At 45.6% G+C, this 42958-nt stretch carries 43 protein-coding genes and 2 pseudogenes; 35 read left to right on the top strand and 10 right to left on the bottom strand.

The annotated features are described in order from the left end of the window. From AC0TWI_RS09630 to AC0TWI_RS09595, 8 genes and pseudogenes are all read left to right on the top strand, one after another. Positions 1 to 104: pseudogene (locus AC0TWI_RS09630) on the top strand (ATP-binding protein); the annotation flags it as partial. An 83-nt stretch (positions 105 to 187) separates the two neighbouring features. Continuing rightward, a complete protein-coding gene (locus AC0TWI_RS09625; protein WP_488126132.1) occupies positions 188 to 499 on the top strand; it encodes a hypothetical protein in 312 nt (103 codons plus the stop codon). Between the two features lie 32 nt (positions 500 to 531). Then, positions 532 to 1299, top strand: a complete 768-nt coding sequence (locus tag AC0TWI_RS09620) for an ABC transporter ATP-binding protein (protein ID WP_488126131.1) — start codon at positions 532 to 534, stop codon at positions 1297 to 1299. Then, positions 1289 to 3298: an FtsX-like permease family protein gene (locus AC0TWI_RS09615; protein WP_488126130.1), complete on the top strand. Its 2010-nt coding sequence runs from the start codon at positions 1289 to 1291 to the stop codon at positions 3296 to 3298. Before AC0TWI_RS09620 ends, AC0TWI_RS09615 begins: the two co-directional genes overlap by 11 nt. Before the next feature lie 97 nt (positions 3299 to 3395). Then, entirely contained in the window at positions 3396 to 4016 is a 621-nt protein-coding gene (locus tag AC0TWI_RS09610; RefSeq protein ID WP_488126129.1) for an NUDIX hydrolase, read from the top strand. 465 nt (positions 4017 to 4481) lie between these two features. After that, a complete protein-coding gene (locus AC0TWI_RS09605; RefSeq protein WP_488126128.1) occupies positions 4482 to 4862 on the top strand; it encodes a MarR family winged helix-turn-helix transcriptional regulator in 381 nt (126 codons plus the stop codon). A gap of 2 nt (positions 4863 to 4864) precedes the next feature. Further along, positions 4865 to 5551, top strand: coding sequence for an SDR family NAD(P)-dependent oxidoreductase (locus AC0TWI_RS09600; RefSeq protein ID WP_488126127.1), 687 nt, complete (start codon positions 4865 to 4867; stop codon positions 5549 to 5551). A gap of 181 nt (positions 5552 to 5732) precedes the next feature. Further along, positions 5733 to 6491: an SDR family NAD(P)-dependent oxidoreductase gene (locus AC0TWI_RS09595; RefSeq protein WP_488126126.1), complete on the top strand. Its 759-nt coding sequence runs from the start codon at positions 5733 to 5735 to the stop codon at positions 6489 to 6491. A 144-nt stretch (positions 6492 to 6635) separates the two neighbouring features. On the opposite strand, the gene AC0TWI_RS09590 is transcribed toward AC0TWI_RS09595, so the two are convergent. Next, the gene (locus tag AC0TWI_RS09590) at positions 6636 to 7511 is read right to left on the bottom strand and encodes a LysR family transcriptional regulator (RefSeq protein WP_488126125.1); all 876 of its coding nucleotides are present in this window, start codon (positions 7509 to 7511) and stop codon (positions 6636 to 6638) included. Between the two features lie 228 nt (positions 7512 to 7739). On the opposite strand from AC0TWI_RS09590, the gene AC0TWI_RS09585 reads away from it, so the two are divergent. From AC0TWI_RS09585 to hemG, 11 genes and pseudogenes are all read left to right on the top strand, one after another. Beyond that, positions 7740 to 8327 carry an ankyrin repeat domain-containing protein gene (locus AC0TWI_RS09585; protein ID WP_488126135.1) on the top strand — a complete coding sequence of 196 codons (588 nt, stop codon included), beginning with the start codon at positions 7740 to 7742 and terminating at the stop codon, positions 8325 to 8327. A gap of 40 nt (positions 8328 to 8367) precedes the next feature. Next, complete coding sequence (locus AC0TWI_RS09580) at positions 8368 to 9591, top strand: amidohydrolase family protein (RefSeq protein ID WP_488126124.1); 1224 nt, start codon at positions 8368 to 8370, stop codon at positions 9589 to 9591. A 20-nt stretch (positions 9592 to 9611) separates the two neighbouring features. Continuing rightward, entirely contained in the window at positions 9612 to 10841 is a 1230-nt protein-coding gene (locus AC0TWI_RS09575) for an amidohydrolase (RefSeq protein ID WP_488126123.1), read from the top strand. Positions 10842 to 10982: 141 nt separating this feature from the next. Then, positions 10983 to 11222: a hypothetical protein gene (locus tag AC0TWI_RS09570; protein WP_488126122.1), complete on the top strand. Its 240-nt coding sequence runs from the start codon at positions 10983 to 10985 to the stop codon at positions 11220 to 11222. A gap of 156 nt (positions 11223 to 11378) precedes the next feature. Next, positions 11379 to 12620, top strand: a complete 1242-nt coding sequence (locus tag AC0TWI_RS09565) for a diguanylate cyclase domain-containing protein (protein WP_488126121.1) — start codon at positions 11379 to 11381, stop codon at positions 12618 to 12620. 200 nt (positions 12621 to 12820) lie between these two features. Beyond that, positions 12821 to 13465, top strand: coding sequence for a class I SAM-dependent methyltransferase (locus AC0TWI_RS09560; protein WP_488126120.1), 645 nt, complete (start codon positions 12821 to 12823; stop codon positions 13463 to 13465). A gap of 2 nt (positions 13466 to 13467) precedes the next feature. Beyond that, positions 13468 to 13938 carry an S-ribosylhomocysteine lyase gene (locus AC0TWI_RS09555; protein ID WP_488126119.1) on the top strand — a complete coding sequence of 157 codons (471 nt, stop codon included), beginning with the start codon at positions 13468 to 13470 and terminating at the stop codon, positions 13936 to 13938. A gap of 15 nt (positions 13939 to 13953) precedes the next feature. Beyond that, the gene (locus AC0TWI_RS09550) at positions 13954 to 14883 is read left to right on the top strand and encodes a PLP-dependent cysteine synthase family protein (RefSeq protein ID WP_488126118.1); all 930 of its coding nucleotides are present in this window, start codon (positions 13954 to 13956) and stop codon (positions 14881 to 14883) included. Further along, positions 14880 to 16013, top strand: coding sequence for a bifunctional cystathionine gamma-lyase/homocysteine desulfhydrase (locus AC0TWI_RS09545; protein WP_488126117.1), 1134 nt, complete (start codon positions 14880 to 14882; stop codon positions 16011 to 16013). Before AC0TWI_RS09550 ends, AC0TWI_RS09545 begins: the two co-directional genes overlap by 4 nt. Before the next feature lie 139 nt (positions 16014 to 16152). Continuing rightward, positions 16153 to 17042, top strand: a pseudogene (locus AC0TWI_RS09540) (DMT family transporter). Positions 17043 to 17181: 139 nt separating this feature from the next. Then, positions 17182 to 18567 (top strand): protoporphyrinogen oxidase, encoded by a 1386-nt coding sequence (hemG, locus tag AC0TWI_RS09535; protein ID WP_488126116.1) that lies wholly within the window; start codon positions 17182 to 17184, stop codon positions 18565 to 18567. A 207-nt stretch (positions 18568 to 18774) separates the two neighbouring features. Here hemG and guaC read toward each other — a convergent pair whose 3' ends face one another. Next, entirely contained in the window at positions 18775 to 19758 is a 984-nt protein-coding gene (guaC, locus tag AC0TWI_RS09530) for a GMP reductase (RefSeq protein ID WP_488126115.1), read from the bottom strand. Positions 19759 to 20008: 250 nt separating this feature from the next. Between guaC and AC0TWI_RS09525 the strand changes: the two genes are divergently transcribed. The 5 genes from AC0TWI_RS09525 (at position 20009) to AC0TWI_RS09505 (ending at position 25603) form a co-directional block, all read left to right on the top strand. Continuing rightward, positions 20009 to 20758 (top strand): DeoR/GlpR family DNA-binding transcription regulator, encoded by a 750-nt coding sequence (locus AC0TWI_RS09525; RefSeq protein WP_488126134.1) that lies wholly within the window; start codon positions 20009 to 20011, stop codon positions 20756 to 20758. Next, entirely contained in the window at positions 20758 to 21672 is a 915-nt protein-coding gene (gene pfkB, locus AC0TWI_RS09520; protein WP_488126114.1) for a 1-phosphofructokinase, read from the top strand. The genes AC0TWI_RS09525 and pfkB overlap by 1 nt, the downstream gene beginning before the upstream one ends. A gap of 11 nt (positions 21673 to 21683) precedes the next feature. Continuing rightward, positions 21684 to 23552 (top strand): PTS fructose transporter subunit IIABC, encoded by a 1869-nt coding sequence (locus tag AC0TWI_RS09515; RefSeq protein ID WP_488126113.1) that lies wholly within the window; start codon positions 21684 to 21686, stop codon positions 23550 to 23552. Positions 23553 to 23712: 160 nt separating this feature from the next. Beyond that, positions 23713 to 24426: a metallophosphoesterase family protein gene (locus AC0TWI_RS09510; protein ID WP_488126112.1), complete on the top strand. Its 714-nt coding sequence runs from the start codon at positions 23713 to 23715 to the stop codon at positions 24424 to 24426. A 115-nt stretch (positions 24427 to 24541) separates the two neighbouring features. Then, a complete protein-coding gene (locus tag AC0TWI_RS09505) occupies positions 24542 to 25603 on the top strand; it encodes a permease (RefSeq protein WP_488126111.1) in 1062 nt (353 codons plus the stop codon). Positions 25604 to 25651: 48 nt separating this feature from the next. On the opposite strand, the gene AC0TWI_RS09500 is transcribed toward AC0TWI_RS09505, so the two are convergent. Then, entirely contained in the window at positions 25652 to 26044 is a 393-nt protein-coding gene (locus AC0TWI_RS09500) for a hypothetical protein (RefSeq protein WP_488126110.1), read from the bottom strand. A gap of 227 nt (positions 26045 to 26271) precedes the next feature. Here AC0TWI_RS09500 and AC0TWI_RS09495 point away from each other — a divergent pair, with 227 nt between their 5' ends. The 6 genes from AC0TWI_RS09495 (at position 26272) to cydC (ending at position 34797) form a co-directional block, all read left to right on the top strand. Continuing rightward, positions 26272 to 27363: a GGDEF domain-containing protein gene (locus AC0TWI_RS09495; protein ID WP_488126109.1), complete on the top strand. Its 1092-nt coding sequence runs from the start codon at positions 26272 to 26274 to the stop codon at positions 27361 to 27363. 147 nt (positions 27364 to 27510) lie between these two features. Then, positions 27511 to 28665 (top strand): acyl-CoA dehydrogenase family protein, encoded by a 1155-nt coding sequence (locus tag AC0TWI_RS09490; RefSeq protein ID WP_488126108.1) that lies wholly within the window; start codon positions 27511 to 27513, stop codon positions 28663 to 28665. A 283-nt stretch (positions 28666 to 28948) separates the two neighbouring features. After that, complete coding sequence (locus AC0TWI_RS09485; protein ID WP_488126107.1) at positions 28949 to 30352, top strand: cytochrome ubiquinol oxidase subunit I; 1404 nt, start codon at positions 28949 to 28951, stop codon at positions 30350 to 30352. Then, on the top strand, positions 30339 to 31352 hold the full coding sequence (cydB, locus tag AC0TWI_RS09480) for a cytochrome d ubiquinol oxidase subunit II (RefSeq protein ID WP_488126106.1): 1014 nt from the start codon (positions 30339 to 30341) through the stop codon (positions 31350 to 31352). Before AC0TWI_RS09485 ends, cydB begins: the two co-directional genes overlap by 14 nt. Before the next feature lie 2 nt (positions 31353 to 31354). After that, on the top strand, positions 31355 to 33076 hold the full coding sequence (cydD, locus tag AC0TWI_RS09475) for a thiol reductant ABC exporter subunit CydD (protein WP_488126105.1): 1722 nt from the start codon (positions 31355 to 31357) through the stop codon (positions 33074 to 33076). Beyond that, positions 33073 to 34797, top strand: a complete 1725-nt coding sequence (gene cydC, locus AC0TWI_RS09470) for a thiol reductant ABC exporter subunit CydC (protein WP_488126104.1) — start codon at positions 33073 to 33075, stop codon at positions 34795 to 34797. Before cydD ends, cydC begins: the two co-directional genes overlap by 4 nt. A gap of 41 nt (positions 34798 to 34838) precedes the next feature. On the opposite strand, the gene AC0TWI_RS09465 is transcribed toward cydC, so the two are convergent. From AC0TWI_RS09465 to AC0TWI_RS09450, 4 genes are all read right to left on the bottom strand, one after another. Continuing rightward, positions 34839 to 36119, bottom strand: a complete 1281-nt coding sequence (locus tag AC0TWI_RS09465; RefSeq protein ID WP_488126103.1) for an Nramp family divalent metal transporter — start codon at positions 36117 to 36119, stop codon at positions 34839 to 34841. A gap of 111 nt (positions 36120 to 36230) precedes the next feature. After that, positions 36231 to 36575, bottom strand: coding sequence for a DoxX family protein (locus AC0TWI_RS09460; RefSeq protein ID WP_488126102.1), 345 nt, complete (start codon positions 36573 to 36575; stop codon positions 36231 to 36233). 577 nt (positions 36576 to 37152) lie between these two features. Further along, on the bottom strand, positions 37153 to 37314 hold the full coding sequence (locus tag AC0TWI_RS09455; RefSeq protein ID WP_488126101.1) for a YfhD family protein: 162 nt from the start codon (positions 37312 to 37314) through the stop codon (positions 37153 to 37155). A 22-nt stretch (positions 37315 to 37336) separates the two neighbouring features. Next, a complete protein-coding gene (locus AC0TWI_RS09450) occupies positions 37337 to 37465 on the bottom strand; it encodes a YfhE family protein (RefSeq protein WP_488126100.1) in 129 nt (42 codons plus the stop codon). 146 nt (positions 37466 to 37611) lie between these two features. On the opposite strand from AC0TWI_RS09450, the gene recX reads away from it, so the two are divergent. Next, positions 37612 to 38430 carry a recombination regulator RecX gene (recX, locus tag AC0TWI_RS09445; RefSeq protein ID WP_488126099.1) on the top strand — a complete coding sequence of 273 codons (819 nt, stop codon included), beginning with the start codon at positions 37612 to 37614 and terminating at the stop codon, positions 38428 to 38430. A gap of 45 nt (positions 38431 to 38475) precedes the next feature. Beyond that, the gene (locus AC0TWI_RS09440; RefSeq protein WP_488126133.1) at positions 38476 to 38787 is read left to right on the top strand and encodes a YfhH family protein; all 312 of its coding nucleotides are present in this window, start codon (positions 38476 to 38478) and stop codon (positions 38785 to 38787) included. A gap of 83 nt (positions 38788 to 38870) precedes the next feature. On the opposite strand, the gene AC0TWI_RS09435 is transcribed toward AC0TWI_RS09440, so the two are convergent. Both AC0TWI_RS09435 and AC0TWI_RS09430 read right to left on the bottom strand, forming a co-directional pair. Further along, positions 38871 to 39032: a small, acid-soluble spore protein K gene (locus tag AC0TWI_RS09435; protein ID WP_488126098.1), complete on the bottom strand. Its 162-nt coding sequence runs from the start codon at positions 39030 to 39032 to the stop codon at positions 38871 to 38873. Between the two features lie 52 nt (positions 39033 to 39084). After that, positions 39085 to 40065, bottom strand: a complete 981-nt coding sequence (locus AC0TWI_RS09430; RefSeq protein WP_488126097.1) for a metal-dependent hydrolase — start codon at positions 40063 to 40065, stop codon at positions 39085 to 39087. A gap of 150 nt (positions 40066 to 40215) precedes the next feature. Between AC0TWI_RS09430 and mutY the strand changes: the two genes are divergently transcribed. Beyond that, positions 40216 to 41319 carry an A/G-specific adenine glycosylase gene (gene mutY / locus AC0TWI_RS09425; protein ID WP_488126096.1) on the top strand — a complete coding sequence of 368 codons (1104 nt, stop codon included), beginning with the start codon at positions 40216 to 40218 and terminating at the stop codon, positions 41317 to 41319. A 15-nt stretch (positions 41320 to 41334) separates the two neighbouring features. Here mutY and AC0TWI_RS09420 read toward each other — a convergent pair whose 3' ends face one another. After that, positions 41335 to 41511 (bottom strand): hypothetical protein, encoded by a 177-nt coding sequence (locus AC0TWI_RS09420; protein WP_488126095.1) that lies wholly within the window; start codon positions 41509 to 41511, stop codon positions 41335 to 41337. Positions 41512 to 41611: 100 nt separating this feature from the next. On the opposite strand from AC0TWI_RS09420, the gene fabL reads away from it, so the two are divergent. After that, on the top strand, positions 41612 to 42361 hold the full coding sequence (gene fabL, locus AC0TWI_RS09415) for an enoyl-[acyl-carrier-protein] reductase FabL (RefSeq protein WP_488126094.1): 750 nt from the start codon (positions 41612 to 41614) through the stop codon (positions 42359 to 42361). Positions 42362 to 42445: 84 nt separating this feature from the next. Further along, complete coding sequence (locus AC0TWI_RS09410; RefSeq protein WP_488126093.1) at positions 42446 to 42724, top strand: gamma-type small acid-soluble spore protein; 279 nt, start codon at positions 42446 to 42448, stop codon at positions 42722 to 42724. Positions 42725 to 42958 lie beyond the last annotated feature (234 nt).

Below are 42958 nucleotides of genomic sequence, written 5' to 3'. Positions count from 1 at the left end.
TGGACAGACTCCTTCATCGGGTCGAAGTAATCCACCTGAATGAGGACAGTTATCGAATCAAACACAGAAGCACCATATTCAGAGAAGAACATGTTCAATCCTAGTTAGCAAAAAGTGTTCAAAACTACTTGACGGTAACAACTTTGGGTATGAATACGCTACGGAACCGAAAATTGTAGATGGTGTAATGTCAAAAAATATCGATGACAAGGGGAGACCTGTAGAGATAGCGACTACATTTGCGCCAGACGATACGGTTTACTTTTCTGCAAAGAGAAACCGATTCTGGGTTAATAAAGCGCAGATTGTATGGTATAAAGGCGAAATCGAAACAGAAAACAGATTTTTAGTTGAAGAAGTTAATGTCAACAAAGCAAAGTATTTTTCCGCCAAACTAACAGTCCCGGAAGGTCTGGAAGAAGGTCAATACGGAGTCACTATTTATGTAAAAGGTAAAGATATTATAGAAACAAAAGCAAAGTTCATTGTGCAAAAATAAGAGGGAAAAATACGAAACCTTGGAGGAACATAATGAGAAATATAGTTAGCGTTGAAAAGATTGATAAGTATTATGGCAATAAAGGCATTATTACAAAGGCTATTGACAATATAAGCTTTAATGTAAATGAGGGAGAGTTTTTAGGAATAATGGGTCCTTCAGGCAGCGGTAAGACGACTCTGCTAAATTGCATTTCAACGATTGATAATGTAACAACGGGCAGGATTATTATAAATAACAAAGATATTACGGTTCTGAAGGCAAAGGCAATGGAAGAGTTTAGACGGGATGAATTAGGTTTTATCTTCCAGGACTTTAATCTTCTTGACACACTGACTGCATACGAAAATATAGCTTTAGCCCTGACAATACAAAAGAGGGATATAACAGAAATAGATAAACTGATAAAAGATGTTGCAAACAAACTTGAGATTACCGGGATACTTAGCAAGTTTCCATATCAATTGTCAGGGGGGCAAAAGCAAAGAGTCGCATGTGCCAGGGCTATCGTTACTGAGCCCTCCATTATATTAGCCGACGAGCCTACTGGCGCTTTAGATTCAAAATCCGCAAGGCTACTTTTGGATTCATTTGAAAAGCTGAATAAGGAGTATCGTTCGACGATCCTGATGGTTACCCATGATTCCTTTACGGCAAGTTATGCCAATAGAATCCTTTTTATAAAAGATGGTCGAGTCTTTAATGAATTAATACGCGGAAATGATACGAGAAAAGAATTTTTCAATAAAATTATTGAAGTTGTTACTTTACTTGGAGGCGATGCCGGCCATGTTCTCTAAAATAGCAATCAACAATGTAAAACGAAGCTTTAGGGATTATTCAATTTACTTTCTTACATTGACCCTTGCAGTATGTATATTTTACAGTTTCAATTCGATTGAATCCCAAAATGCAATATTAGAATTAAATAAGAATAAGACGTTTATGTTAACGCTAAATAAACTGATAGCTGGAACATCGGTATTTGTATCTTTTGTACTCGGTGGGCTAATCATTTATGCAAATAACTTCTTAATAAAAAAGCGAAAAAAAGAATTAGGCATCTATATGACATTAGGAATGTCAAAAGGTGTAATCTCCAAAATCCTGATTTTTGAAACCCTGTTAATCGGCATACTGTCCTTAGTGGCAGGAATTGTATTCGGCATTATCTCATCACAAGGTCTATCGGTCCTTGTGGCCAATATTTTGTCTGTCGATTTGAATAAATATAAGTTTATCATTTCATTGAATGCAGTGATCAAATCGGTATTATACTTTGGAGTTATCTTTCTTCTGGTCATGCTCTTCAATCAGTTTACTATTTCGAAATACAAGTTAATTGACATGCTGAATGCAGCAAAGAAAAATGAAGAAATTAAGCTAAAGAATTCTTTCGTATCAGTACTTTTATTTATTGTTTCGATGGGATTACTCCTATCTGCCTATACTAGAATATTAAAAACAGGCTTAGATGCTGGAAATGCAGATTTGTTTCTCACTATTACGATGGGAGTTATCGGAACACTGTTGTTCTTTTTCAGTCTCTCCAGTTTCTTTATCCATGTGGTGCAAAAAATCAAACGGATTTATCTGAAGGATATCAATATATTTATATTGAGACAGATTAACAACAAGATCAATACGAATTTTCTATCCATGACTCTAATATGCCTGATGCTGTTTTTAACAATTACACTCTTGTTTGCTGCGTTTGATTTAAAGGGTACAATTGACAGGAATTCAGAGGGAAATAGATCGTTTGATGCTTCAGCGTTTCTCATTGTTAATAATGAAACCGAAGATCCAAAGGTGAATGATGTAGAGGAGTATTTAAAAGATATAGACTTCAATTTCGAAACGTATGAGAACCATTCCTTTTATAGTGAATACAAACTTAATCTTACGATAGAGGACTTGTTATCAAAGTATTTAAGCAATCAGGAGAAGATTGACTTAAAACAAAATTATTTGGATGGTGCTATATCCGCGGTTAAAATATCGGATTATAATTCAATCATCAAACTTGAGGGAGAAAAAGCTGTTGATTTAAAGGAGAATGAAGTCTTAGTTATATCTAACTACGAACGGGTGAATCATGCTCTGCCTGAATTTATGAAAAATGAAGATAGTATCAATATAGACGACAAAGCATATACCATCAAAAATACATCCCCTATAGAGGAGAATATAAAGAGCACAGGGGGAAACAAATTCTTTTATCTCATAATCCCTGATAACTTTGAGGGGGGACTGCAGTTAGAGTTCACAGGTTTTAATGTGATCTATAATGAAAGTAATGCTGATAAATCGGAGAAGAAATTTTCAACTCTGTTTACGAATCTTTCAGAAGACAAATATAGAAGCATTAACCCGGCATTAGTTATTGGGTATACGAAGGATCAACTTAAAGATAAAGAAAATGGTATGGCAGCAATGATCGTATTTCTTGGTCTGTTTTTAGGTCTCATATTTATAATAACCAGCGCTGCGGTTATGGCTTTGCAACAGTTATCTGATGCAAGTGACAGCTTGGAACGATATAAGTCTCTTAGGAAGATTGGTGTCTCTGAAAAATTAATAAACAAAGCAATATTGAGACAAAACTTACTATATTTTTTAGTTCCCTTAGGTCTGGCTATTATCCATTCAATAGTTGGAATAAGCGCAGAACGCGGAAACTTCTCATTTAATTACGAAAGTATCATCGTAAGTTCTTTACTCCTTGTTATAATATACGGTTCCTATTTTTATGCGACGTATTTTGGAGTTAAGAATATGGTTAAAAATAGCAAATAGCAAGCAGTGAGTTATAGATGTTGATTGGTGAGGAGGCATCACATACCGGTTCCTGCCTTGCGGTGGTTTGCTAATCAGATCTTTTAGGAGAATGTAAATGAAAGAAGAATATTTCAAGATATTTGATGAAGATCGAAATGAAATCGGAACTGCCTCCCGCAGCGATGTGCACCGGTTTGGGTATTGGCATGAGACGTTTCATTGCTGGTTTGTTGCAAAGCATGAGAATAAAGATTATATCTATTTGCAGCTCCGCAGTGATGCCAAGCAAGACTACCCGAACCTCCTGGACATTACGGTGGCTGGTCATTTGACGACTGAAGAAACGGTCGAAGATGGGGTTAGGGAGATAAAGGAAGAAGTAGGCCTGGATGTTCCTTTTCATGATTTGAAATCGTTAGGTGTACTGCAATATTGTGTAACGAAAGAAGGTTTCATAGACAAAGAATTGGCCCATGTCTTTCTATATAAAAGTGAGCATCTCCTGGATGACTTTGTCGTTCAAACGGAAGAGGTTTCGGGCATTTATTTAGCAAAGTTTAACGATTTTAGTGAGCTATGGTCAGGTGAGAGGGAAACGATTAACGTCAAGGGTTTTAAAATAGATGGAGACGGCAAGCGGAACGTGAGTGAAGAGACTGTCGGACAAGAACGTTTTGTTCCCCATCAAATCTCGTTTTATAAAGAAGTCATTAGAAAAATAAAAGCAAATCTTTAATAGTTATCTGGATATTTCCCATATATTATCCTCTAGACATATACTTGATTTTGGGGGCTAGGCCAAGTGACATTTTATTTGAAAAATTGATATCAAAGGCCGTTACACATTTGCCCCCATAAAACATTTAATAAATTCCCAATCGCCTTCATTTCCAACTCTCTTATTGTCTTCGTGTACTTTGAAAACGTTTTAAAAAATGTTGAGTATCAAAGACAAATTTATTTACATCGCCGAAATACAGGAATATAATTAATGCTGTACTATCATTTGTATGTACAAATGAAGTTGGATACAGCTATTCGACGATAGGAGGGATTTGCTCACAGAGAAATGTGCATAGTGATATTCGCTATTGAAGAATTCAAATTCAGACGGGAAGGTTGAGTTGTATTGGAGACTCCTAATTCCGATTACTTACTTAGTAACTGCCTTTACTTTACCACCGCGCGGTTCGCGAGACAGATGGAAAAGCTAGCTGGGGAAGTGTTTTCATCGATGGATATCCCACCTTCCTACGCTTATTTGATCATTACCATCCATGATTACCCAGGGATTACTCAAAAAGAACTGTGTAAAAAGCTTTCGATTGCGCCTTCAACAAGTACGAGGCTCATTGATAAACTCGTGAAAAAAGGATACGTCGAGCGAAAGCCTGATGGTAAACACATCTTAATATACTTAACAGAAGAAGGAACATCTTTGTGCAGCAAAATCTATGACAATTTAAATGAAATCTATTTAAGGCACTTAGAAATTTTAGAGGAAGATCATAGTCAACAGTTGATTAAATTGCTTCATAAAGCAAGTGAGAAAATGGAAAAAGATGAGAGTTCAGGAGGCTAATCATGGGATTGATGAAAAATCAGGTTGCACTAGTAACAGGTGCAGGAACTGGGTTGGGTCGGGCCACAGCTATTCGGTTGGCGGAAGAAGGGGCCAAGGTAATAGTAACGGGCAGGCGTATGGAAAAATTGCAAGAAGTAGCACAGATTATTGAACAGTCGGGCGGGCAATCTATTGTCTACCCAGTGAATCTAACTGATCCTGAAGAGATTAATAGCCTGCGTGAGCAATTGGTTGCAAAAGTGGGCCGGGTTGATGTGCTGATTAATAATGTCGGTGGAACTGGAGATTTCAGCACGGTACATGACATGACATCTTCAATATTTGACCATACCATTCGTCTCAACCTCTATAGCTCTTTCTTAGTGACGAATGCGATTCTCCCGATTATGAGAGATCAGCAATACGGTCGAATCGTGTCCATTACTTCAGCGATGGCTAACTTTGAATACGAAGGATTAGGAGCCTATTCGGCAGCTAAAGCAGGTTTGGAAGCATTAATGCGAACGGTTGCAATCGAAGAGAAAGAACATGGCATCCTTGTAAACATGTTCGATCCGGGGAATTTGAAAACGGAACAAAATCCTTATGGCGAAGGGGATCCGGTAACGGTTGTTGATGGCATCGTGAAGTTAGCAACTTTGCCGGCAGATGGATTTAGCGGACAAGTTACCCAAGCGAACCAATGAAGTTAGACAGCGAAATCGAATCCGCGTATTAAAAGCTTCCTCATGGGTAGCTTTGATGTCGTCCATTCGTTACTTTTGCCTCAGGCATTCATCCGATGGGCTAAACAGTGGAGGATGAATAATTTTTCACATATATACTTACATTACGATTATGAATGTTAACACTAGGGAGGAAATAGAAATGGAACTATCAAATAAAATTGCTGTGATTACCGGAGCAGGTAGTGGTATTGGACGAGCCAGCAGTATTAAATTGGCATCTCTCGGAGCAAAAGTGGTTTTGGTCGATTTTAATACAGCGACAGGGGAAGAATCATTAAAACTCGTTAAAGAAAATGGTGGAGAGGGGATCTTCGTGCAAGCAGATGTATCAAAGAGCGAAGATGTTCAAAACTATGTAAAGAAAGCCGTGGATACTTACGGACGTATCGATATATTTTTCAACAACGCAGGTATCATTCAAAAGTTTGCTCCTTTTACCTCCGTTGAAGAATCCGAATACGATCGTATTATGTCTGTAAATACGAAAGGGATTTTCCTTGGAATGAAGTATGTGTTGCAGGTGATGGATAAACAAGGATCCGGTTCTATTATCAATACGGCATCGACTGCGGGAATTCGCGCAGAACATAGTGTAGCGGTATACTCTGCAAGCAAACATGCGGTTGTAGGCTTAACAAAGGGAGCAGCTTTGGAATATGCAAAAAAAGGAATTCGTATCAATGCACTTTGCCCAGGAGGCGTGGAAACAGCCCTAACTGCTGGCGTTACGGAGCAATTTGAAAAAGGTAATTACGTTCCGGAAGAACTTCCTAATATGAGAATGGGCCGTTACGCATCTCCTGAAGAACTTGCAGAAATGGTTGCTTATTTAGCGTCTGAAAAAGCGAGTTATATGACTGGTTCAACAGTCGTTGTCGACGGGGGATTAACTTTATAAATACCTTGTTTAACCAATAGGGCCCTATTCAAAGATTTGATTATATCCAGATTAGCTCGTCCTTTTAACGGGAAAGGAAATATTCTTGGAAACCCAGCTGTTCTTCTCATGGAAGGATAGCTGGGTTTCTTAATGTACATACCTCTATCCCTTCTGCATCATCTCAACAAAATTTTGCGCAGCTTTGGACAAGGTACGGTCTTTGAGCCAGATTAATCCGACTGAGCCTGTCACCCCATCTTTGTTTGAGAGGCGATAAGCATGAATAGGGTAGCCCCGATATCGATGAAGCAAGGTTTCTGGAACGATGGCTGCGGCAAAGTCAGCTGCGACGAGGTCCATCAACAGGCTGATGTCGGAACACTCTCCCACAATCGTAGGGCGCAGTTTGGAACGGGAGAATGCCTCTAATATTAAGTAATGCACCCCTAATCCTTCAGTGCTCGGAAAAAGGAGTGGATACTGTTGGACGTCAGCAAGTGAGATGTCTCGATCAAAGAAAGGAAGCTCCTTTGTTGTAATGAAATAAAAGGGCTCATCGCATAGATGAAGGACGGAAAAATCGTCCAATTTGAGCGGCATGCGGATAATGGCTAATTCCACAACTCGTTCCCGAACTAATTGACAAAGGTGAGAGGATTCGTTTTGCTGAATCTTATACGTCATCTTGGGGAAATGTTTTTGGAATCGTTCAAGAATCTTTGGCAAGCCGTTCGCTGAAAATGTGTTTACCCCGAGAGTGAGTCTCCCATTTACTCCTTTGCCGACATCCATGACCTCTGTTTTTGTTTCCTCCATCAATTGAGTAATTTGCAAAGCGTTTTTATATAAGGTTTTTCCTGCCTCTGTCACGACTAAAAATTTTCCGCTTCTCTCGACTAATTTGGATCCGAGCTCCTCTTCCATTGATTTCAATTGTTGGCTTAATGGCGGCTGGGACATATGAAGCCTTTTAGCAGCAGCAGAGATTTTTCCTTCTTCTACAATTGCAATAAAATAGCGCAGTTGCCGTATATCCACCCTTATCATCCTTTCTTTCTATATGGAAAACATAAGTAGAATGAATGAAATTAATATTTTTCATATAACCCTTCTCATGATAGCCTATTTATATAGGAGGTGCACGGTATTCGAAATCTGAGAGGGATTTTAATCAGTTTGCTTGCAGTTGCACTTACTGCATGCACTACAGGTTCAGGCTCCAAGGAAGGTTCACCAATACAAGTGGAGAAAAAGGATGAAATGAATTTGGAACAACAGCTGATTTCTGCAGCAGCAGAAGGAAAAAATGAAACCGTTTTAGAGTTGTTGGAAGCTGGAGCACATATTGATGCGACAGATTCTCACGGAGATACAGCAGTAATGGCTGCAACGCAGAGAAATCATGCAGATACGGTAAAGATTCTGATTGAACATGGGGCTGACATCAATATCCGCAATCAAAGGCAGGATAATGTGCTTTTGTATGCTGGAGCTGAAGGGTTGCTTGAAATCGTCCGGCTGGCTGTTGAAGCTGGGGCTGATCCTGCTTTAACAAATCGGTATGGCGGAACTGCGCTCATTCCCGCTTCCGAACGGGGACATGTGGAGGTTGTGGAAGAGATTTTAACCAACTCTGATATCGATGTAAACCATATAAACAATCTGCATTGGACTGCTTTATTGGAAGCCATCATCCTTGGCAATGGAGGCAAAGACCATCAGAGAATCGTGCAATTGCTGGTGGATCATGGAGCTGATGTTAACATTGGTGACCGGGATGGGATTACGCCTTTACAACATGCTCAACAACTAGGATATCAAGAGATTGTGGATATACTAATAGAAGAGAATTGATAGAATTATATCTGAAAATCATCAAGAGGAGGCGATAGACATGGTAGATAAACACTATTGGCTAACAAATGTGACATTGGAAACGGGATACGAATATGAAGAAGCTTCTGTAATTGGAACGACAACAGAGGAATTTCATCTGCGCATCGAAGAGGGTACAATCAAAGAAATCGTCTCCGCGGATCAACCGCTGCAAACGGATTTGCCTAAGCAAGATGCAAACAACTACTTAATGCTCCCCTCATTCAGGGACATGCATATCCATCTCGACAAAACATACTACAGCGGCCCTTGGAAAGCGCCAACGATTCCAACGAAGGGGATTATCACTCGGTTGGAAGAAGAAGAGATCATACTGCCGGACCAGCTGCCTGTTGCTGAAGAAAGGGCGAAAAATTTATTGGAATTGCTGCTTAGTTCCGGTTCCACCTACATTCGGTCACATTGTAATGTAGACCCTGTTATCGGGCTGAAAAACCTAGAAGCTACGATGCGGGCAGCCGAAGCATATAAGGGAAAGGCCGCTGTTGAAATTGTCGCTTTTCCTCAGCATGGCTTATTGCGAAGCCAGTCTGTTTCACTCGTCAGGGAGGCACTTCGTAATGGAGCCACTTTCGTCGGGGGTGTTGATCCAGCAACAATAGACGGAAATATTGAAAAATCATTGCAAACGGTGATGGAATTAGCTGTAGAAGCCGATGCGAATATCGATCTTCATATCCATGATCCCGGGCATCTTGGCATATTCACATTTAAACGATTGGCTGCCTTAACCGAGGAAGCGGGATGGCAAGGAAGAGTAACGATAAGCCATGCACTGGCACTTGCCGATGTCTCACTAGAAGAAGCTGGTGAGGTCGCAGAGCTGCTTGCCCACCACGGCATTTCCATTGCCTCATCGGTACCGATTGGAAAAACGATCCCTATTCCCCTTTTACATAAAAAAGGAGTAGACGTCTCACTTGGCGATGACAGTATCACCGATCATTGGTCTCCATTTGGAAAAGGGAACAGTTTGGAGAAAGCAGGTACGTTGGCGGAGCGTTTCAGGCTAAGTGATGAATTTTCGCTTGGACAAAGCTTGCGATATATTACCGGTGGAATCACAACCTTAGCTGAAGATGGGCAAAAGAATTGGCCTAAAGCGGGAGATAAAGCGGATTTTGTTCTTGTCGATGCCAGCTGTTCAGCAGAAGCCGTTGCACGGCGGGCGAACAGAAAAGCGGTTTTCTTTGAAGGAAATCTTGTTTCCGGCAAAATATAAATATAGAAGGGACCGATCTTATGAGTACTGCCTTTTGGCTGACAAATACAACATTAGAAACAGGCTACCAAAAACAAAATGGTGTCGTAACAGGTACGAATACGGCAAGTTTTCATCTGCTGATTGATGGCGGCAAAATTTCAAAAGTCATACATGCCGCTGAAACAATCGCGGATGATTTGCCGCAAAAAGATGCGAATGGCTTGCTGTTGCTTCCATCTTTCGTCGAAAAACATTGTCATTTGGATAAGACGCTGCTTGGTGACCGGTGGCGTTCAGTTACACCGGTAAAAAGTATATTTGAGCGCCTTGAAATCGAGAAGACAGTTTTGCCTTCTTTGGAAACGACAACACAGGCACGTGCGGAAAAGTTGCTTGCTCGTTATTTGGCAGCTGGTGTAACACATATACGGACGCATGTGGACATTTATCCGGAGGTTGGGCTGAACAATCTGGAAGAGGTTAAAAAAGCATTGCAGACATTTGAAGGGAAATTATCTTATGAAATCGTGGCATTCCCTCAACATGGACTATTGCGCTCGAATGCTAAAAACCTCGTTCGTGAAGCCCTTCAGCAAGGGGCTACTTATGTCGGCGGTGTAGATCCGGCTACGGTGGATGGCGACATCGAGGCTTCCCTGCAAGCGATGGTCGAACTGGCTGCCGAAACAAATGCAGGAATCGACTTGCATTTGCATGATGCAGATCATCTCGGTATCTTCACGATGAAAAGGTTGGCCGAGTTGACGAAAGAAGCCGGACTTCAAGGCAAGGTTGCCATTAGTCATGCATTTGGGCTCGGGGATATCCCTTCCGCTCAGGCAGAAAGCATGGCGGAGATCCTTGCTGATGCCGGCATTACGATCATTACGAGTGTGCCGATCAACCGAAAATTCCCGCCTGTTGGATTGCTCCACGACAAAGGGGTATCCGTTGCAGTTGGCTGTGACAATATATTTGATGTTTGGTCACCCTTCGGAAATGGGGACATTTTAGAACGGGCTGGCTGCTTAGCCCAAATTTCAGGATGGGTGGACGAACAATCCTTAGCCCAAACACTATCATTTATTACGGATGGCAAGACACCTCTTAATTATCAAGGAGAACAAGTGTGGCCCAATGCAGGGGATGAAGCCAGTATCGTGCTGGTTGATGCCTCATGCTCAGCAGAAGCAATTGCCAGAAGGTCGAAACGAGTGCTTACGATGTACAAAGGTGAGGTTACTTCAGGTTCGCTTGAGGATTTTTAAGAAAAAAATCTCCACCTTTATAGCTAAGGAAACAGCATGCATCCCGCCTGCATAGTGATCCGGATTTTACGTTTTCTTATGATACCGTGAAACCTGTCCGGATAGTTGTACGTAGTAACGGATAGGGGAGGAGGGGATCTCTTGAGAAAGTATGCATTGTTTCTGGTCATTTTTATCTTTGCATTTATCGGATTGCAAATTTTGTCAGGCATGCTGCTGACAATGTTCTACACACCCGACTCTCCGTGGGAAGCCGCGGCTGCTTTAGCTTCCGAAGTCGAGTTTGGCACTGTGAGCTTTGTTCCGCCGCTTGCAATCGCTTTGGCAGCATTGGGTTCAGCTTTCGGCATCACCAAGCTTATTGGCAAAAAGGCTGTGTAAACAAGAGGAAGGAAGGGAGGGGTTCCCTTCCTTTTTTTATTGTAAATAAGTTGAAAGTCCGCCTATTTTCCTAGTGTTTTGCTATAATATAACAGGAATTTCAAATTTCTAGTGTGCGAGTTGACCTGGAAAAGCACAGAGAGGCGGGGGACAGATTTGCAGACAGATGAACAAAGATACCGCATGCTCGTAGAGCAGGTAAGTGACTGGATATGGGAAGTCGATGAGAATGGGGTCTATACGTATGCCAGCCCGCGCATATATGACATATTAGGGTACTTGCCGTCTGAGGTAGTGGGGAAGACACCTTTTGACTTGATGGAGCCCGCAGAAGCAAAAAAGATCGCTGCCGTCTTCGCCTATCATGTGTCCAATAAACTGCCGTTCAACAGTCTGGAAAATATCAACTTGCACCGCGATGGACATGAAGTTATTTTAGAAACGAGCGGTTCTCCCATTATCGATGAAAACAGGAAATGTGTCGGCTATCGAGGGATAGACAGGGATATTACCGAAAGGAAAATGATTGAAAGAAAACAACGTCAGTTGCTTGAAATCATTGATGCATGCCCTGATTTTATTGCCACTTTCGATCTGGCTAACAATGGCACATATTATAACCCGGCTGCACGTAAAATGCTCGGAATTCAGGAACCTGATGCTGCCAGTGAAGAAGTGAAGGATAGATGGTTAACCACAAAGATCAAGGAAGAAGGAATTCCTTTTGCGATAAAGAATGGCCATTGGAAAGGAGAAACCTTTATTGTAAAAGAGGATGGGACAAACATCCCTGTGTCCCAAATCATCGTCTCGCATCAATCAGAAAATGGTGAGGTTGAATTTCTCTCCACTATCGCTCACGATATAACCGAACAAAAAGAGCTTGAGAAATTAATTTACGACCAGGCGCATTTTGATTCGCTGACGAACCTGCCGAACCGGAGACTGTTGCAGAAACGATGGGAACGGCTATCCGTGAGAGGAAAAGAATCAAGGAAAGCGGCTGTATTTTTCATGGATTTGGATAACTTTAAATCAATCAATGATACGCTCGGTCATGAGGTCGGCGATCAGTTGCTGAGAATGGTTGCTTCGCGTCTGCAGGCAGCTATAGAGGGAAACGATTTTGTCTGCCGCTATGGCGGCGACGAATTCATCATGATTTTTGAAGACATTCAGGAAGCAGCGATGGAAGCAAAAGCCGAAATGATGATTGCGTCTTTGCAAAATCCCTTTGAAATCGAACAGCATTCTCTCCATGTGACGGGAAGCTTGGGAATCAGCCTCTTCCCAGACGATGGCAGAGATTTGGAGACAATCGTCCAAAAGGCGGACAATGCGATGTACGAGATTAAGCGGAATGGAAAAAACAATTATCAAAGAGTTAAAAAGCAGTAACTTCCTAACTTCAAAACTGATTCCGCTGAGGATTCAGTTTTTTTGTGTGTTGCTGCCTTTGTAAATGGTTCTTCTTCATTTGTATTGTCGCGAATGTATTGTCGCGAAAAAATGGGCGTTAGCTATTCTTGATTTTTCTAAAAACATCTGGTAGTCTAAAGTTAATTCCGAGTAAAGTAATGCGAAAAGAGGGAATGACTTTGGGGAGAGAATTCAACGACCTGTTTGACCAGTGGGCCAACACGTATGATGGAACGATTTCGGGCCATGATTTTGAATATATGGATGTATTTGCACGGTATGAAGACATTTTGGCAGAGGTGGCAGACCGAGCATCCGGTTTTGTCATTGAATTTGGCGTCGGAACCGGCAATCTGACGAGCAAGCTTGTCAGCAAAGGAAGAGACGTCTATGCTGTAGAACCATCTAAAGGGATGAGGGAAAAGGCAAAGGAAAAGCTCCCTGATCTTAACCTGATTGACGGAGATTTTCTTCAGTTTCCCGATCCTCCGGCAAAGGCGGATGCAATCGTCAGCACGTATGCCTTTCATCATTTGACAGATGAAGAGAAAGATAGGGCGATTGGCCGTTTTCATGAAGTACTTAAGGAGAACGGGAGAGTGGTTTTTGCTGATACCGTGTTCTGGGATCGGGATGCCTATGAAGCAAAAATCAAAGAGTCCGAGGAAAAGGGATTCTTCCGGCTTGCTGAAGATTTAAAGAGTGAGTACTACACGACCATTCCGGTTCTGATCGAATTATTCGAGAAGAACGGTTTCCTAGTAAAATTTGAACAACAAAATGAGTTTGTCTGGCTAGTAGACGCAGTAAAAAAGGAGAGATAATCATGGCAGCAGAACAAAAAATGAATGTAGAAAGCTTTAATCTCGACCATACAAAAGTAGCAGCACCGTATGTCCGGCTTGCAGGTGTGAAAGAAGGGATCAACGGCGATGTTATCCGCAAATATGATATTCGTTTTTGCCAGCCAAACAAAGAGCATTTAGAAATGCCTGCTTTACACTCGCTTGAGCATATGATGGCAGAGTTCAGCCGCAATTACTCAGATAAAATTGTTGACATTGGGCCAATGGGCTGCCAAACGGGCTATTACATGGCGCTGATCAACCACGATGATTATAAAGAAGTACTCGATATTTTGGAAAAAACGCTGAATGACGTTCTGGAAGCGACTGAAGTGCCAGCCTGCAACGAAGTGCAATGCGGCTGGGCAGCAAGTCACAGCCTGGAAGGCGCAAAAGAAGCAGCAAGAAAAATGCTGGCAAAAAAAGATGAATGGACCCAAGTATTTGCCTGAAAAAGAGGGAGCAGCATGAAGTTCGCAAAAAACATTCAACAATTGATCGGTCATACTCCGTTGCTAGAATTGACCGCCTTTCCTCTGCCGGAAGGAGTCAGGCTGTTTGCTAAATTGGAATTTTTTAATCCCGGCGGCAGTGTAAAAGACAGACTCGGCCAATATTTGCTTGAACAGGCTTTTCGTTCAAGAAAATTGCAGAGGGGCGGCACGGTGATTGAGCCGACTGCCGGAAATACAGGCATCGGTTTGGCGCTTGCGGCGATTCACTACGGAGTGAAGGCTGTATTCGTCACACCGGAGAAATTCAGCAGGGAAAAGCAAATCTTGATGAAGGCACTCGGAGCAGAGGTGGTTAATACGCCGACAGAACTTGGGATGGAAGGCGCGATCAAAAAAGCTGAAGAACTGCTTCAAACAATTCCAGGTTCCTATTCTCCGGGGCAATTTCAAAATGAATGGAACCCTGCCACTTACTATGAAACGCTCGGTCCCGAACTTGAAGAGGCCATGGACGGACAGATTGATATATTTGTAGCGGGAGCGGGATCCGGAGGGACGTTTACCGGAACTGCCCGCTATTTAAAGGATCAAATCCCAGGCGTCCGCTGTGTCGTCGTTGAGCCTGAAGGCTCCATATTGAACGGCGGGGAGCCGGGAAGCCATCTGACAGAAGGAATCGGCATGGAATTCCTTCCGCCATTTATCGACACGGCATTGTTCGATGGAATTTATACGATATCCGATCGGGACGCATTCCATCATCTAAAGGAAGCGGCAAGGCTCGAAGGCCTATTGGTCGGGAGCTCTTCCGGAGCTGCGCTGGCTGCCGCGTTGAAGGAAGCGGAACAGGCACAGCCCGGAAGCAATATTGTCACCATTTTTCCTGATAGCAGCGAACGATATATAAGCAGCGGAATATATGACGAGGTGAAGCAAGGATGAAAAAGAAAACCCAATTGATACACGGCGGAATCAGCAGGGATCCATATACTGGTGCAGTATCAATGCCGATCTACCAGTCGAGCACATTTAAGCAGGACGGCGTCGGCAATTTCAAATATGAATATGCAAGAACAGGCAATCCGACGAGGGAAGCGCTGGAAAAGCTGATTGCGGATATCGAAGGCGGCGCCCGCGGGTTTGCGTTCGGATCCGGTATGGCTGCCATCACGGCGGTTGTCCAGCTTTTCTCATCTGGCGATCATCTGATTCTGACTGATGATGTATACGGCGGTACTTTCCGTGTTATGACGAAGGTTTTCAACCGTTTTGGCATAGATGTTTCCTTTATTGATACAACGGATCTGGAAGCGATCAAGGCGGAGATTCAACCTGAGACAAAGGCAATCTATGTTGAGACGCCGACGAATCCGCTTTTGAAAGTGACGGATATCAGGGCGGCCAGTGAGATTGCCAAAGAGAACGATTTGCTCTTCATCGTTGACAACACATTCAGCACGCCTTACTGGCAGAACCCGATTGCACTCGGTGCGGATATTGTCCTTCACAGTGCGACGAAGTATCTTGGCGGGCACAGTGATGTAGTGGCTGGTCTCGTTGTTACGGCAACAGAAGAACTCGGAGAGGACCTTCATTTTATCCAAAACTCCACCGGGGGGATATTGGGACCGCAGGACAGCTGGATTTTGATGAGGGGCATCAAAACGCTCGGTATCCGCATGGAGGAAATTGAGTCGAATACAAAAGCAATTGTAAAGATGCTCCAAGAAGAGGAAGCAGTCGGCAAGATTTTCTATCCGGGTCTCGCGAATCATCCCGGACATGAAATCCACCAATCCCAAGCTGGCGGATTTGGAGGCATGGTCTCCTTCACGGTAGAAAGTGAGGAAAAAGCGCGGGAAGTTGTGAAAAACGTCCGCTATTTCACATTGGCAGAAAGCCTCGGCGCTGTCGAAAGCCTAATCTCTATTCCTGCTCTAATGACCCATGCTTCGATTCCTCGGGAACGGAGACTGGAACTGGGCATTGAGGATGGACTTGTACGGATTTCAGTAGGGCTCGAAGATGCCGAAGACCTGGTCGATGATTTACGCTCAGCGTTGCATCAATAAGAAGACTCAAGAAGCTGCGGAAACGGAATTCCGCAGCTTCTTTGCGTCTCTCATGTATGGAGACAGCGAAAAGGTATACGGAAAATCCCCATCAGTATAGAATAGAACAGTTAGCATTTGATATGGAAAGGTGATAGGGATGTTAAGAGCATATACTTGGCTGATATTTTGTGTACTGGTGTGGGGAAGCAACTTTGTCTTTGGAAAGCTGCTAGTTCGGGATTTCTCCCCAGCGCTGTTAACATCACTTAGACTTCTGTTTATTGTTCTATTTTTGATTGGATTATCCGCTTGCAAAAAACAATTTAGGCGTGTGAACAAAACGGATTTGCTCGCACTGGTCTTCCTTGGGATCGTAGGGGTGTTTATCAACCAGTGGTCTTTCTTTGAAGGCCTCGAAACCGCTGATCCAACAACATCGGCATTGATATTGGCGACTACCCCGATCTTAACAGGTGTGTTGGCTGCGATTTTTTTGAAAGAAAAATTTACGATCCGTATGCTTTTGGGCTCTCTCGTCGAATCATCGGGATTTATTTTGTCGTAACAAAAGGGAATACCTCTTCTTTGCAGATTGATAAAGGCCTCCTGTGGATTGTTGTCACAATGGTGACGTTTGCGATCATGATTATCATGACGAGGCTGCTTGCCAGCCGGATTGACCCCCATACGATTACGCTCTACTCAAATGTAGTCGGCTTGATCGTGTCACTTCCTTTCGTCTTGTTACTGGACAACCCTCTAAAAGTGAGCTCCAAACTGCCGGATTGGTTATTTTTGATTGGAACTGCAATCGTTGTACATGGCATCGCCACGTTGATTTGGAATAAGAACATTGGACATGTTGACGCATCAAAAGCTTCCATTTTATCGAATCTGGAACCTTTTGTCGCCATGGTCATGGGACTCCTTTTGTTGTCCAAACCGATAACTGGCGCTGAGATTTTTGGATCGCTGTTCATCGTAGGAGGAGTTTTGTTGTCTACTTATCAGAGACGAAAATTGAGAAGCCGGTCGGATGGGGCATAGGAGAATCCTTTTTAGGAAATAAGAACAATTGGTGAAGCTGCAGCGGAAATTCCGTTGCAGCTTCTTTCTCTATAGAAGCTGTCTGCGTCCTCATGTGGTACACTTTGGTTGAGAAAACCAATTACAGAGGTGTCATACAATGAAAACGGTATTGGTCGTTGGCGGAGGGATCACAGGTTTGTCCGCCGCTTATGAATTGGATAAATGGAAAAAGGAAACAAATGCGGATATCCGGTTAGTTTTGGCTGAGGCCGGGCAAGAACTTGGAGGAAAAATTTCAACTGCAGCGGATGAAGAATTCATTATGGAAACTGGCGCCGATTCAATCGTTACCAGGAAAATCGATCAGGGGCTGATCGATGAACTCGGCATCGGCGAGGAAGTGGTGTATAACGCAACGGGCCAATCCTTCATCTATGTTGACGGTGAACTGAAATCCATCCCGGCTGACTCCGTGTTCGGCATTCCGGCGGGCGTGAAGTCGCTTGCGGAAAGCACATTGGTGTCCGCAGAGGGAAAGGTAGCGGCACTTAAAGACCTATATACAGAGAATGACCGGTTTACGGAAAAAGATTCAATCGGATCTTTCCTTGAATATTTTCTCGGTAAAGAACTGGTGGAAAAACAAATCTCCCCTGTTCTGTCTGGTGTTTATTCGGGAAAGCTCAGCGACTTGACGATCGCTTCTACTCTGCCGGCCGTTCTGCAGTATAAGGAGAAATACGGAAGCATCATGAAAGGGTTCGAGGAGAATCTGTCATCTTACCAAAATGCGGCCGGGAAGAAATTCCTCTCTTTTGAGAAGGGTCTGCAAACCCTGATCCATGCTTACGAAAATAAGCTGAATGACACAGAGGTATTGAAGGATCACCGAGTAGAGAAGATTGAGAAAACCAGCAGCTCCTACAATGTCACGTTCCAGAATGGGGAAAGGCTCGAAGCAGACGCCATCATTTTGAGCGTGCCCCATACTGCAGTAATCGGCTTGCTCGGAGACGAGGAAGTTGACCGTGTGCTGTCCCAGCTCAGAACGAGCTCGCTGATCAGTGCCTATGTTGGCTTCTCAGTGCCTGATAACATATTGCCGGCGGACGGCACAGGTTTCATTGCGGCGAATCAGCATGAACTCTCCTGCAATGCGTGCACATGGACAAGCCGTAAGTGGGAGCATACATCAAAGAACAACCAGCTGCTCGTCAGGCTTTTTTACAAAAGTGCCCATCCGAAATTCCCTGAACTGCGGGAAATGAAGGAAGAGGAATTATTAGAGGTCGCTTTGGAGGATATCCGGAAAGCGCTCGGGATCACGGCGGAACCCGAGTCTCACGTGATCACCAAATGGACTGACAATATGCCGAACTACCAAATCACACATCCGCAAACTGTTGCTGATTTGGAAGCCATCCTGGACCGGGATTACCCTGGCATTCTTCTCGCCGGCTGTTCTTACTATGGGGTCGGCATTCCGGATTGTATGGAAAACGGAAAGAAACAGGCAGAGCGCATCATTCAAGAACTTTCCTGAGTAGGTTGTGTTATCGTGCCCGTATCTAGAAAGCGGTTTAACTACCATTCAACAAAAAAAGGATGCGAACTCATAATTGAGCTTGCATCCTTTTTTGCAAAGCAAATGTAAGTGAGGAATGATGAATCCTAAACCATAATATAAAAAAAGCCTGAATCCACGATTGCTTGGCCATCGTAAATTCAGGCTTTATCTTTCAGCTGCTAATCAATACACCCGGTCGCCGTTAAAGATGGAATTCTTAACGACCACATAATCAACTGTCCGGATCGCATCCAATTTATCGCCGCCTGCATATGAAATGGAAGACTGCAGGTCTTGTTCCATTTCAGTAAGCGTGTCTTGGAGTGCGCCTTTATGCTCGACATACATTTTCTTGCCCTCAACGTTCCGCTTTTCCCCTTTTTGGAACTCAGAAGCAGAACCGAAGTATTCTTTAAAGATTTTGCCATCCTTAACGACTGTTTCGCCAGGAGACTCGTCATGGCCGGCAAACAAAGAGCCGATCATGACCATTGATGCGCCGAAACGGACAGATTTAGCGATATCGCCGTGGGTACGGATTCCTCCGTCAGCGATGATCGGTTTAGTGGCTGCTTTTGCGCACCAGCGAAGTGCCGCCAATTGCCAGCCGCCTGTTCCAAAACCGGTCTTGATTTTCGTTATGCACACCTTACCTGGCCCGATTCCAACCTTTGTCGCATCGGCTCCGGCATGCTCCAGCTCACGTACGGCTTCAGGAGTCCCGACATTGCCGGCAATAACAAAGCTTTCCGGCAGCCATTTTTTCACATGCTGGATCATTGCGATCACTGAATTGGAGTGACCGTGGGCGACATCAATCGTAATATATTCTGGAACGAGCTTTGCCTCGGCCAGTTCTTCAATGAAAGTATATTCCTCGGTCTTCGTTCCTACACTGATGGACGCGAATAGCCCACGTGCTTGCATATCTTTAACAAAGTCCACGCGCAGCTCTGGTTGGAAACGGTGCATGATGTAGAAATACCCGTTTTCAGCGAGATAAATGGCCATCTTTTCATCAATAATCGTCTGCATATTTGCAGGAACTACAGGAAGCTTGAATGTACGTCCGCCGAACTTGACAGTCGTATCACATTCGGAACGGCTATCAACGACACATTTTGCAGGAATCAATTGAATATCTTCATAATCAAATACATTTTCCATGATGAACACCTCTAAATACGAATATTATTATTTAATCTTAATTTTATTGTTCGCTTTACGTTTATTAATGTACTAGATTCAAAGTGAAATGTCAAAATTTTTTTATGAAATTTATATTTAGCCAATTGGTTGACGAAATGATGAATGTTATTGAGTGGATATGAGTGTTTATGGATGTTTTTGATTGAAAGTTACTGTTTTTCGGCGTAAAATGAGTAAAAGAAAAGAAGAAGTGAATGAGGTGGGACGATTGCTCACAGAAGAAAGACATCAAATCATCTTGCAGCTGCTCCAAGAGAAACAAGTATGCAAACTGCAGGATTTTATCGATGCGACAGGGTCTTCGGAATCTACAGTCCGGAGAGATCTTAGCCAGTTGGAGGAAGAAAAAAAATTAGTCCGAGTTCATGGCGGCGCCTCTCTATTAAAGCAAAAACGCGCGGAAGCAAGCATGGTGGAAAAGTCTGTGAAACATAGAGAAGAAAAGAAGCGGATTGCATCCTTTGCAGCAAGTCTCGTTCAAAAAGGGGATTGTATCTATCTTGATGCCGGCACGACCACTCTTGCAATGGTTCCATTTCTGCGAGGGAAGGAAATCACCGTGGTAACAAATGCTGTCAATCATTCGCTTGCCTTAATGGAGGCAGGGATTCCGACATTTTTATCTGGCGGGTACCTGAAAGCGAATACAGGTGCGTTGATCGGACAGGGAGCACTTCAGGGCATCAGCCGGTACAACTTTGATAAATGTTTCATTGGGTCAAACGGCATCCATCCATCTGCCGGTTTTACTACTCCCGATCCGGAAGAGGCGCTGATCAAACGGACAGCAATGGATCGGTCTCTGGAATGCTATGTAATGGCGGATGCTTCGAAGTTTATGGAAGTCACTTTTACCCAAATCGCGGAAGCGGATAAAGGGATTGTTCTTACAAATAGGATCGAAGATGAGTTGCGCAGCATGTTCGATGGAAAAACAACAATCAAGGAAGTGGAATGATGATTTATACAGTGACATTTAATCCGGCAATCGATTATATCGTCCATCTGGACCATTTGCAGCCAGGCGGCTTGAATCGCTCAAATGCGACCGCAACGTTTGCTGGCGGAAAGGGAATTAACGTATCGAGAGTGCTGAACAGGCTGGGTGCTGAAACAACAGCTTTAGGCTTTTTAGGCGGCTTCACCGGAGAATTTATCAAAAAAGAGCTGGATAGGGATGGGATTGCCCATCATTTCATCCAAGTTGCCGAGGATACAAGAATCAATGTAAAAATCAAGGCAGAAGAAGAAACCGAAATTAATGGGCAAGGTCCGGTCATCAACAGGGAAGCGAGGGAAGAATTCGCAAGATGCATAGAGAGACTCCTGCCGGGGGATATTTTGCTTCTGGCTGGAAGCGCCCTTTCCTCGTTGCCGCTTGAGTTTTACCAAACCATCCTTACCATGGCTTCTGATCGAGGTGCGAAGACGGTAGTGGATACGAGCGGCCCTTTGCTCGGTTTGCTGGCAGGGCAAAAGCCGTTTTTGATGAAGCCAAATCATCATGAGCTCGGGGAATTGTTCGGGGAGAAGGTCAAATCAATCGATCAAGCGGCAGAAATGGCGAAACGGCTGACCGGGCTAGGGGTTAAAAATGTGATTGTTTCGATGGCCGCGGAGGGAGCTCTATTCGTAAATGCGGATGTTGTGCTTTTTGCTGCCCCTCCAAAAGGACAGGTCGTCAATTCTGTTGGAGCGGGAGATTCGATGGTAGCCGGTTTCCTCGCCGGATACTCAGCGGGAGAGTCGAGAGAAGCAGCTTTCCGCTATAGCGTCGCTGCAGGCAGTGCGACTGCATTTTCTGAGGATTTATGCACAAGGGATGCGGTGGAGAAGCTTCTTCCTGATGTCAAAGTGGAACGGATCGTATAGGAGGAGAATTCATGAAAATAACAGATTTGCTGACAAAAGAGACAATGATTCTTAAGTTGCACTCCGATTCAAAAGCGGCTGTGATTGACGAGCTTTCCGGCCAATTGGACAAAGCAGGCAAGTTGAATGATGTGGCGTTATATAGAGAGGCAATTTTAGCAAGGGAGAAACAGAGCACGACAGGTATCGGCGAAGGGATCGCCATTCCCCATGCAAAGACAGCGGCGGTAAAAACACCGGCGATTGCTTTTGGGCGCTCAAAGACAGGGATTGATTACGAGGCATTGGATAGACAGCCAAGCCATTTGTTTTTCATGATTGCTGCGCCTGAAGGAGCGAATGATACTCATCTGGAGACCTTGGCAAAACTGTCCTCCCTGCTAATGGATCCGTCCTTCCGCGGGAAATTGGAAGAAGCAGAAACAGAAGATGAAGTGATTGCCGCAATAAATGAAGCGGAGCAGCAAGGGGATGAGGAAGTAGAAGCAAATAAACCGATCGGAAATGCGAAGGTATTGGCAGTGACTGCCTGTCCAACGGGGATTGCCCATACGTATATGGCCGCCGATGCCCTGAAAACGAAAGCGAAAGAAATGGGTGTCGACATAAAGGTTGAAACGAATGGATCAGGCGGAGTCAAAAATGGCCTGACAGCTCAGGAAATCGAGGAAGCGAGCGCCATTATCGTGGCAGCGGACAAGCAGGTGGAAATGAACCGGTTTGCCGGAAAACATGTAATCCAAGTGCCGGTCGCCCAAGGCATCCGCAACCCTGAGCAATTGATCAATCGGGCGCTCCGGCAAGATGCTCCGATTTTTAAGGGGAATGGCCAAAGTGAAGGTTCAAAAGAAGAGAAAAGCGGAGGGGTTGTCGGCGGATTTTATAAGCATTTGATGAATGGCGTGTCCAATATGCTTCCGTTTGTCGTCGGAGGCGGTATTTTAATCGCCATTTCATTCTTTTTCGGCATCCACGCCTCAGATCCGGCAGACCCAAGTTACAATCCAATTGCAAAGGCGCTGAATGATATTGGCGGCGGGAATGCTTTTACGCTGATGATTCCGGTTCTCGCCGGATTTATCGCCATGAGTATCGCAGACCGCCCGGGATTTGCCCCTGGTATGGTCGGCGGGTTGATTGCGTTCAACGGTGAAGCCGGATTCCTCGGCGGCTTGATTGCGGGATTTCTCGCCGGCTATGCCGTACTAGGCATCAAGCGGGCATTCCGATCTTTGCCAGCCTCGTTAGAAGGGCTGAAGCCAGTGCTGATCTACCCTCTGCTTGGCATCCTGATTACAGGTTTGATCATGATGTTCGGCGTAATAGGACCAGTCAAAGCATTGAATGAAGCTATCGTCCATTTTCTATCCGATCTTGGCACCGGGAATCTCGTCTTGTTCGGTCTTTTGCTTGGCGGCATGATGGCAATCGACATGGGAGGGCCAATCAATAAGGCGGCTTTCACGTTCGGTATTGCCATGATCGAAGCCGGCAATTTCGCACCGCATGCAGCGATCATGGCCGGAGGTATGGTTCCTCCGCTCGGCCTTGCGCTCGCGACGACACTCTTTAAGAAGAAGTTTACGAAGCAGGAGCGGGATGCAGGAAAAACATGCTATGTGATGGGTCTTTCCTTCATTACTGAAGGCGCCATCCCCTTTGCAGCGGCAGACCCTGGCCGGGTCATCCCTGCTGCGGTGGCAGGTTCTGCGGTTGCCGGTGCATTATCGATGGCATTCGGCATCGGCTTGCCGGCGCCGCACGGCGGTATCTTCGTATTCCCGGTAGTCCAAGGCAGCCCATTCCTTTACTTGCTTGCTGTTGTGATCGGTGCCATCGTCACCGCTCTCATTGCCGGCCTTTTGAAAAAGGAAGTTTGATATCTCGAAAAGAAGCGAAAGGAATTTCGCTTCTTTTTTTATTAATTTCTTGAAATGGTATACTTGGGGAAAACGTTCCAGCATCAGATTTTCAGAAGGAGATTCGGGGTATGGAGAAACAAGGGAACAATACATAGAGTGAAGGAGAGTGCTGTCTTTTATGAAACTAGCATTTATTTCAGACATTCACGGGAATGCTGTTGCACTTGAGGCCGTGCTGGATGATATCCAAAAGAAGAACATCAACTCGGTATATGTTCTTGGCGACATCGCATTCAGAGGTCCGGAGCCGAAAAAATGCATTCAGCTTGTCCAATCACTGAACACTGGCGTGATCAAGGGGAATGCTGACGAATGGGTTGTACGCGGAATTCATCGAGGGGAAGTGCCTGATGGGGCACTGGAAATCATGAATCAGGAGAGGGATTGGATTGCGTCAAAGCTGGACGAAGAGGATACAGGCTATTTGGAAGGGTTGCCGAAAGAAATGAAACTTGAGCTTGACGGACTATCCATTCATGCTTTCCATGCAACACCTGATAGTTTGTTTGAGGTTGTTCCTCCGAGTGCGGAGGATACCGTCCTGGAAACGAAGCTGATGAAAACGCCGGCCGACTTGTATATTTACGCTCATATTCACAAACCATATATCAAATTCCTGAATGGGAAAGTCGTTATGAATATTGGTAGTGTAGGCCTGCCGTTTGACGGGCTGAGGAAAGCATCCTACGGGATCGTCGAGTGCCATGAAGGAAGATTGAGAACCTCGATTGAGCGGGTTCCATACGATTATGAGGAAGTGATCGGGCAATATAAGGATCTGCAATATCCGAATGAAAAGATGGCTGACGTGATCCGTGATGCAAAAATATGATCCGGAATCTTTCTTGGGAAAGGACAAACATGGTATAATTGTTCAGTTGTCTTATTTTTGCTTTCAGAGAGCAAAATAGGCCAGACGACAATTTATTATTGGAGGTATTGCCGTAATGGCACAAACTCATAATCCGGCGCAACAATCGCACCAAAAAAAGATTCTTGTGCCGGTTATTATATTTGCGATCGTGGCAATTGCCGGACTTGCGTATGTGAAGTGGATCCCTTACTACGGAAAGTCGATGCTTGCCGCAAATACTCATTCGATTGGCGACTCGATTTTGGGGGATCCGGCAAATCAGGCAGCTTCATGGGCGGGTGCGTGGAGCTATGCCGTCACCTATTTCCAATCTGTCTGGAAAGCGGCGGTCCTGGGCATTATCCTTGGCTCGCTCATTCAAGTTCTTTTGCCTGCCAATTGGTTAATGAAAGTTCTCGGGAAGACGAATTTCGGAAGCACGGCAGTCGCAGGCCTCGCCTCTCTTCCAGGCATGATGTGCACTTGCTGTGCAGCTCCGGTAGCAGCCGGTCTCAGGAAGAAACAAGCATCTGTCGGGGCAAGCCTGGCGTTTTGGCTCGGCAACCCGACGCTGAATCCGGCAGCTCTTATCTTCATGACGTTTGTACTGTCTTGGAAATTTACGCTGCTCCGGCTTGTGTTTGGTATTGCCCTGACATTTGGGGTCAGCTATTTGGCCAACCGGCTTGTCCCGGCAACGGAGAAGGTGGATATGGACCAAGTGCTGAAAGACGCAGAGGAGGAAGAAAAAGGGCCGCTCTTCACCCGCTGGTTGAAAAGCCTTGGAAGCATGACGCTCTATATTGTACCTGCCTATTTCCTTTCGGTGCTCTTGATGGGCGCGGTCCGTGTCTGGCTGTTCCCGCATGTCAGTGAGGCGGCATCCAATTCATTGCTGACAATCATTCTTTTCTCGCTTGCCGGCATGCTGTTCGTTATTCCAACAGCTGCAGAAATACCGATCATCCAGACCTTTATGTCCTTCGGGCTTGGAGGCGGTCCTGCCGCAGCGCTGCTGATTACCCTTCCTGCCATCAGCCTGCCGTCGTTGTTGCTTGTCGCCCGTTCTTTCCCGCGGAAAGTTCTCTGGTTTACAGCCGCTTCGGTTGTGGTGCTTGGCATCGTCAGCGGCATGATAGGAAAGTTTCTTTTATAATGAAGAAAAGCTGTCCGTTTGCGGGCAGCTTTTTGTCTATAAAGTCTATCAGTGTTCTCTTACAGTAATGGCTGGGGAGAAGGAGACAGTCCTGCAGTCCTCAATGTCTTCGTTCTTCAATAAGCCGAGTTCTATGGCAGAGGCAATCTTAATAGGATTCGGCTTTTTCACCGTCTCGATCAGTTCTTCAAGCTGCAGTTTTTCCAGACGGTGAACGGCCTCCTCTGTAAAACCTTCTGACCTTCGGATTTGCCGCTGCACGCTCCAGCCTGCAATTTTCAGCTCGCCTTTTTGCTGCATGCCGAATGTCTCATCAAAAAAATCGTGAAATTGAAGCTTCAACTCATTTAATTTCCTGTCAATCTCCTTTTTCTGTTTTGTCAGCTGATGGTAAGTTTCAAGCATCTCACCTGTAATCTGTATAGCTTGTCTTTTGGCCATGCCACTCTTCCTCCCAATAACGTTATTCGCTCAAACATATGGAGAGGAAATGCTTTCTATGCCTCTTTTTGTTCAAGAACCTTATGGTAAAAAATAGAAAACAGCTTGAAAAACGGTTATGGATGCAATATGATGAAAGCAAAAGCAGTAATTTCGTGTTAGCAGTCGGTAATTTCTTCACCGATTTATTCTTTAAGGAATTGCGAATACATTTAGGGGATGGCATCATGCATGCTGTGATTCAGTCCAGCTTATCCAATATAGCGATCATTTTTTTGATGCATTTATGCATTGAAGTGTTGATCAGTAAGCGGGGAAAACTGCCCCGTTTTGTCTTTTTTACGGGGATGGTAGGAATTGTTACGCTAGCCGTAGGGGCAATGTTTTATCTGCCAATCCATTATGGAGGCTATTCTGTCGATTTGCGGGCCATCCCGCTTCTCTTTTTCTCATTTATGTGGGGGTGGAGATACGTTCTTCCCGCCCTTGCCTTGTCGAGTATTTGGAGTTTGAGCATCGGAGGCGTGGAAGCCATTTATCCAGTCGTTTTTGGAATGGTTCTTCCAGTCGCCGTGACACTCGTATTTTGCACACGCTACAAAAGGAAGATCGGATCATTTTCCCTCTTCCTCCTAATCCTTTTTACTTGGGTCGTGTCCGATTTTCCTTTCCTGTTAAGCGGAATCGCCAGCGGACCAAAAGGCCTGTTTTTCTTGCGTCTTGTTCTGTTCCAGCTCACTTCTTATATCCTTTATTTCTTTATTCGGGCTTCTGCAGGCGAAAACAAATTGAAGGAACAGCTCCGTTACTTTGCGGAACGCGATCCTCTCACCGGTCTGCTGAACATTAGAACATTCGGAATGAAGATACTTGATGCCAAGCAAAAGGATAAGCGAATGTTTATCTCCATGATTGATATTGACCATTTCAAACAGATCAATGATACATTTGGGCACTTACAAGGTGATGCGATATTAAGGAGTGTAGCCGGTGAACTTAGCTGCCTTGTTTCAGAACTGAGCAATGAGGCAGAGTTAGGGAGATATGGCGGTGAAGAATTCATTTTGTACATGCCGGCAGAAACGGAAGCGGTTATGAAAGTTGCAGCTGAACGGCTTCGGGACGCTCTGGAAAGAAAACAATTTTTCGCAGAGGGTACCAGGCAAAAGGAGAGGGTTCTTCTGACGATTTCAATCGGGATCGCCGAAATGAGGAACACCGACCAGTTTTACGAGGCTGTTGAATTGGCGGATCATTCTCTGTATAAATCAAAAAATAGCGGCCGTAATCAAATCCATTTTGCCGGGTCTACTTCATAGCGGTAAGGTAGCACGGATCACCAATGAGGCGATCCGTGTTTTTTTCGTTTGCGTTCCATACAGCCAATGGTTTGACAAGAAAATCCATGTGACATACGATTAATCATAGCTGAAGAGTCGGAATAAATTTCCTTGGGAGTGGATAGGATGCTTGAACTATTTACCAAGACAGAGCGCCAGAGAAATTGGCTGGATAAACTCGAAAAGAAAAAAGCGCGAATTGCCGATAAAGCTGTACAAGTGGATGAAGAAGCCTCTTTTCCATTTGAAGCATTTGAGGAATTGAAGAAGATAGGATACACGGCGTTCACATTGCCAGAATCTTACGGCGGGGGAGGGGCTGGAGTATATGATCTTCTTCTCGTGCAGGAGACACTCGCAAGCTATGATGCGAACGCGGCTCTGTCGATCGGCTGGCACATGAGTGTTGTCGGCGAAATTTATGAGAGGAAGCGATGGACAGAGGATCAGCTCGCCGCCTTTGCGAAAAAGGTGCTTGATGGTGCAATCGTCAATCGGTCTGTTACAGAAGCAGAAACAGGGAGCCCGACAAGAGGCGGCCGGCCGCAAACGACTGCCAAGAAACGGGACGGAAAATACGTGCTTAACGGCAGAAAGACATTCACGACTGCGTCTCCAGTCCTCACTGATATCCTCGTCTCTGCTTGGATAGAAGAGGACGAGACAATCGGTTTCTTTTTGACGCCCCGGGATACGAAGGGGATGGATATAGAGGAAACATGGGATGTTCTGTCAATGAGAGGAACAGGAAGCCATGATCTTGTACTGAAGGATGTGGTTGTCGACGCTTCCCAGCTTGTGGAGATAGGAATGGATCGAAGCGGTTCGCTGAATGGCTGGATGCTCCATATTCCCGCCTGCTACCTTGGTATCGCACAGGCAGCAAGAGATTACGCGATTGATTTTGCCAATCAGCATTCTCCGAACAGTATCAAGGGAACAATCAGCCAATTGCCGAATGTCCAGCAGCAGCTTGGGGAGATCGACTTGGAACTCATCAAGGCAAGGCATGTTTTGTACAGCATTGCCGAGGCGTACGATGATCCCATGAGGCGGCCATATATGGAAAATGAACTGTCGGTTGCCAAGCATGCTGTTACAAATGCTGCTCTTACTGTAGTCGATAAGGCGATGCGGGTTGTCGGAGCGAAAAGCCTGCAGCGGAGTAATCCACTGCAGCGATACTACCGAGATGTACGTGCAGGATTGCATAATCCCCCAATGGATGACATGACCATTAAAAAGCTCGCCCTTTCTGCCATCAAAGCAAAGGAAGATTGATCATTTATTCTTTACGGCAGGGGAGCACAAAGACAATTTTTCGCCATAACTTCGGAGAAAAACGGATAAAAAACGACTGGAAAAGGTATTGGAAACGCCTTTTTCAGTCGTTTTTCTTATTGTCAATGGAAAATTTGTTACACCGTTACAGGTAAAAATTTCATGTAAAAAAGCCGCCTATCTTCTATCGAAAATTTGTAACATATTTCACAAACTTTCCGGTCCTTTTGGTATAGAATAGAAGGAGTATTGCTCACTATTTCACGAACTAGGAGGATGTAATATGGAAGAGGTTATCTTGTCCCGTATCCAGTTCGCATCGACAACGCTGTTTCACTTTATTTTCGTACCGTTATCGATCGGCCTGGCTTTCATCATAGCGATTATGCAGACAATGTATTTGATTAAAAAAGATGACATCTATAAAAAGATGACGAAATTCTGGGGTACCTTTTTCCTCATCAACTTCGCTGTCGGCGTTGTAACAGGAATCATCCAGGAATTCCAATTCGGAATGAATTGGTCGGCCTATTCCCGGTTCGTTGGAGACGTATTTGGGGCGCCGCTTGCGATTGAGGCACTGCTTGCTTTCTTTATGGAGTCGACTTTTATTGGCCTTTGGATCTTTGGCTGGGATCGGATACCGAAGAAACTGCATCTCGCGAGCATCTGGCTCGTTTCCATCGGAACCATCCTTTCAGCATTTTGGATTCTGGCAGCAAACTCGTTCATGCAAAATCCGGTCGGTTATGTAATCCGGAACGGCCGTGCGGAGATGACTGATATCGTAGCTCTCCTGACAAATCCGAAACTGTGGGTTGCTTTCCCGCATACAATTGCCGGAAGTTTTGCAACAGGTGCCTTTTTCATTATAGGGGTCAGTGCATGGGGCCTTCTGAGAAAGAAAGATATCGATTTCTACAAACGTTCTATGACCGTTTCACTCGTCGTTGGCTTGGCAGCGGGTCTCGGTCTTGCCTTTTCAGGCCATGCCCAAGCAACCTATCTGATGGGCGCACAGCCAATGAAAATGGCTGCGGCTGAAGCGCTGTGGGAAGATAGCGGCGATCCGGCAGCATGGACCGTTATTGCGAATATCGACACTGAAAATCACAAAAGTACTTCAAGAATTGAAGTTCCATATTTGCTCAGTTACCTTGCTTATGGTCAATTCCATGGAAAAGTCGAAGGGATGGACACCCTTCAGAAAAAAATGGAGGCTATCCACGGACCTGGAAACTACATCCCGCCGGTAAAAACAACGTTCTGGAGCTTCCGGATCATGGCGGGAACGGGTGGCGTGCTGATTGTACTCAGCGCTCTTGGCCTATTCCTGATGTGGAGGAAAAAAATAACAGCGAGCGCTCTTTATCTCAAGCTGCTCGTATTTGCGATATTCTTGCCGTTCATCGGCAACTCTTTTGGCTGGATCATGTCTGAGATGGGACGCCAGCCTTGGGTAGTAAACGGATTAATGAGAACAGCGGACGGGGTCTCCCCTAACGTTAGCGCCGGACAGATCCTCTTCTCGCTGATCTCCTTCTCGCTCATTTATACTTTGCTTGCTGTTGCGATGGTGTACCTGTTTGTCCGTGTAATCAAACAGGGGCCGCACGAAAAGCCAAAAGAGGATGTTTCTGCAACAGATCCTTTTGGAACAGGAGGAATGAAACATGCAGCTCAGTGAATTATGGTTTGTTTTGGTAGGCGTCCTGTTTGTCGGTTTTGTTTTCCTGGAGGGATTCGATTTCGGCGTTGGGATGAGCACGAAGTTCCTTGCGCGCAATGATATTGAAAAAAGGGTGCTGATCAACACGATCGGCCCCTTCTGGGATGCCAATGAAGTGTGGCTGATCACGGCAGGCGGTGCCATGTTTGCCGCCTTCCCGCATTGGTATGCGACACTATTCAGCGGCTATTATATCCCGTTTGTCGTCCTGCTTCTCGCTTTGATCGCAAGAGGGGTTGCCTTCGAGTTCAGGGGAAAAGTAAACACTCCTGCATGGACGAAAACATGGGACTGGTCCATTCTGCTTGGCAGTATTCTCCCTCCGTTCTTGCTGGGCGTCCTGTTTACAAGTTTGATCAAAGGGCTTCCGATTGACGGAGATATGAACATGCATGCCGGCTTTACGGACATCGTCAATGTGTATACTGTGCTTGGCGGTATCGCTTTTGTCCTGCTTTCCTACTTGCATGGCTTGATGTTCATTTCATTGAAGACGGAAGGCGATTTGCGGGAGCGGGCACGGAAAGCGGCTTTGAAGGTCTATATCGCTACCGGTATAGTTGTTGTTCTTTTTACGGTATTGACTGCAGTCTATACAGATGCTTTTTCGGCAAAAGGGGAAATTCTGCTGCCGATGTATGGAGTGTCGATCATTTTGTATCTGCTGCTGTTCCCGCTGCTCCGTAAAGGGAAGGAAGGGTTCAGTTTTGCTGCGACAGGCTTGATACTGATTATCATTATGTCATCGTTTTTCATTACCCTGTTTCCGAACGTCATGATCAGCTCAACGGAGGCGGCGAATAATTTGACGGTTTACAATGCCTCGTCAGGGGAATACTCTTTGAAACTCATGACAATCGTTGCAGCGATCATGATACCGATCGTGCTTGCTTATACAATATGGAGCTACTATATTTTCCGCAAACGAGTATCACATAAGGAGCATATGGAATACTGATGATGGACAAACATCTTTTACGCTACCCGGGAAGCAGAAAGGCTTTATTACTGATCGGATTTATGACTGTGCTTCAGGCAGCCGCGATCATTTTCCAGGCGCTGTATTTATCAAAAGCAATTGTGAACATGGTGGAAGGGACTGCTTGGTCAGCAGTCCTTTCGGCGTTTGCCATTTTTTTCGCAGCATTTGTTGTGCGCCACTTTTTGCAATGGTGCAAAGAGAGGATTGCGTACCGGTTTGCCGATGAGACGTCGGCCCGGCTTCAAGACGAGCTTGTCGAGAAAGTATTCTCACTTGGCCCAAGGGTGATCGGCAGCCATGGAACAGGGAATTTAGTATCACTAGCGCTTGAGGGGGTACCGAAGTTCAGAAAATACTTGGAGCTGTTTATTCCGCGGGCAGCAGCGTCCTTTGCGATACCTGCAATTTTGCTCCTCTATATTTTTATTACGGATACCTCCTCTGGCGTCATCCTTGCAATCGTGATGCCGGTAATGATTGTTTTTCTTATTTTGCTTGGCTTTGCTGCGCAAAAGCAGGCAGATGCCCAGTGGGAGACATATCGATTGCTTTCTAGGCATTTCGTTGATTCTCTCCGCGGTCTTGTCACATTGAAATATTTGGGTCGGAGCAAGGGACACAAGGATGCAATTGAAACCGTCAGCGAAAAATACCGGATCGCAACGAATCGGTCGCTTCGTGTTGCCTTTCTTTCGACTTTTTCGCTTGATTTCTTTTCGAGCCTATCGGTGGCGGTTGTGGCCGTAGAATTGGGACTGCGCCTGATCAATGGGAATATCGGGCTTGAGTCGGCACTTGCCATCCTTATTCTGGCTCCTGAATATTTTCTGCCTGTGCGCGAACTCGGCAATGATTATCATGCGACTATGGACGGGAAAGACGCGAGTGACCAGATTCATGCCCTCCTGGAAACAGAGGCCGCTCCGCAAAACAAAAACCTTACTATGCAGCCGTGGAATGAGGAAAGTGCGCTTGCGGTTACCGGCTTGGTCAAGCGGTCTGCGGAAGAAGAACGGGATTTGCTCCGGGACATCACTTTTTCCGTTACAGGTTTAAAAAAGATCGGCATTGTCGGCCTATCCGGAGCTGGAAAATCAACGCTGATCGACCTGCTGTCAGGCTTCACGGTTCCAGAATCCGGGCAAATTTTAATAAATGGCAAGGAATCTGCTTTTGCACAGCCGGGCTGGCAAGAGCAGGTGACCTATATTCCGCAGCACCCGTATATTTTCTCGGCGACTGTTGCTGAGAATATCGCTTTTTACGAACCGGAGGCAACGAGAGAAAAGATTACGGAAGCTGCAAAACTCGCGGGCCTGACGGAACTGATCAGTCGCTTTCCTGCAGGCCTCGATGAAAGGATTGGGCAGGGGGGACGCAGCATAAGCGGGGGAGAGGAGCAGCGGATTGCGCTTGCCCGTGCTCTATTGAATCCCCGGCCGGTTATGCTTTTTGACGAACCGACCGCCCATTTGGATATTGAGACAGAACATGAAATTAAAAAGCTGGTCTTGCCGTTTCTTGAGGAAAAGCTTGTCTTTTTCGCTACGCACAGGCTTCACTGGATGAAAGAGATGGACCTGATTCTTGTCCTTGATCAAGGCAGGATTGTTGAAATGGGAACAGGTGCAGAGCTTGAAAGCAAAAAGGGTGCGTATTGGAATCTGATTCGCGCACAGCAAGGCGGTGGGAAACGATGAGCTTGTTCAAGATGTATATATGGCCCTACTTTAAACAATATCGGTGGATGATGATCTCGACAATTCTGCTCGGCGTATTGACAGTTCTTGGCGCATCTATGCTTACATTCACTTCAGGCTACTTGATTACGCGTGCCTCCCAGCGCCCGGAGAACATCTTGATGCTTTATGTTCCAATTGTCGCTGTCCGTACGTTCGGTATCTCCCGGGCTGTGACCCGTTATCTGGAAAGACTGCTTGGTCATAATGCTGTCTTGAAGATCCTGAGTAAACTCCGTGTGAAACTGTATGGGATGCTTGAGCCGCAAGCTCTTTTCATCCGCTCCCGGTTTCAGACAGGCGACCTGTTTGGCACACTTGCAGATGACATCGAACATCTTCAGGATGTGTACATCCGGACTATTTTTCCGTCTGCTACAGCATTGTTCTTATTTCTGTATTCAGTTGTAGCCCTTGCTATGTATGATTGGGTATTCGCCCTCTGGATCGCGCTGTGCTTAAGCATCATTGTTTTTGTTTACCCGCTGCTATCTCTCTACCTGCTGAAAAAAAGACAGGTTGAACTAAAGGAGCAGCGAAGCCGTTTATACAGAAAATATACCGATGCTTTATTCGGCTTGACTGATTGGATCATCAGCGGAAGAAAGCAGACGTTCATAGATCAGTTTTCCGAGGAATCGAGATCTGAACAGAAAAACGAAAAGAAACTTGCCTACTGGAATCAATCGAGGACATTCGGCCTGCAGGTTTGGTCAGGCATCATCGTCATCCTGGTCGGCATCTGGTCTGGTTTGGCGGCAGGTGATGGACTAATCGCTCCGACGTATATTGCTGCCTTCACACTGGTTGCCTTGCCGATCTTGGAAGGGTTGATTCCACTGTCGCATGCTGTGGATCGAATACCGGCATACACGGATTCACTTGAAAGAATCGACAGGATCAGACGGCAGATGCCGGCTGAAAGCAGGCAAAAGCATACGTTGGAGACGGAAAGTCCGGCGATTGAAGTGAGGGGCGTGACCTATTCTTACGCAACAAATGTAGAACCTGCTGTAAAAGGAATGAGCCTATCGATTCCATACGGAAAAAAAATCGCGCTGCTCGGTAAAAGCGGGGCTGGTAAATCCACCTTGCTGCAGCTGCTGCAGGGGGCAATTGTTCCGGAATCAGGTGAAATCCTCATTAACGGCAAACATCCGGATACACTCGGCGACGGGATTTATGATGTGATGGGCATTCTTAACCAAAAACCTTATTTATTTGCTACGACGGTAAGAAATAATATAAGGCTCGGGAGGATGGATGCAACAGACGAGGAAATCGATGCGGTCATCAAGCAGGTCAAGCTCGACCAATACATTGACTCGCTGCCGCAAGGGGCGGATACGCAGATGGAAGAATCCGGCCAGCGGTTTTCCGGCGGAGAAAGGCAGCGGATCGCCCTTGCACGGATTTTGTTGAAGAACACACCCGTCGTTGTATTGGATGAGCCGACTGTTGGTCTGGACCCGGAGACTGAACATAATTTGCTTGAGACGATCTTCACTTCACTGAAGGATAAGACGGTAATCTGGGTGACACACCACCTCGCAGGCATGGAAAAGATGGATGACATCATCTTCCTGGACGAAGGAAAGATTGCTTTGCGAGGAACGCATGATCAGCTTCTGAGGACAAACGATCGTTACCAGAATCTGTTTGCGCTTGATAGAGGTTATTAACGAAAGAGGCCCTCCGCACGTTTTGCGGAAAGGCCTCTTTTTTACAGCAAAGTTTCGTAGAGAAGGAATAGGTTCAGCAGGATGACCAGAACGGCTACTCCCCAGGCAACAATCGTTGTCAGTTTATGGTTGACGAGCCCGCCCATGATCCGCCTGCTGCTTGTGAACATGATAAGCGGAATAAGTGCAAATGCGATGCCAAATGAAAGGATTACTTGGCTCATGACGAGTGCGCTTGTGGCATTAATCCCAAAAATGATAATCGCAAGCGGCGGCAGCATAGTCACCGCTCTCCGCAGATAAAGGTTAATATGCCTGCGGATAAATCCTTGCATGACGACATCTCCCGATAAGGTGCCGACAGCCGAACTGGACAGGCCGGCAATCAGCAGTCCGAGGCCGAATGAGATGGAAGCGGCAGGGCCGATTTGATCATGAAATCCGTGAAAAGCGACATCAAGGTCTTCAACAAACATGCCATTTTTGAAGAAAAGCGCAGCTGCGACAATCAGCATCGCCATATTGATGGCACCGGCAACGATCATGGCAATGACGATATCGACAAACTCAAATTTGAAAATCCGTTTTTTCTCTTCCTCATTTTTGCCTACGATTCTGTGCTGGGTCAGCGAGGAGTGGAGGTAGATCGCATGGGGCATGACGGTTGCACCGAGTATGCCGGCAGCGAGCAGAATCGTGTTCGTCCCTTCGAATCTTGGAATCAGAATACCGCCCATGACGGAACCCCAGTCAGGTTTTGCCAGGAATGTCTGAAATGCGAAGGCGAGGACGACAATCATCACCATGCCAGCAACGACCGCTTCGAATGTTCGGTATCCGCGTCGCTGCATTTCCAAAATGGCGAAGGAGCCAACAGCCGTGATCAATGCTGCGGGCACCATCGGGATATTGAACAGCAAATACAGCCCGAGGGCGGCACCGATAAATTCGGCAAGGTCCGTAGCGATGATGACCAGTTCACTTTGGATCCAGAGAAAAACCGATGTCTTTCTGGAAAACCGTTCGCGGGCTATTTCAGGAAGATTATGACCAGTAGCAATACCGAGTTTTGCCGACAGAGATTGAATCAGCACGGCCATTAAGTTTGAGACGGCAATCACCCATAAAAGCAAATACCCGTATTGGGAGCCCGCCGTAATATTCGTCGCAAAGTTCCCCGGGTCAATATATGCGACAGCTGCGATAAAAGCTGGCCCAAGAAAAGGGAAAATTTTGCGGATGCCCTTCACTTCACCGCGAAGAACCGCTTGGGCAGACAGTGAATTTTTGTTTGCGCTTGGATTAGTATGTTTATCGCTCAAAACTTTCCTTCCCCCTCAAATGTTTCCCGAGTGCAAAATTAGATTAATGATATTGTAGAGAAGAAAGCGGGAGATGTAAACTAATTTTGTCTGAAATGATGTGACTTTTCTCTATGCTTCTCTGTATAGCCAAGCAAGCAGAAGGAGCATCGTCACATCAAGTCTCGATTCAAATGCGAATTCCAGCAGTCCGGCAGGCAAAAGCGGAAGCTTCGTCATCATTACAGCGGCAATCATAATTCCGATCAGCGGTATGACCGCAAGCTTCACAAAACGGTTTGCGATAATCAAACCGCCGCAAATCAATTCCGTACTGGCAACTGCATATAGCATGAATCCGGGAAATGGAAGTCCGAGATTGATGAAAAAATCGGCCAGCCCTGTATTCAGCAGCTTCATCAACCCTGAAATGATAAAAACGGAGCCCGCAGCCCAACGGATCAAGGCATGACTCATCTTTTCTCCCCCTGTCCTAAAGATGCTTAAACATATGCAGGGACGAGAGGATTTAGGCGTGAATGGCCGACACATTAAAGTATATGCGCCTGAAGAAATGGATGTTCAAAGCGGCGGATAGGTACCTGTAGGGAGGGATTTTGGTTTTCTTTAGGTGTCAAAGAAGGTGTTAGACACCTGGAGAAAAGGATTTTGTCGATCTTCCGGTATCGAAGAGAGTGATAGGCACGTGAAGAAAGGGGGGCGTTTTCTTTAGGTATCAAAGCAGTGGATAGACACGAGAAGAAAAGGGTTTTTGTTTTCTTCACGTGTCAAAGAAGGTGATAGACACCTGAAGAAAAGAATTTTGGCGATCTTCCGGTATCAAAGGGAGTGATAGGCACGTGAAGAAAAAGATTATCGCGAACTTTCGGTATCAAAGCGGTGGATAGACACCTGAAGAATAACTTTTTCATGCTCTTCCGGTATCAAAGAACTGAGCAGAATAGATACCTCAAGAAATGGAATGGTTTAACCTGCCTGCAAAAGAAAAGCGGGCTGCCCGGACAATCAGTGTTCAGGGCAGCCCCTCTCCGTTTTACTGCTTGGCCCGGCGATCTGCTGCTTTAGAACGTGCTTGAGCCTCTTTGTCATCGTGGTCCGCAAGCTCTTCAGAAAATTCGATGTCCCGGCCATCTGTTTTTGAGGCAAAAGCAGCTAGATTCTGCCTTTGTTTCTCGTTCCTGTCTTTTTCTTTCATCGTTCATCCCTCCTCGGTTGCATCAACGCTGTTTCTTGCCTTTTCCATAATATCCGCCAGCCCTGTCCGCTTTTTTAAACTCGTGAGCGTATAAGACTTCCTGGGTAGAGGATAGTGTATGCTTCACTGCGTTTTCCCTTTTTTTGCTCATCAGTCCAACTCCTTTAAGGATATACAGTCTATTTTCACCATTTCTTTGTCCTTTCATTCAAATCCTCATACGGAAGACGGTGCATATCCGGTTGGACAAACCCGATTTACCCTCAGGTTTTGTGGTAAAATGGATGTATCAGAAAGATGGAAAAGGGTGAGACAGTGGCGATTATTACGAAAATATCCGTACAGAAAAATCGTTCGGACCGCTATAATATCTATCTTGATGAAAAGTTCGCTTTTGGTGTAGATGAGGAAATATTCATCAAGCATGGGCTGAAAAAAGGTAAGGAATTGACCGAGCTGGATATCACCCAAATCCAATATGCGGATGAAATCAGCAAAGCCTACAATGCGGCGATCCAGTACCTATCGTTCCGGATGCGCTCGAAGCGGGAGATTATCGACCACTTGAGGAAAAAGGAGTGGGAGGGTCCTGTCATTGACGCAGTACTGCAAAGACTGCAGGACCGGGGCTATACCAATGATCTGGAATTTGCCCGTGCCTTCGTCCGGACAGGGATGAACGGAGGCAAGAAAGGGCCAGGCACGATCCGGCAGGAATTGAAAGGGAAGGGTGTGCCGGAAAACGACATCGAGGAGGCCCTCTCTACTTATTCCACGGACGAGCAGCTTGCCCATGCCATCAGCCTTGGCGAAAAGGGCGTCAGGCAATACAGCCATCTATCCGAAAAGATGCTGAAACAGAAACTCCAGCAGATGCTTTCGCAAAAAGGATTTTCATTCGATATCATTTCGATCGCCCTGGAAGAGATTGAATATGAAAAGGATGACGGAGAAGAATGGGAGTCATTGGTCACTGAAGCGCGAAAAGCCCAGAGAAGGTATAAAAGCCTTGAGGGCTTTGAATACCGGCAAAAGATGAAACAGGCGTTATATCGCAAAGGCTTTACGGTGGATGCCATTGAGCGATTTCTTGAGGAAGAAGAGCAAGAAGAATAGAAGAGTAGCAGAAATTATGTAAAGGCGGCGCAATTTTTTATGGATATGACAAAAAGATACAGTCAGATGACAGAGGCGGAGCTGAAAGCGGAGATTGCCCAGCTTCGGGAGAAAGCAAGGAAAGCGGAGCAACTCGGCATCGTCAATGAGTTTGCCGTTCTGCAGAGGAAAGAAGTGATGGCAAAGGCCTACCTTCTTGATCCGGCAGATTTCAAGCCGGGAGAAATATACGCAGTGGAGGGCGACCCGGGCACCTATTTCAGGATCGATTATCTAAAGGGCGTTTTTGCCTGGGGGTATCGCCTCAACGGTTCGCGCAGGGAGGAAGCATTGCCAATTTCACTATTAAAGCAATGAAAAAAGGGGGCCGGCATAAATACCGGACCCCTCTTCAGTTTCTTCAAAAACCCTCATACCCATAACTGAATAAAATTTTTACTTTATCTTTCTTTTTCACGCGCCCCGCTCGCTCTCATTCTTTCCTGAGGACGGGTGTTGATCGATCCATCAGCTCGTGTTGAAGCGAATTCCGCTTTTGCCCGCGGCTGTCCGTTTAGGTTTTGCTCATCTTCATAAGGAAAGCCTTTTGCTTTGTTTCGCATTTTGTATCCTCCTTGCCTTGGTATACAGGTAGTATGTGACAAGGGGAGAAAATCAGTCAGGAAGAATCTTCAGCTTTTTACGGAGCTTTTCCTCGCTGTAAATCCATCCGGTGTAAGAGGAAAGTACATTGAGTTCCTCATCAAGATGGACAATTGCCACAAATGGGTAATGACCATTGCTCCGGTAGCGGAGGTCGATGAAACGCACCTCAACGTAATCCTCGTTTTCCTTCACTTCCCAGCGGTATACCGGAGAAAAAGAGAGAAACGCGGAAATGTTCGCATCCTTCTTCGCTGCTTCAATCGCCGCGGTCTTTGGTACCGGCACCCGCTGAAACTTATCTAAAATCGTGACCGACCGCTTGTATGCGCGACCGACATAAAAACATTCCTTGGAAGTGACAGCAAGCCGCCATTGATTAAATTTCATTGTCGGAGCTACGATGATCTTTTCCGCATCCGCGATGGTGCGTCGAACAGCTGCCCGCACTGCGCGCTGCATAAGCGCCCGCAAAATATAATAAAACACGATAATGATATACATCACAAGAAAAGTCGGCCCGGGCTTCGCGCCGAAAAGCCAGGTAAGAATGCCAATCACATGAATACCGAAAAAGATCGGATCGAACGTATTAATCGTTCCAATCGCAATCCACTTATAGGAAAAAGGTCGGAGCGCTTGTGTGCCATATGCGTTAAAAATGTCGACGAGCACATGCACGGCAACGGCAAAAAAGGACCAGAGCCATAAATGCAGCAAATCGGCCTGCGGGAAGAAGAAATAAACGAACCCGGCTACCAAAATGGGCCATGTAAGCACCATCGGAAGCGAATGGGTGAACCCGCGGTGATTCCGAATATATATCGCATTGTTTCTCATTTTAAGAACTGTATCTATATCAGGGGCCTGCGAACCGAGTATGGCGGCTGCCAGTACGCTGTTTGCTGTAACAGCTGAGTCCGCAACAACGGGATCAAGAGTGGCCAAGCCGCCAATCGCTATACCCATGACTGCGTGTGTTGCAGTATCCAAAGTATGACCTCCTTCTGGAACGAATAGAATGTTATACTTTCATAATGAGGTTTTTTTTGCTGTTATGCAATCCATTATTGCAGCAAAAGCGGATTCCTATATACATGTTTCCCAAAAAATCCATAACTTTAACATCAGGGAGATTGAATGATGACAGAGAACCTGGAGAAAAACTTGGAAAAACTGAATATCCCCGCATTCCGCGAGGATTTGATTGAATGGTTCCGTGCCGAGCAGCGCGACTTGCCATGGAGAAGAGATAAAGATCCATACAAAATATGGGTGTCGGAGATCATGCTTCAGCAAACAAGGGTTGATACCGTGATTCCTTATTTTGAACGCTTCATTGAAAAATATCCGACACTTGAGGCGTTCGCTGCAGCAGACGAGGAGGCAATCCATAAAATTTGGGAAGGGCTTGGCTATTATTCACGGGTGCGGAACCTGCAAGCAGCGGTTAGGGAAGTCGTGGCGAATTACGGCGGGAAAGTTCCGGACAATCCGAAGCAAATTGCGCTTTTGAAAGGGGTTGGCCCCTATACGGCCGGTGCTGTTTTAAGCATCGCCTACGGCATTCCAGAGCCTGCTGTCGACGGGAATGTCATGCGTGTCCTTTCGAGAATCCTACTGCTTGATGATGACATTGCCAGGCCGGCGACAAGGAAGGTTTTTGAGAAAGCGGTCCGGGCGTTGATTTCCCCCGAGCATCCTTCCGACTTCAATCAAGGCTTGATGGAGCTCGGAGCGCTCATCTGCAAACCGGGAACACCCGCCTGCTTGCTCTGCCCTGTACGTGAGCATTGCCTCGCCTTTGAGGCGGGAGTGCAGAATGAACTGCCGGTAAAAACGAAAAAGACGAAAACGAGGCATGAGGACCGGCTTTCGGCTGTGTTGGAAGATGCACAGGGCCGGATCCTTATCTGCAAACGGCCGCCAACCGGACTGCTGGCGAATTTATGGGAATTTCCAACCGTGCAGGAAGGTGTTCCGGGAATCCGGAGCAGGCAGATCCTGCAGCAAGGTCTTGAAGGGTATCTTGGTACAGCCGTTGAGCTTGAGAGCGGCCCATTCGTTCAAGTCGATCATGCTTTTTCCCATCTGACCTGGTCGATCAGTGCTTATGCCGGCAAAGCCGCTTCGTCTGTTGAAGAGAGCGAAACAGTAAAATTCGTACAAGCTGACGAAGTGGAGGATTTTGCTTTTCCTGTCTCTCATCAAAAAATCTGGCAAGCCTATAAAGAAACACATCAATAATAAACCGGGACGGACTCAGAGTCCGCCCCGGTTTTGCAACTCTTCCAGAATTTCTTTTTGAAGGGATATTCCTTGTTCATTGAGATATGGCGTCATTTGCTGGAAAGAAAAGTGAGCAAAACGCAATTCATCATCGGTCCAATCCGACAGCCCCATCATCGTCAATTCCGTCATGTCTCTTCCTCCATTCATTATTTATCCTCCTGATTGGTTCGTTTGTTTTCTTTTACCCATTTGTCCAAAAAACATGCGAGAGGTACAATGAAAACATGAAAGAGAAAGGTGGAGCTATATGGAAAAGAAAGTAGCACTTGTAACAGGAAGCAGCAGAGGGGTCGGAAAAGCAACTGCAATCGCCCTCGCAAAGGAAGGATATAATATTGTTATCAACTATGCCCGCAGCAAAAAAGCTGCGCTTGAAACTGTTGAAGAGGTTGAAAAACATGGCGTAAAGGCAATGCTGATCAAGGCAAATGTCGGGGACGTTGCCAAGGTGAGAGACATGTTCAGGCAGATCGACGAGGAATTCGGCAGACTTGACGTGCTGATCAACAATGCAGCCTCCGGCGTACTGAGACCGGCGATGGAGCTTGAGGAGTCTCATTGGGATTGGACAATGAACATAAACGCCAAAGCACTGCTGTTCTGCGCCCAAGAGGCAGCAAAGCTGATGGAAAGAAATGGCGGTGGAAAAATCGTCAGCCTTAGTTCTCTCGGATCCATCCGTTATTTGGAAAACTACACGACGGTCGGTGTTTCAAAAGCGGCTGTTGAGGCACTGACCCGTTATTTAGCAGTAGAGTTTTCCCCACGAAATATCGTTGTCAATGCTGTGTCAGGCGGCGCCATTGATACGGAAGCACTGAAGCATTTTCCGAACCGCGAAGAACTGCTTGAGGATGCGAGGAAAAATACACCAGCCGGACGCATGGTGGAAATCGAGGACCTCGTAAATACGATTATGTTCCTCGTCTCAGATGAGGCATCCATGATCCGCGGACAGACGATTATCGTTGATGGTGGCCGTTCGATTCTTGTCTGATTGATCTTAAAAAAAGCCGATAAAAAGTTTGGATAACTCTCTCCTTCTCTGGACACATTAACTAACGTGGAGGTGAGAAAACCAATGGCTAAAAGAGGATCTCAATCAAGCACAAATGCTGAACAAGTAAGACAGCAAAACGCTCAATCCGCAGGCCAGGGCCAATTCGGCACTGAATTTGCGAGCGAGACAAATGCACAGCAAGTGAGACAGCAAAATGCTCAATCTGCACAGTCTGCTGGAAGCCAAGGCCAATTCGGTACCGAATTTGCCAGCGAAACAGACACTCAACAAGTCAGACAACAAAACCAGCAAGCTGAATCACGCAAGGCAAGAAATTCCGGCAACGCCGGCCAGCAATAACTCCGAAAACGAGGCTGGGACAAAACCCATCTCTGATACGAAAAAAGCCGGCGGAATTTTACGATGAGTAAAATTCCGCCGGCTTTAATTGTCTTTCATAAAAGATAAGGACCACTTCTGATAAAATTAAGTTACCACACCAAATCATATCGGAAAGAAGGGTCCTTATGTTTAAAAATTATAACATGAATCAATTGGTTTTGCCTTTAGATTTAGAAGTGAAACTACAAAATA

Source organism: Lederbergia sp. B243.17 (assembly GCF_057657925.1).
Note: the sequence above shows the minus strand (reverse complement) of the source record. Positions and strands in the feature narration are given on the sequence as shown.

Excerpts from the sequence above, each read along its gene's own strand:
- AC0TWI_RS09460 (WP_488126102.1), bottom strand. The coding sequence starts at position 36,575 with ATGAGTCATGCCTTGATCCGTTGGGCTGCGGGCTCCGTTTTTATCATT.
- guaC (WP_488126115.1), bottom strand. The coding sequence starts at position 19,758 with ATGGAAAATGTATTTGATTATGAAGATATTCAATTGATTCCTGCAAAA.
- AC0TWI_RS09510 (WP_488126112.1), top strand. The coding sequence starts at position 23,713 with ATGAAACTAGCATTTATTTCAGACATTCACGGGAATGCTGTTGCACTT.
- AC0TWI_RS09435 (WP_488126098.1), bottom strand. The coding sequence starts at position 39,032 with ATGCGAAACAAAGCAAAAGGCTTTCCTTATGAAGATGAGCAAAACCTA.
- pfkB (WP_488126114.1), top strand. The coding sequence starts at position 20,758 with ATGATTTATACAGTGACATTTAATCCGGCAATCGATTATATCGTCCAT.
- AC0TWI_RS09605 (WP_488126128.1), top strand. The coding sequence starts at position 4,482 with ATGGAAAAGCTAGCTGGGGAAGTGTTTTCATCGATGGATATCCCACCT.
- AC0TWI_RS09440 (WP_488126133.1), top strand. The coding sequence starts at position 38,476 with ATGACAAAAAGATACAGTCAGATGACAGAGGCGGAGCTGAAAGCGGAG.
- AC0TWI_RS09490 (WP_488126108.1), top strand. The coding sequence starts at position 27,511 with ATGCTTGAACTATTTACCAAGACAGAGCGCCAGAGAAATTGGCTGGAT.
- AC0TWI_RS09455 (WP_488126101.1), bottom strand. The coding sequence starts at position 37,314 with ATGAAAGAAAAAGACAGGAACGAGAAACAAAGGCAGAATCTAGCTGCT.
- AC0TWI_RS09420 (WP_488126095.1), bottom strand. The coding sequence starts at position 41,511 with ATGAATGGAGGAAGAGACATGACGGAATTGACGATGATGGGGCTGTCG.
- AC0TWI_RS09580 (WP_488126124.1), top strand. The coding sequence starts at position 8,368 with ATGGTAGATAAACACTATTGGCTAACAAATGTGACATTGGAAACGGGA.
- AC0TWI_RS09495 (WP_488126109.1), top strand. The coding sequence starts at position 26,272 with ATGCATGCTGTGATTCAGTCCAGCTTATCCAATATAGCGATCATTTTT.
- AC0TWI_RS09625 (WP_488126132.1), top strand. The coding sequence starts at position 188 with ATGTCAAAAAATATCGATGACAAGGGGAGACCTGTAGAGATAGCGACT.
- AC0TWI_RS09550 (WP_488126118.1), top strand. The coding sequence starts at position 13,954 with ATGAAGTTCGCAAAAAACATTCAACAATTGATCGGTCATACTCCGTTG.
- cydB (WP_488126106.1), top strand. The coding sequence starts at position 30,339 with ATGCAGCTCAGTGAATTATGGTTTGTTTTGGTAGGCGTCCTGTTTGTC.
- mutY (WP_488126096.1), top strand. The coding sequence starts at position 40,216 with ATGACAGAGAACCTGGAGAAAAACTTGGAAAAACTGAATATCCCCGCA.
- AC0TWI_RS09615 (WP_488126130.1), top strand. The coding sequence starts at position 1,289 with ATGTTCTCTAAAATAGCAATCAACAATGTAAAACGAAGCTTTAGGGAT.
- AC0TWI_RS09545 (WP_488126117.1), top strand. The coding sequence starts at position 14,880 with ATGAAAAAGAAAACCCAATTGATACACGGCGGAATCAGCAGGGATCCA.
- AC0TWI_RS09450 (WP_488126100.1), bottom strand. The coding sequence starts at position 37,465 with ATGAGCAAAAAAAGGGAAAACGCAGTGAAGCATACACTATCCTCTACC.
- recX (WP_488126099.1), top strand. The coding sequence starts at position 37,612 with ATGGAAAAGGGTGAGACAGTGGCGATTATTACGAAAATATCCGTACAG.
- AC0TWI_RS09500 (WP_488126110.1), bottom strand. The coding sequence starts at position 26,044 with ATGGCCAAAAGACAAGCTATACAGATTACAGGTGAGATGCTTGAAACT.
- cydC (WP_488126104.1), top strand. The coding sequence starts at position 33,073 with ATGAGCTTGTTCAAGATGTATATATGGCCCTACTTTAAACAATATCGG.
- cydD (WP_488126105.1), top strand. The coding sequence starts at position 31,355 with ATGGACAAACATCTTTTACGCTACCCGGGAAGCAGAAAGGCTTTATTA.
- AC0TWI_RS09410 (WP_488126093.1), top strand. The coding sequence starts at position 42,446 with ATGGCTAAAAGAGGATCTCAATCAAGCACAAATGCTGAACAAGTAAGA.
- AC0TWI_RS09505 (WP_488126111.1), top strand. The coding sequence starts at position 24,542 with ATGGCACAAACTCATAATCCGGCGCAACAATCGCACCAAAAAAAGATT.
- AC0TWI_RS09485 (WP_488126107.1), top strand. The coding sequence starts at position 28,949 with ATGGAAGAGGTTATCTTGTCCCGTATCCAGTTCGCATCGACAACGCTG.
- AC0TWI_RS09610 (WP_488126129.1), top strand. The coding sequence starts at position 3,396 with ATGAAAGAAGAATATTTCAAGATATTTGATGAAGATCGAAATGAAATC.
- AC0TWI_RS09575 (WP_488126123.1), top strand. The coding sequence starts at position 9,612 with ATGAGTACTGCCTTTTGGCTGACAAATACAACATTAGAAACAGGCTAC.
- hemG (WP_488126116.1), top strand. The coding sequence starts at position 17,182 with ATGAAAACGGTATTGGTCGTTGGCGGAGGGATCACAGGTTTGTCCGCC.
- AC0TWI_RS09600 (WP_488126127.1), top strand. The coding sequence starts at position 4,865 with ATGGGATTGATGAAAAATCAGGTTGCACTAGTAACAGGTGCAGGAACT.
- AC0TWI_RS09555 (WP_488126119.1), top strand. The coding sequence starts at position 13,468 with ATGGCAGCAGAACAAAAAATGAATGTAGAAAGCTTTAATCTCGACCAT.
- AC0TWI_RS09515 (WP_488126113.1), top strand. The coding sequence starts at position 21,684 with ATGAAAATAACAGATTTGCTGACAAAAGAGACAATGATTCTTAAGTTG.
- fabL (WP_488126094.1), top strand. The coding sequence starts at position 41,612 with ATGGAAAAGAAAGTAGCACTTGTAACAGGAAGCAGCAGAGGGGTCGGA.
- AC0TWI_RS09595 (WP_488126126.1), top strand. The coding sequence starts at position 5,733 with ATGGAACTATCAAATAAAATTGCTGTGATTACCGGAGCAGGTAGTGGT.
- AC0TWI_RS09620 (WP_488126131.1), top strand. The coding sequence starts at position 532 with ATGAGAAATATAGTTAGCGTTGAAAAGATTGATAAGTATTATGGCAAT.